At 37.5% G+C, this 45,149-nt stretch carries 29 protein-coding genes and 1 pseudogene; 9 read left to right on the top strand and 21 right to left on the bottom strand.

The features are described from left to right. The first annotated feature begins 432 nt into the window (after positions 1–432). On the top strand, positions 433–2,505 hold the full coding sequence (locus GXX20_06020; protein HHW31217.1) for a hypothetical protein: 2,073 nt from the start codon (positions 433–435) through the stop codon (positions 2,503–2,505). A gap of 106 nt (positions 2,506–2,611) precedes the next feature. Here GXX20_06020 and GXX20_06015 read toward each other — a convergent pair whose 3' ends face one another. The 6 genes and pseudogenes from GXX20_06015 to galE form a co-directional block, all read right to left on the bottom strand. Next, positions 2,612–3,835, bottom strand: coding sequence for a hypothetical protein (locus GXX20_06015; GenBank protein ID HHW31216.1), 1,224 nt, complete (start codon positions 3,833–3,835; stop codon positions 2,612–2,614). Next, positions 3,832–4,323, bottom strand: a complete 492-nt coding sequence (locus GXX20_06010) for an RNA polymerase sigma factor (GenBank protein HHW31215.1) — start codon at positions 4,321–4,323, stop codon at positions 3,832–3,834. Before GXX20_06010 ends, GXX20_06015 begins: the two co-directional genes overlap by 4 nt. A gap of 66 nt (positions 4,324–4,389) precedes the next feature. After that, positions 4,390–5,213, bottom strand: a pseudogene (locus GXX20_06005) (radical SAM protein). Between the two features lie 283 nt (positions 5,214–5,496). Further along, positions 5,497–7,137, bottom strand: a complete 1,641-nt coding sequence (gene abc-f / locus GXX20_06000; GenBank protein ID HHW31214.1) for an ABC-F type ribosomal protection protein — start codon at positions 7,135–7,137, stop codon at positions 5,497–5,499. Positions 7,138–7,654: 517 nt separating this feature from the next. Then, positions 7,655–8,590, bottom strand: a complete 936-nt coding sequence (locus GXX20_05995) for a nucleotidyltransferase (protein ID HHW31213.1) — start codon at positions 8,588–8,590, stop codon at positions 7,655–7,657. A gap of 67 nt (positions 8,591–8,657) precedes the next feature. Next, positions 8,658–9,671: a UDP-glucose 4-epimerase GalE gene (gene galE, locus GXX20_05990; GenBank protein ID HHW31212.1), complete on the bottom strand. Its 1,014-nt coding sequence runs from the start codon at positions 9,669–9,671 to the stop codon at positions 8,658–8,660. Between the two features lie 537 nt (positions 9,672–10,208). Here galE and GXX20_05985 point away from each other — a divergent pair. From GXX20_05985 to GXX20_05975, 3 genes are all read left to right on the top strand, one after another. Next, positions 10,209–11,324 (top strand): sugar ABC transporter substrate-binding protein, encoded by a 1,116-nt coding sequence (locus GXX20_05985; protein ID HHW31211.1) that lies wholly within the window; start codon positions 10,209–10,211, stop codon positions 11,322–11,324. A 308-nt stretch (positions 11,325–11,632) separates the two neighbouring features. Further along, the gene (locus GXX20_05980; GenBank protein HHW31210.1) at positions 11,633–13,162 is read left to right on the top strand and encodes a sugar ABC transporter ATP-binding protein; all 1,530 of its coding nucleotides are present in this window, start codon (positions 11,633–11,635) and stop codon (positions 13,160–13,162) included. A 37-nt stretch (positions 13,163–13,199) separates the two neighbouring features. Next, positions 13,200–14,372 (top strand): sugar ABC transporter permease, encoded by a 1,173-nt coding sequence (locus GXX20_05975; GenBank protein HHW31209.1) that lies wholly within the window; start codon positions 13,200–13,202, stop codon positions 14,370–14,372. A gap of 63 nt (positions 14,373–14,435) precedes the next feature. Here GXX20_05975 and GXX20_05970 read toward each other — a convergent pair whose 3' ends face one another. Then, positions 14,436–16,403, bottom strand: coding sequence for an ATP-dependent helicase (locus tag GXX20_05970; protein ID HHW31208.1), 1,968 nt, complete (start codon positions 16,401–16,403; stop codon positions 14,436–14,438). 309 nt (positions 16,404–16,712) lie between these two features. Between GXX20_05970 and hisH the strand changes: the two genes are divergently transcribed. Both hisH and hisF read left to right on the top strand, forming a co-directional pair. Beyond that, a complete protein-coding gene (hisH, locus tag GXX20_05965) occupies positions 16,713–17,333 on the top strand; it encodes an imidazole glycerol phosphate synthase subunit HisH (protein HHW31207.1) in 621 nt (206 codons plus the stop codon). Next, positions 17,327–18,124, top strand: coding sequence for an imidazole glycerol phosphate synthase subunit HisF (gene hisF, locus GXX20_05960; protein HHW31206.1), 798 nt, complete (start codon positions 17,327–17,329; stop codon positions 18,122–18,124). Before hisH ends, hisF begins: the two co-directional genes overlap by 7 nt. A gap of 62 nt (positions 18,125–18,186) precedes the next feature. Here hisF and GXX20_05955 read toward each other — a convergent pair whose 3' ends face one another. The 13 genes from GXX20_05955 to GXX20_05895 all read right to left on the bottom strand — a co-directional run bounded on the left by GXX20_05955 (position 18,187) and on the right by GXX20_05895 (position 37,597). After that, complete coding sequence (locus GXX20_05955; protein ID HHW31205.1) at positions 18,187–21,024, bottom strand: PAS domain-containing protein; 2,838 nt, start codon at positions 21,022–21,024, stop codon at positions 18,187–18,189. A 517-nt stretch (positions 21,025–21,541) separates the two neighbouring features. Next, on the bottom strand, positions 21,542–22,909 hold the full coding sequence (locus tag GXX20_05950) for an APC family permease (GenBank protein ID HHW31204.1): 1,368 nt from the start codon (positions 22,907–22,909) through the stop codon (positions 21,542–21,544). Between the two features lie 323 nt (positions 22,910–23,232). Continuing rightward, positions 23,233–24,414, bottom strand: a complete 1,182-nt coding sequence (locus GXX20_05945) for an LL-diaminopimelate aminotransferase (GenBank protein HHW31203.1) — start codon at positions 24,412–24,414, stop codon at positions 23,233–23,235. A 2-nt stretch (positions 24,415–24,416) separates the two neighbouring features. Further along, entirely contained in the window at positions 24,417–25,145 is a 729-nt protein-coding gene (gene nadE, locus GXX20_05940) for an NAD(+) synthase (protein HHW31202.1), read from the bottom strand. Then, complete coding sequence (gene carB / locus GXX20_05935) at positions 25,142–29,077, bottom strand: carbamoyl-phosphate synthase large subunit (GenBank protein ID HHW31201.1); 3,936 nt, start codon at positions 29,075–29,077, stop codon at positions 25,142–25,144. The genes nadE and carB overlap by 4 nt, the downstream gene beginning before the upstream one ends. Beyond that, entirely contained in the window at positions 29,064–30,143 is a 1,080-nt protein-coding gene (locus tag GXX20_05930) for a carbamoyl phosphate synthase small subunit (protein HHW31200.1), read from the bottom strand. The genes carB and GXX20_05930 overlap by 14 nt, the downstream gene beginning before the upstream one ends. A 94-nt stretch (positions 30,144–30,237) precedes the next feature. Next, entirely contained in the window at positions 30,238–30,807 is a 570-nt protein-coding gene (locus tag GXX20_05925; protein HHW31199.1) for an ANTAR domain-containing protein, read from the bottom strand. A 147-nt stretch (positions 30,808–30,954) separates the two neighbouring features. Further along, positions 30,955–32,274 carry a glutamine synthetase gene (locus GXX20_05920; GenBank protein HHW31198.1) on the bottom strand — a complete coding sequence of 440 codons (1,320 nt, stop codon included), beginning with the start codon at positions 32,272–32,274 and terminating at the stop codon, positions 30,955–30,957. A 158-nt stretch (positions 32,275–32,432) separates the two neighbouring features. Then, positions 32,433–33,149: a glutamate synthase gene (locus GXX20_05915; GenBank protein HHW31197.1), complete on the bottom strand. Its 717-nt coding sequence runs from the start codon at positions 33,147–33,149 to the stop codon at positions 32,433–32,435. Beyond that, the gene (locus GXX20_05910) at positions 33,130–34,398 is read right to left on the bottom strand and encodes an NAD(P)/FAD-dependent oxidoreductase (GenBank protein ID HHW31196.1); all 1,269 of its coding nucleotides are present in this window, start codon (positions 34,396–34,398) and stop codon (positions 33,130–33,132) included. Before GXX20_05910 ends, GXX20_05915 begins: the two co-directional genes overlap by 20 nt. A gap of 1 nt (position 34,399) precedes the next feature. Beyond that, positions 34,400–34,834: a 4Fe-4S dicluster domain-containing protein gene (locus tag GXX20_05905; GenBank protein HHW31195.1), complete on the bottom strand. Its 435-nt coding sequence runs from the start codon at positions 34,832–34,834 to the stop codon at positions 34,400–34,402. Positions 34,835–34,897: 63 nt separating this feature from the next. Then, entirely contained in the window at positions 34,898–36,403 is a 1,506-nt protein-coding gene (locus GXX20_05900) for a 4Fe-4S binding protein (protein HHW31194.1), read from the bottom strand. Between the two features lie 93 nt (positions 36,404–36,496). Next, positions 36,497–37,597, bottom strand: a complete 1,101-nt coding sequence (locus GXX20_05895) for a glutamine amidotransferase family protein (protein HHW31193.1) — start codon at positions 37,595–37,597, stop codon at positions 36,497–36,499. Between the two features lie 413 nt (positions 37,598–38,010). Between GXX20_05895 and GXX20_05890 the strand changes: the two genes are divergently transcribed. The 3 genes from GXX20_05890 (at position 38,011) to GXX20_05880 (ending at position 42,790) form a co-directional block, all read left to right on the top strand. After that, complete coding sequence (locus tag GXX20_05890) at positions 38,011–40,113, top strand: glutamine synthetase type III (GenBank protein HHW31192.1); 2,103 nt, start codon at positions 38,011–38,013, stop codon at positions 40,111–40,113. A gap of 234 nt (positions 40,114–40,347) precedes the next feature. Next, positions 40,348–41,433, top strand: coding sequence for a hypothetical protein (locus GXX20_05885; protein HHW31191.1), 1,086 nt, complete (start codon positions 40,348–40,350; stop codon positions 41,431–41,433). Positions 41,434–41,512: 79 nt separating this feature from the next. Then, positions 41,513–42,790 (top strand): aminotransferase class V-fold PLP-dependent enzyme, encoded by a 1,278-nt coding sequence (locus tag GXX20_05880; GenBank protein HHW31190.1) that lies wholly within the window; start codon positions 41,513–41,515, stop codon positions 42,788–42,790. A gap of 449 nt (positions 42,791–43,239) precedes the next feature. Here the strand turns inward: GXX20_05880 and GXX20_05875 are convergent, their stop codons facing one another. Then, the gene (locus GXX20_05875) at positions 43,240–44,721 is read right to left on the bottom strand and encodes a hypothetical protein (GenBank protein ID HHW31189.1); all 1,482 of its coding nucleotides are present in this window, start codon (positions 44,719–44,721) and stop codon (positions 43,240–43,242) included. Positions 44,722–45,149 lie beyond the last annotated feature (428 nt).

Raw genomic sequence — 45,149 nt, 5'->3', positions numbered from 1 at the left:
TTCTTCCCTTAAGACCTCAATCACTATTTTTGCTTTTTCTTCCGGTGTAAAATTTCTTCTCTTTTCCATAGTTCCATTCTAACTTATTTTGGCCGTTTTGTCTGTCTTAATTTCTGGTATCATTATATACAGCTTTAGTCTGCATTTTAATTTGCTCCTTTTTGAACACATGTTTTAGTCCGCATCTTTATCTGCACCTTTGTATATATCCTTTAGTCTACATTTTTATTTTAACTTTCATGCACACATACTTTTGACTTTATCTGTATCTTTATCTACATCTCTATTTTGCAACTTTCGTTACTACTGCAACACTAATGTAATTTGCTGAACACACGCATTAACATTCTAAATATACGCATTTTTAAGTAAAAAACAAAATTAAATTCTTGAATAAAAATAAAATTAAAAAAGTGAGAGGAGATGATAAGAATGTTGAAGAAGACTATGGTATTTGTGCTTGTATTTGTATTATTGACAATCTGTATTCCTATGCCGATGGTAAACGCAAGCCTATCAAATCCGGAAACCTATGATGTACTGCTTGTAAGTAGCAACGGAACAAACAAGCCATTCTTCCCCAGCATAACTAAATCATCAAATGGAGATCTGTATGTTTCCTACTATTGGAGCCCTACTCATGGTGGAGATATAGAGGGTGTAGTAAGGCTTATTAAAAGTACAGATAATGGAGCTACCTGGAGTACACCTGTAACTATATTAGACCAGAGAGCCCAGGGTTTTGATGTAAGGGGTAATCATATTAATATGTTAAGTAATGGAGATCTCGCATTGACTTTCTTTTTATACAGGTATGTCGATGCAGTCAAAGTAAAAGGTGCCTACTTTTGCAAAAGTAGCGATGGAGGTGTAACATGGAGCACACCTGTGATGGTTCCTACTACTAACAAGGATGGATATAATGCTATTTGTGGACCTGCAATAGAAGTTGGAAACGGGGAGTTAATGCTTGCTACTTATGGACCTGATCCTGATGGCAGAACAAGAGTAACCATATCAAAAAGTTCAGATGGTGGTGCCACATGGGGCTCGGAAACAACAGTAGCTTATGATAATAACGAAGCTGGTCTGGCCTATGTTGGAAACAATATAGTATATTGCATCGTAAGACCATCCGGCAACATTTACAGATCTACAGATAATGGAGCCACCTGGTCCTTATATACTGTTACGAGTACTACAATGCATGCACCTGATTTCTATAAGATAGATGATACAAGGCTTTTCACAACATGGTGCAGACCAGGAGCATCCGGTGGGGACAGAGCTGTAGAAGGTAAACTCTATTATCCTGAAAAAGGCTGGAACTATACTCCTACAAGACTGATTTACGCTTCCAGCGGCTCCAGTGTATATGACATGGGCTACCCCGGCAGTGTGCTTACCAATGACAACAGAGTACTGACTGTATATTATGATACTCACAATCAGATTATAGCAGGAACATATACTAAATTATCTGATTGGGAACCGCGAGCCAGAAAAGGCCAGAAAATTAATCTCCTGTCTAAATATAATGCGGGCCAGATAACGGTTAACACTGATATGACCTGGACCAGTCCTGATTATCCCGGTGTACGCGTATCCGGTGCCTTCGATGGAAGCGTTAGTTACTTTAACGCTGCTTTCAAGGGTAATTCCACGGTGCCAAGCCATTATATCATAAACCTGGACAGAGTTTATGATATCACAACCCTTGGAATATGTCTCAAACCCAGTTACGCAGGGTCAAGCTATAAAGAAAGTGCGGATATATACTTTTCAACTGATGGCGTTAACTGGGGCGATCCGGTCAAGAGCTATGTAAATGAAAGTCAGGATGAAGTAAAGTATACCAATTTTACAACTCCAATTCCTGCAAAACATGTAAAAGTAGTTGTAACACAATCACAGGGCTGGCCTGTGCTGAATGAAATTGAACTTTATTCACTAGATACATTTGAATATGACACGGTGGGTCAGGTTCCCATGGGCTATTCTGTAGTAGGGGCAAGCGGTGTGGTAAGCAACGCCCAGGCTTATGAAGGTACCAAATCTCTCAGGATATATGATAACTCTGCTTCAGTACTTACAAATGTAGTAAGAACAACTGAAGCGAGCAGTTATAAAGAGCTTGAATTTAATATATATCCTGTCGCAGCTCCTAATGGGAATGTAATCTGTTTAAGCAGCGGTGGAAATGAAAATACAAATAATGTATTCCACATAGGTATATTCAGCGATGGGAGTGTTAAATATTACAACGGTGCATGGAATGTAATAGGAGGTCCTGGTACAATTGGTTTTAACACCTGGAGTAAAATACGCATTGAAGCTCAGGATACAACCAGTGCCAAAATATATATTAATGATGTACTGATTGGTACAGCAGGAAAGTGGCGTACTTTTTCCACCATAGACCGTGTGAGATTCCAAAGCGGCTCTACAAAAGGTACAGGTGATGATTTTTATATTGATAATCTGATGTTTACAAGATATGAATAAATTTAATATGGGGACATTCCTGCTTTATTGAATTTTGCCCACAGAATTACTTGCTAAACTTTGATAGAGTCAGCATGATACATTGTGCAGGACTGTCCCCTCTCCTTTATTCATACTTACTCAAAAAAGCTGCAAATTCTTCACTTACTTCATATCTGCTGATAAAGCCTAAGTTTATATAGTATGGTGAATCGTAATATATGCCATAGCGATTATATATTCTTATGGTTATAACATTTGTCAATGCTTCACCTATAGAACCCCTGCTGGATTCTACCGTTCCTGAACCGGCATTGCCCATATCCACTAAACCATTTGGTGAACCGGACGATACTCTGTTATCGTTTGTTATTGGAGTATCACCTGAAACTACGCTGGCACTATCCCCGGACTCTCTTCTTAACGGCAAGTCTTCTGCAACAGAAGACGGATCTATTTTCGGTGCTACTCTCGGTGCTATATCCTGTACCTTATCAGGCGCAATATCCGGTGCTATATCTGGTGCAATATCTGGTGCTATATCGATTTTAACATTTCTGTTACCGTTAACTGTATTTCTGAAATTAAACAGCCTCTCAAAATATTTATCACTGGAGTTCTTCAATGGGGAGTAAAAATCGTAAAACCCTGCGATCTCATCTCTTTCAGTTATTTCATTTATGATATCAATCCTTCCTTCCAGCTTGCTCTGTTCCGAATGGCCTATGAACTGAACTTTTAGAATATCATCTGCTTTGTTAATACCATACAGTTTCAAATATTCAATTGAATCTTCATCCTGATTGTTGTTATAACTTTCAAAGGTAAAAAACCTGTAAAGCTGATATTCACCATCCTTTTTTACAGCTACAACTGCTTCTCCTCCTGCTGGTATATAGTTAAATACTTCACTTCCTATAAGGCTTTTGTCAGGACTCGTTGTGATATCGGTAATCTTTTCACCAATATCACCTTCACTTATTACAGCGGGCAAACCATAATCCGCTCTTAATTCCTCAGATAATAATATATAATGCTTGCCATCTATCTGAAACTGATTTACAATCGGAGCTGCAAAGTCTTCTCTTCCCAAGCTGGCATCATTAGTAATAATGTTTTCCGGAGATATATCGCTGTTATATTTTCCCTCCATCACGTTGTAGACCAGAATGCTTCCCGCGATAACAACTATTATAGCAAAAGCGGGGATGGCTTTTTTAAAATTAAACAATGTCATAAAGATTCCCTCTTTTCTGTCAATGTTTGTTAAAACATTATCCAGCATTCTCTTTTTAGCGGATTCACTTGGCTTAATTTTATTAAAAGAATTCTTTAAGTCCTCTCTTTTCACTCAAGATCACCTTCCATTTCCATCTTCAAAAGCTTTCTACCTCTGTGCAGATAGCCTCTAATTGTGGATGGATTTTTTTTCAAAATACTTGCTATTTCTTCAGTGGAATAACCTTCATAGTAATATAAATATATGACAGTCTTGTATTTAGAGGGAAGTTCCATTACCTTTCTTAGGTTACTGTCGATATCAAAAGGCTGCTCAACCGCTATTTCTTCTGCCTGATTAATATGCACTGTTTTTGACCACCAGTGTTTGAAGTGATCTTTACATAAATTTGTAGCAGTTCTGATAAGCCATGCCTTCTCATGCTCTACACTTTCAAAAGTTGTCTTATCCTTCATAAGCCGAATAAATGTGTTCTGAACCATATCCTCGGTATCTGCCTTATTTTTCATATACATAAAACAAACACGATAGACAGTATCCACATGGCGATTATATAGCTGAACCAGCTCTTCATTCGTACGTAATAAAGAACTTTGCAATTAACTTCCCCCTTTCACTTTTAATACGATTGAAGATGTAGAAATGTTTAAAAAAATAAAATATTTTCAAAACAAACTTATTTGTTCTATTTGCTGCTTATCTTCAAAAGTATGCAGGTACTTGAATATTTCGTCGTTATTACTGATAATGCCATGCTTTTTGCACTCACTATAAAAAATTCTCATTAGACTTTGGTTGTTATCACTTATCACCTGATAACTGTATCCATATTTCTTCTGATATTTTTGTTTAAGTCCTGGAAAATGCTGATCAAGCTTTGAATAAAAATATTCTCTGTTACCTTCCCGTAAGGTTAAGCCCATACCAAAACAAATAATACCGTATACATTTGCTTTAATACAATAATCCAGAATACCCCTTAAATTCTCTTCCGTGTCATTTATAAACGGCAGAATTGGACCAGCCATACAACTGTTGGAATCCTGTTATCACCCATAATTTTTAGCACTTCATAGCGTTCTTTGGTGGTGCAGACAGCAGGCTCAATAATTTTACAGAGACTTTCATCATAAGTCGTAAGAGTCATTTGAACTACACATTTTGATTTCAGGTTTATACTTTTAAGGATATCTAAGTCACGCAAAATGCGGTTTGACTTTGTCAGAATGCTAAGACCAAAACCGTACCTTTCTATAATCTCCAAACATTTACGCGTATAATTCAGCACAGTTTCAATATGCATATAAGGGTCGCACATTGCTCCGGTTCCTATCATGCACTTTTTTCTTTTTTTCCGGAGGGCTTCTTCTAATAGTTCTGGAGCATTTATTTTAACCTCAATATCTTCAAAGTCATGGTCCATGTTATAGCATTTGCTTCTACTGTCACAATAAATGCATCCGTGGGTACAGCCCCGAAATATATTCATTCCATTATACCGGGATAAAATTGTCTTTGCTTCTTTATAATGATATCGTATATTGAGTTTCATATATACCACCAAAAAATATATCATCAAAAGTGATTAAAAATCACACTGTATGATGAGATATTCATATTATAACGCAAATAGGATACAGAATCCTCATCACTTCCTGAAAGTTAACAGCTAATTATTCTAAGGAACAGTCTACCTCAATAGTATAACCTGCTTAAATATATTAATAGTACAAAAGGTAAAATGCTTCTTCTAAAACTTAGTTACAAAAAAATCACTTAAGATGTGCTATTAGCCGCTTGTATTCTGCCTCCAGAGCTTCTTTATCCCCATCACCTCTTGATAGTTTATCCACAATCTCAGCTATTCTCATTTGCAAAGCTATACGCTCAGTTTCATCAATAACTGGTGTTCTATCCGTTGTCTGCATCTTGTTTCTTCTGTCCATATATTCTTCAAGAGTTCCCTCAAATTGTCCTATTGTTCCATTTTCAATAACAAACAGTCTGTCAGCTACAGCATTTACAAAGGAAATATCATGAGAAACAAAAAGAACCGTCCCTTCATAGCTGCCCAACACATTTTCAAGAGCTTCGATGGATTTCATATCAAGATAATTTGTTGGTTCATCCAGCAATATAACATTTGCGGCAGATACAAAGAGTTTAGCAAAGGATACCTTTATCTTCTCTCCGCCACTTAATACTCCAACCTTCTTGTATACATCATCTCCCGAAATAAGCAGCCTGGCTAATATAGTCCTTGCCACAGTCTGATTCTGAACACTATCCATCATTACATTTTCCAGTACAGATTTATTATAAACCAGATTTTCAAAGTTCTGATGAAAATAACCTATTCTTGCTTTAGGCACAATATATATGTCCTTATGTGTATCTTCACAAAATCTCTTGTAAATCAGATTCAACAATGTAGTCTTTCCTGTTCCATTTTCGCCCCAAAGCGCAGTTTTCGAACCCTTATAAATCTGGAATTTTGCATTATTAAATATTACCTTCTCTCCATAACTGAAATTTAACTTCTCAGCAGAAATAACAATTTTATTTTCTGGAGGATTTGTCAGAGAGAAATCAAGCTTAATTTGGGGTAATTCCCTGGGCTTTTCTTTTACCTCAAGCTTTTGAAGTCTGGTTTTTAAGCTATTTACCGCGTTATCCACTTTTTCCTGCTTTTCATTTGCTTCCCTTTTATGAAGCCTTGCTTCAGAGTTTCCCATTCTCCGGGGTGCTTTCTTCATGGATTTGGACTTATTTTGCCTGTCCTTTATAGCGTTTTCCAGTTTAGTTTTTTCAGAAATATACTTTTCATACTCTTGTTCAGCACCTCTAAGTTCCAATTCATGCTGCTCTTTATATGCAGAATAATTACCGTTATATATCTTAATCTTTCCCTCTCTTACTTCAATAATTTTATTGCACAGTGAGTCCAGAAGGTCTCTGTTATGGCTGATAAGCAAAAAGGAGTCGATGTTATAAAGCTTTTGCTTTAAGAGCTCTATACCTTTATAGTCCAGGTTAGCAGTAGGCTCATCTGCAAACAGCAGTAAATTTTCATTACTGAAGGCATTGGCAATTTTAATCCTGGTTTTTTCCCCACCGCTATAAACTTTCTGATTTAATTTTTGTGATAAGTTAAATTCACTTAAAATCTTTTGATCAGCATTTATCATTTCATCAGAAAACTGGCGAATATATGTTATATTGCAGTACTGCCTCACAAAACCTTCATCCGGCTCTACTTCTCCGGACAATATATTCATAAGAGTGGTTTTCCCTGCACCGTTTTGTCCTATAATACCTATTTTATCTCCAATATATACTTTTAGCTCATCAAATTCTATGATCAGTCTGTCACCATAGTATTTTTTTACATTTCCAGCTTCTAAAATAAGCATAAAAAAATCTCTCCTCTCACATCAGATAATGTGCTGGAAAGATATTATCCGTACTTGCAAAACAATTGGTAATTTAAGTGGCAATTAAATTGGTTACTTTATTTAATTAGGTTGCCATATTAGTTGCGATAATGTTATATCGCTATACTGCTATATAATAAATTGAATTTAATTCCAATAATAAATAAAATTTTATATAAAGCTTACCCCACAAAGCCATTCTATAGGCTAATCCAGCACAAAAATATGAGTTTTCTGAATTTTAAATGTTTAACACTTAAAAACAAGGTTAAATTTTTGCCGAATTAGCCAATTCTCATTAGTAAATACCTTACCCTTTCATAAAATTCATTTCTATTCTACCGAATAGAATAGATTAAATCAATATTATTAATAAAAAACCAATCTGTAAACCTGTTTAGAGTTTGTTGTCCAATATTCCTGAGAAACAACATTAGTGTAACACATCATAGCATAATATACCAGAAAGTATATTAAAAGTAAAGGACTGTCCCTCTTACCAAAGGCTTTCAGGGTATATCCCCCTGTTTATCATATCTTGTATGGCAGTTTTTAAAGCTAATTTATCTTCGGCATATGTAATACCATGCCAGCGTTCCTGGGACTTTAGAACTTTCACCCTGGCTTTGCCTTCTGCGATAAGATTTCCTACCGCTTCAGGCAAATAATATTCTGCTTTAAGAATATTTTCTTCCTTTTCCTTATTATTTCGCAAAAATAAAGAAAAACCATTTTCTAATTCTCTAAAAATACTGGGTGTAAAGCCCCAAATATTCATAGATACAGTACTTCCAGGAGGTATAGGCAACCAGCCTTCTCCTTCCTGATAATATTTGACTACATCATCAAACTTCTTAATTTTCGTACGCTCTACTATACTGCTAAGATAACCATTTTGATCTATAGAACAGATACCCCTTGCCACATGTCCGTATTCAGAAAGGGTATTCTCTATAATAAAACCTACCATAGCATACTGGTATTGAAAGCCAGTATCCTTTTTTATGTCTTTTAATTCTTTAAGATAATCGTACATCATCTTAAAAGTAGAAGGTCCGTAATAGTCATCTGCATTAATTACAGCAAAATTCGAATTTATCTTTTTACGGCAGCTTAATACTGCATGGCCTGTTCCCCATGGTTTGACTCTTCCCTCAGGAACAAGGAAATCAGAGGGAACATCATTTATATCCTGATAAATGTATTCTGTCTCCAGCTTTCCTTCTATTCTTTTACCTATAGTCTCCCGGAATGCTTTTTCAATATTTTTATTAATAACAAAGGCTACCTTTTCAAAACCAGCCTTATATGCATCGTAAATGGAATAATCTATTATAAGCTCTTCACTGGGACCCACAGGGTCAATTTGCTTAAGCCCTCCATACCGGCTCCCCATACCTGCAGCCATAATAACTAGTACTGGTTTATTCATTGTTTTTCTCCTCATTCGTCAGGTCAAAAGTCAAATCATTGGTCAAGTCTGTAGTCAAAACTAGGCTCTATCCATCATAGCCATTAGGATTGTTTGACTGCCATCTCCATGCATCTTCACACATCTGATAAATATCTCTTTGAGCCTTCCAATCCAGTTCCTTTTCTGCTTTGGATGGGTCTGCATAGCAGGCTGCAATATCTCCCGGTCTTCTGTCCACAAATCTATATGGTATTTGTTTGCCGCAGGCTTCTGAAAAAGCTTTAACCATTTCAAGAACACTATATCCTGTTCCTGTTCCTAAATTATAAGTAACAACCCCAGGTTTTGTTTTTAGTTTTTCAAGGGCCTTCAGATGACCTTTAGCCAGATCTACCACATGTATATAGTCTCTAACGCCAGTTCCGTCTTTAGTTGGATAATTATTTCCAAATATTCTTAATTCTTTCAGTTTCCCAACTGCAACCTGGGATATGTATGGCATCAGGTTGTTTGGAATATCATTGGGATCTTCTCCTATTCTGCCACTGGAATGAGCTCCAACAGGATTAAAATACCTGAGAATTGCAATATTCCACTCATTATCTGAAACATATAAATCCCGTAATATTTCTTCAATCATAAGCTTGGACCGTCCATAGGGGTTGGTGGCAGATAATGGGAAATCCTCAGTAATAGGCAATTTATGCGGATCACCGTATACAGTTGCCGATGAACTGAATACCAGGTTTTTTACTCCATACTTCTGCATAACTTCACAAAGCACCACTGTGCCTGTAATATTGTTCTTATAATACTTCAATGGAACAGATACCGATTCACCCACCGCCTTTAAACCCGCAAAGTGAATAACTGCTTCAATTTTATTTTCTTTGAATACTTCTTCAAGGCTGTCCTGGTCGAGTAAATCTATTTTTTTAAATATAAGAGATTTCCCGGTAATTTCCATAACTCTTCTCAGAGATTCCTCTTTGCTGTTGGAAAGATTATCGGCAACTACCACATGCTCTCCGGATTCAAGCAGTTCCACACAGGTATGACTTCCGATATAACCTGCCCCACCTGTAACAAGAATAGACATAAGAAAATTCCTCCTGTCTGAATTATTAAAACATCCTATTTGTATTAAGACATCATATTTGAAGTATTAAGCATCATATTATATTTATATTTTAACATGTATTATCATGTAAGTATAAATTAAAACATGAAATATTTGACATAGGAATATTTTGTAGTATATTATAATAATTGTAAAGGAAAAATTCTACATTAAATGCTACAATAGTTCAACAGCAATTGATCCCTCCGCTGTAGTTCTACCTTACAGGATCCGCTGTAATTCATTTGCTCGCCATAGTATTTCAGCTTTAGGTACGGCAAATTTGAGTATTGCTGTATTTTTTATTTGGCCATAGTTTCCTCAACTAAAGAAACATCACATTAAACCATTAATAAACAAAAATAAATATGATAATAAACAGGAACATAAAATAAATTATAGTCCCTATATCAGTTCATGGCCATGATTTATGGTCCTTAAGTATATACTAACCATTCAAGTTTATTAACATTTTGCCTGCAAAGGCAAAAGTAAAAATAAATCAAGGAGGTTTCTATGAAAAAAGTAATTGTACTATTTTTGTGCTTTTCTTTGATAACAAGCATATTTACTGGTTGTGCGACACCTGGTTCCACTACAGGAGGAAAAATAGATGTAGGAATCGTTCTTCCCACTAAAGATGAGTCCAGATGGCTTGCTGACGAGGCCAAATTCAGAGAAATAATCAAAGAAAAAGGATATAAGGCCGAAATCATGTATAGCCAGGCAAACTCAGCTGTAGAAAAAACAAACATTGAATCCCTGATTGAAAAAGGAATCAAAGTACTGGTTCTATGCGCTTTTGACGCAACCGCTGCAGCTTCTGCCGTAGAAAAAGCCAAAGCAGAAGGAATAACCATTATTTCATATGACAGGTTGATTATGGATACCAGCGCTGTTGATTACTATGTAACTTTCGACAGCGTAGCAGTTGGAAGAGCAATGGGTCAATATCTGGTAGATCAGGCAAAAGGTAAAGGAAACAATCTCTATCTTTATTCAGGAGCCCTTACTGACAATAACTCATTCTTGTTCTTCCAGGGACAATGGGAGGCTTTGCAGCCTAAAATCGCAGACGGTACCTTTATCGTACGAAATTCAGACAAAGCTCAAAGTTATGCAAACATCAAAGATCTCACACGCGAACAAATGTCTGAAATTATGAGCCAGGTAGATACCGAATGGAGCATGGAAACCTCTAAAACCCTTGCAGAAGCTCATTTAACAGCTAATCCTCCGGAAAATAAGAATGTATGTTATGTACTGGGCCCCGATGATGATACCTGCCGTGCACTTTCTGATACCTTTAGAGCAGATGCAGATGTAAAAGAATTGATCATCACCGGTGCAGATGGTGTTGCTGCCTCTATCCAGTACTTAATTGATGGGAAACAAAGCATGACAGTATTTAAAGATCCCACTATGCTGGTTAAAGATACAATGAACCTGGTTGACACCATTTTAAGCGGTAAAAAACCCGAGGTAAATGCACAATACAATAATAATGTCATAGATGTTCCCTCCATACAATCTGATGTAGTTGTAGTTACAAGGGACAATCTCAAGAAAGTCTTTTTTGACACAGGTTATTACGATAAAAACAACTACACCGGATGGGAAAACTTGAAATAGTTTATTTCTTGTGAATAAGAGGGGTGGCCTGTTTGCCCCCCTTTTTACGATATATCCTAATGATATTTTCTGCTGATATACCCTAAAGATATATTCTAAAGTTATATCCTAAAAATATATCACAATGATATATTCCAAGGATATAACTTAATAATTGATATATCAAAATAGTAGATATATATGTTGGATATATATGGTATATCTAAATGGTGCATCCCACTTATATGTCTAAATGATATATCTAGTTGATATATCCCGGTGCATACTCTCAGCATCCCCTCATTTCCGAATTTCAAGGAGGTAAATGTATGAGCGGTTACATATTGGAAATGAGAAATATTACCAAGACATTTCCAGGTGTTAAAGCCCTTGACAGAGTCAACTTTAAGGTAAAAAGAGGAGAAATTCATTGCCTGGTTGGAGAAAACGGTGCAGGCAAATCCACACTGATGAAAATTCTATCAGGTATATATAAATATGGAACATATACCGGAGACATTATTTATGAAGGGAAAGTCCAGAAGTTCTTTTCAGTATCAGATAGTGAAAAAGCCGGAATTGCAATTATTAACCAGGAACTCGCTCTTATACCTGACCTGACTGTATATGAAAACATATATTTTGGCCATGAAATAATGGATGGAAGATTTATAGACTGGCATCAAACAATTATCAAAGCTTCCGAAATGTTAAAAAAAGTGCGTCTAAATGTAAATCCTTCCGTTAAGGTACGTGATCTCCGTGTCGGAAGCCAGCAACTGGTAGAAATCGCCAAAGCCTTAAGCAAAAATGTAAAATTATTGATACTTGACGAACCCACATCTGCACTTAATGAAGATGACAGCAGAAATCTTTTAAATCTCCTGCGTGAACTAAAAAATGAAGGTATTACATGCATTATGATTTCCCACAGGCTAAAGGAAGTCATATCCATAGCTGATACAGTAACCGTACTTCGTGATGGAATGACTATCTGTTCCATGGATGCCCATGATAAACCTCTTACTGAAAAAGAAATAATCAAGTACATGGTTGGAAGGGAAATTGAAAATATTTACCCAAAACGCATAAAAGATTCAATTGGTGATGTAGCATTTGAAATAAAAAACTGGACTGTGTACGACCCTGATAAAGAAAGGGAAATCCTGCACGATATCAATATTTACGTAAGGAAAGGTGAAATTGTTGGACTGGCAGGCTTGATGGGAGCCGGTAGAACAGAACTTGCGCTCAGCATTTTTGGTAATACTCCAAAATACAAGATTTTAAGCGGTGAAATATATGTAGACGGCGAAAAGAAAAATTTTCCCCATCCCAGGGATGCAATGAAGGCAGGAGTGGCCTATGTAACAGAAGATAAAAAAGGAAACGGTCTGTTTTTATCGCATAATATCAAATTCAATATCACCATTTCAAACCTGGAATCATTAATACGGGGTATCTCCATTAATGAGAACGAGGAAGTAGTGGTTGCAAACCGTTACAAAAATTCCATCAATATAAAAGCTTATTCTATAAGTCAAATAGTAGAAAACCTAAGCGGAGGAAATCAACAGAAGGTATCCCTTTCCAAGTGGCTTTTTGCCAATCCTAAAGTTTTAATCCTGGATGAACCAACAAAGGGTATTGATGTTGGTGCTAAATATGAAATTTATACAATAATGAATCGTTTGGTGGAACAGGGCTTAAGCATAATTATGATTTCTTCCGAACTGCTGGAAATTCTCGGCATGAGCGATCGTATCTACGTCATGTCCAACGGTCGCATAACAGGAGAAATCCCTGCTAAAGATGCTACGGAACAAAATATAATGGCTATGGCCACAAAACAATACTAGGAGGAGTTATAGGATGACTGGAAATAATGGAGAAAAAATGAGCTTCATTAATGAAGTAATATTTTTGTTGAAAACACATGTACGGGATTATGCAATGTATATTGCATTAGCTGTAATATTTATTTATTTTAACATAGCAACGGGCGGTGGATTCTTAACTCCGAGAAATATAACAAATCTTGTAAATCAGACTGGATATATAGCCGTTATAGCAGTGGGTATGACACTTGTGCTTATCATTAGAGAAATTGACCTTTCTGTAGGTTATGTCGCCGGATTTTTAGGGGCGGTAGCTGCCACTTATATGATGAGGACAAATATGTCTGTATGGCTCATTATAATTATTATCCTGCTTTTTGGTGCTGTTATAGGTCTTACAGAGGGAATCATCATTGGAAAAGTTAGAGTTCCTTCTTTTGTAACAACCCTGGCTTTTCAATTTGGGTTCAGAGGTCTGCTTATACTGATTACCGAAGCAACAGGCACAATTCTGGTTACAAATGAGACTTTCAATGCCCTGTCAAATGGTTTTGTTCCTGATTTTCAAAAGTCCGGTGGTCTCCATATGCTTACCCTTGTTGCAGGTGCCGTGGCTATTATCCTGGTAATTATTTCTCAGGTAAATGCAAGAAACAAATTAAAAAGGTATAATTTTGAAACGGTTTCTACACCAGTATTTATATTAAAGATTTTGTTCTTTTCCGTTATGATAGGTCTGCTTTCATTTGCACTGGCAAACTACCGCGGTCTTTCCTGGACAATAGTAATTGTCAGCATTGTGGTTCTAATTTACAATTTTTTCATGAACAGAACACGTTTGGGAAGGTATATATACGGTGTTGGCAGTAACCCTGAAGCAGCAGCATTATCCGGAATTAACGTTAAGAAGACACTCTATTTTGTTTTCGCATCCATGGGTATGCTGTCTGCGTTAGGCGGCATTCTGTTTACTTCAAGGCTCCAGTCGGCCACTACAACTGCCGGAAGCGGATTCGAACTGGATGCAATAGCTTCCTGCTATATTGGTGGTGTCTCCACTAAAGGCGGTATCGGTAAAGTGGCAAATACAATTGTGGGCGCATTGGTAATAATGTCCCTTACAAATGGCATGAATCTTATGGGAGTTGGTATTTCCTATCAATATGTTATAAAAGGCATTATCTTCATCATGGCAGTAGCTTTTGATGTATTATCCAGAGGTAAAGCATAAATTTAATCAGTCAAATAATTCCTTGCCCTGACTTTTAAGGCATATGTGTTATTAATTAATAATTCAACCTTGTTCAGTGGGGAAATATAAATTCCCCACTGAACTCATGGAGGAAAGTGAATTATCTTCAAAGAAAAGCTGCTCAATAAACCGGGAAGGTTTAACAGGTTTACCTTCAAGCTTGTTTGCGGCAATCAGTTCCAGATAATGCTTGGCCCTGGTAATTCCTACATAGAAAAGGCGCACTTCTTCTTGTATAAGGGTTTTGTCCCCAAGGATGAAATTATTAATACTTTCTGATGAAGGTAAAATCCCGTCAAAGAGATCAATTATGTATACTTTGTCAAACTCAAGACCTTTACTTGAATGAATAGTGGAAAGAGTAACCGCGTTTTTTTCTCTGTTGTGTTTTGAATTATCCATTACTTCTTTAAGGATGGCCAGATTATCTTTAAACTCCTTTATACTTCTTGTTTTTAAAGCAATATATTTTAATTCGCTTATATACAGCATTAGGCTGTTTAATTCATCAGAACTGTTGTGATTTTGCCTTATAATATAATTGCCATATCCCAGCTCATTCATGATAAAATCAATGGCTTCCTCTGGTTTCATTCTTGACAGCTTTATAATATTATGTTTTGTTTCTAACAATCTAATATTTTTCATTTCAGTATTTCCAGGATACCCTAATAATATATCAAAAAAGTTACGGCCTGTATTTGAATTCTCTATAGCATAATCAGCCATAGCCTTTGAAATAAAAATATTCATCTTATAATAAATCTCACGAAAAGCTTTTACATTTGCCTGATCGAGAGAAAACTCCATAAAACGAATTATATCAATGATAATCCAGTGTCTGAAGAAATTAGCCTTGTATTCGTGAAGGTAAAAGGGTATACCTCTGGCATGCAGTTCATAAGCCAGGGAAATGGCCGAAACATTATTCCTGTATAGCACTGCTGTTCCTGAAAGATTTTCCTGCTGTTTTAGCAAAGAAACAATGTATGGATATTGTTGAATTCTCTCCTGAAGGCATTTATATTTTACCGGTGCACCCGGCCCTCTTTCCGAAAACATGGTTTTATTATACCTCTCATCATTCTGCTTAATTAACTTGTTTGCAGCAGCAATAATGTTAAGTGTGGAGCGATAATTTTTTTCCATAAGAAGCACACTGGCTCCGGGATATGTTTTTTTAAAGTCCATCAGTGCTTTTGGGAATGCCCCCCTAAAAGCATAAATACTTTGGTCTTCATCACCTACCATAAAAATATTATTCTTTGGAATTGCCAGCTGTCTTATTATCTGGTGCTGCAAATAGGATGTGTCCTGAGATTCATCCACGTTAATATACTCATATTTGTTTCTGTACATTTCAGCGATTTCTTTGTTTTCAAGGAGTAAATTCAAAGTCCTTGCCAGCATATCGTCGAAATCAATATAGTTATTCCGAAGCTTATATTCCTCATAGCTCTTATATATCTTAAAAAAATTTTTTATATTCGTAATTTGATTTTCAATTTCATCATTAGAAAGCATCATGTTTTTTATGTAGCATATCTTATTTGATAATTCCTCCAGTTTATCATCGTTTATGTATATATTATTATGTTTATAAAATATCTGCCTTAAGAGCTGGTTCTTAGTTATTGGAGATCTATCACTTTCAATAATGATTGGAAAATTACCTCCCAGATCTCGTGACCAGGTTTTCAGAATATTGAAACAGAAGCTGTGTATTGTGGAAAAATTAAGTCCCTTTCCTGCCTCATCACCAAAGATTTTATGAAACCTGTTTTTCATATCTATTACAGATGCTTTGCTGAATGTAAGAGTAAGAATTTTACCAGGATCAATTTTATGGTTTAATACCATATTTGCACACCGGGATACAATTACCGTGGTTTTTCCGGCTCCAGGCACGGCAAGAAGAAGAGTTGGTCCCTGAATATTAACTACGGCTTTTTGCTGTTGCTCATTTAAGTAAATTCCATGTTTTTCAGACAAATACCTAATAAAGTCCATAAGAAACTCTGTTAAGACAATAACATCCTTATATTATAAAATTTGTTATATATTTACATTATACAACGTTTTTCTGCGAAAAACCATATATTAAACTTAATTTGATGAATTAATACTTTATCATATTATTGTGTTAAATTAACTTTTATGGTATTATGTAAAAATAAATTATATGTGAAACTTTATATGCGGCATATGTTTAATTATTTATGTTTAATTTATCTTCTAAAAAATTATGTTTATTGCGTTTATATTTATGACTAGAATAATAATTATAAATAATAGTTCTAATGAAAGGATAAATGATTTGTGATAGGTGTAATAGATTATAAAGCAGGTAATGCCCCAAGTGTACTTAATGCTCTCCAGAAATTAAATATTAACTCAGAGTTAATTTCTACTCCCGAACAAGTAGAAAAGTGTACGGGTATTATTCTGCCCGGTGTAGGTTCCGCAAAGGCAACTATTGATTCTCTCAAAGATATTAACCTTATAGGCGTGCTTGAAGATATGGTGCTGAATAAAGGAACACCCTTTTTAGGAATATGTATTGGACTTCAAATACTGTTTGAGCGCAGTGAAGAAGGAAACGCTAAATGCCTGGGTTGGCTTTCTGGAGAAGTAAAGAAGTTTCCGGAACAAAATGTAAGAGTACCTCAAATGGGATGGAATGAAGTAACTTTTGTAAAAGAACATCCTATCGTGGATGGACTTAACAATAGTGAATTTTTCTATTTTGTAAATTCATACTATGTCGTTCCTGAAAATAAAGATATTGTTTTAGCCAAAACCTACTATGGACTCGAATTCTGCTCTATGATAGCATATAAAAACATATTTGCTGCTCAATTCCATATTGAAAAGAGTGGAGAGATTGGACTTAGACTCCTTAAGAATTTTGCTCTAAATACAGGAGGTTCATTATGCTGACAAAAAGACTTATCGCTTGCTTTGATATAAAAAATGGTATGGTGACAAAAGCCCATAAATTCCAGAACAATATTGAGGTAGGTTCAGCTGTGGATATAGCCCGCAAAATTTATGATGATCAGATTGACGAGATAATTTTCTATGATATAACTGCCAGTGCAGAAAAAAGAAAAATTGATATAGAAACTGTAAGGAATGTGGCCAAACATGTTTTTGTTCCCTTCACCGTTGGCGGAGGAATAAAAAATCTCGATGACATGTATGAAGTACTGAAAGCTGGTGCTGAAAAAATCAGTGTAGACTCAATGGCTGTCAGAAATCCTTCAATAATACGTGAAGGTGCTCAGGCTTTCGGCCGCCAATGCATAGTTCTTAGTATGCAGGTTAAAAGAGTAGAAAAAAGCATAAGAATTCCGAGCGGATATGAAATAGCTATAGATGGAGCAAGAGTGTTTACAGGTATGGACGCCATAGAATGGGCAAAAAGAGGAGAAGATTTAGGAGCAGGAGAAATCTGTGTTAACAGTATTGACCAGGATGGTACGCACATGGGTTATGACATCGAAATAACATCACGTATTTCTGAGGCAGTAAATATACCTATAATAGCATCCGGTGGAGCCGGAACACCTGAACATATTGTAGAAGCCTTTACAAAAACCGGGGCTTCAGCAGCAATTATCAGTTCAATGCTTTATTCCCCGCGAATGAAAAAAAATTATTCAGTTAAAGAAATAAAACAGGTTTTACAGGAACATGGTATCCCCGTCAGACCCTGGATTAATTATTAATTTATTATTAACTGTTAACTATTGTTTGATCAATTATTGATAGGCAAATAAAGATTGCTTTTTTATTTGTCAACTTTTACCATATCTATAAATTTATTAACAACAATTGGATCAAACTTAATACCAGCATTTTTTTTAAGCTCCAAAATAGCTTCTTCATGACTTATTGCATTTTTATATGATTTGTTTGTCATTACATCATAACTCTCTGCTACTGCAATAATTCTTGAAAGAATTGGAATCTCTTCACCCTTGAGTCCCCTAGGATAACCAGTACCATCCCATCTTTCGTGATGTGATAAAACAGGTTCTGCTAAATCCAAGGTATAATCAAAGATGTTTAATATTCTATAGCCTACAACCGGATGTTGCTTTATTTTTTTCTTCTCCTGGTGTGTTAACGGTTTGTCTTTATTAAGTAAACTTTCATCCAAAATCACTTTTCCTATATCATGTAAGAATCCTGCTTCTTTTAGCTTTCTTATCTCTAATTCAGGCAATCCCATTGCCCTGCCTATATTCTCACAGATTTTGCTGACATTTTTAGAATGTTCTGCTTCTTTTGGGCTATGTTCATATAATGTACTAACAATCGTTTTTACACCAGTCCTTTTAAGCTTACTGCTGTCTAGAGTTTTTGCAAAATACATTTTACTTTCAGCGTTCTTTAGTGTAAGTAGAATATCATCATCCTCGTTAACCTTAGTATCGTATCCTAAAGAAATACTACCTCTAATTGCTTTAACCTTTTCTTTAGAAAATTGTTCTTTTATATTTAACATGATATCTTCTGCTTCTTCTGCTTTTGTTTTAGGTAATAATATGATGAATTCATCTCCTCCCATACGTGCAATGATATCACCTGCTCTGCAAACTTTTCTAAATGTATCTGCTGCCTTTTGCAAAAGCAGGTCACCTGTCTCACGGCCAAAAATATCATTCGCAAGTTTTAACCCATTCATATCCCCCATGATTATTGAGATGGGAAGATTATTTTTAGTGTCTAATCTTTTAATTTCTTCCTCAAAGAACACACGGTTATAAAGACCTGTCAGAGAATCATGGGTACTTAAGTATTCTATCTTTTTTCTTTGTTCTCTCTTTTCTGTTACATCTCTGAAAACTAGAGCAACACCAATTGTTATATTTCTATCATCTTTAATAGGTGCAGCGCTATCTTCTATATAATATTGGGTTCCGTTTCTGGAAGTTAACACAACATTATTACCTAATTCTTGAATAGTATCTGTTTTTAAGACCTTCTCAATGGGATCCTCTATATTAACTCTTTCATCCTCATGAGACAAAACAAAAACCTCCTTATAGTGTCTTCCCTCCGCTTCCTTAATTGTCCATCCGGTTAACTTTTCAGCCGCTCTATTTAGCATTGTGACTTCTCCCTCTAAGTTAACTACCATAACGCCATCACCAATTGATAACAGAGTCTGCAGAAATTTGTTTCTTTCAACTGCCAATTTTACAAGAGTTTCTCTTCTTTCCTTAGCATTCCATACTCCATTCATCAATGTGATCATCTGATAAATGTCATTATAGTCGTAGTCATAATCCTTATTTGCCAACCCAACTACTGCCACAATATTATTATCTATAACTACAGGAATGAACATGAACCTGGAAATATGTATATGACTCTCTGGATATCCTTCCTTCATAATATCTGGCATCTTATAGTCATTGACAATAATCGGTTTTTTCTGATATACAACCTCTCCCCACAGTCCTGTCATCTCGAGTTGGTTCCTTATTTGTTTTTCAACTATTGTACAATCAGGCATTACATCTTTTGACCAGGAGTTTAGAATAAACTCCTTTTTTTCTTCATTATACAAGTATATATACCCATATTTACTTTCAGTTAACTTTAGGGATTCATTTAATGCATAATCAAGCTGCTCCTGTACAGATTCGAATTTCCGACTGAGAACATCTACGAGAATTTGATTACGCAACAGTGCTTTTCCTTCCTTTTTTCTATTGATGTATGCCTCAGTTATATCCTCAATAAATGCTCCGACTCCATAATGTCCGTTAATTAGTTTTACTGGAAATTTTATGATTTTAAAAATTCTGTCCTTCCAGGCTAATTCAGTCTGGAAAACAGTTTTGCTTTCCAACACAGCAAGATCAGTTTCCCGTTGCTTTTCGGCTAATTCTTTATCTGATATTTCGAAATCTTCATGGCCAATAATTTCAGATTCTTCTTTTTTATGAAAGTTCATAACAGCTTTATTGACAAATACATATCTTAGGTTTTCATCTTTTAGGTATATGAGATTATCATAAGAGTTTATATAAGTTTTACGTAATTCATTTAAACTCTCAATTTCATGATTCCGGATTTTTAATTTCTTGAAACTCATGAACAATATAAAACTGAACACCCCTATAATAATGGCGGCACCTGCAAGCGTAAATAATAATATGTTGTTTACAAACCTTTCTTTTTTCTCAAGTTCAACTTTATCGGTTATATCATATACTGTCGCAAAGAGTATAGTTTTGCCATTATAGGTATGTGGGCATGAATAGACCTCAACTGTCCGTATATCTCCATTAGCAAGCCGCTGTTCAAGTATATAGTTGCTTTTATGATTTTTTGCTGCTTCCTGCATTTTTCGATTAACTTCTTCTGATGATAGGACATTTATTTCATGAATTTTCATAGATTCCAATTGTTCAAGTGAATATCCATAAAAAATGCTTGCCGCTTTATTAGCATGCTCAATTTCACCTGTATTTGCATCTATCAATAACATTATTGTTCCATGCTCCTCGAATATCTGATAAAAATCTATTTCTACAGGATGAGCATTTACAGTCATCAAATTATTATACAGAATCATGCTGACCAGGATAAAAATAACCACTACTTTTTTCATATTTTCCCGCAATTCACCTCAAATACTTCCTTTTTAATACATTTGAAAATTGAAAGTATTCGCACTTACAACATCACAACTATCTTGCCTGACAAACAGACACTTATGCAAAAAATCTCAAAAATACATGAAATGGGCTATTAATTTGATTTTTGTAGTTCTAAATATGTACCCATTTTTAATAAAAACAAATCATTCTTCTAAAATTTTTTATAAATTACTAATTTCTTTTAAAAAATTTACAAATTTTCTTTATGTTTTATCCAATAAATATAAATATTTATAATATCAACATATCAACGAATTCAATCTGCACCTTCTTGTTAGGTGATAAAAATTTGCCTAAATTATGATACATTTTTCGACATTATTCGTCAATAAAAACCACTGGCAAAGTTCAAGAATCTTTTCCAGTGGTTTTTATGCAACTATATAAAATAAAAGGCCTGAATCCAATAATATATAGGAATCAGACCCAAGCAATATAATATATTAATAAATGCTAATTCTTTTGTATCTAGTTGACCTTTTGCTTATCAAAACTCTCGCCCTTAAAGAAAACGCCTATAGCCATAATAATAATAAATATAATCAGGTAATATACAACAGCCATGCGGTGAGCGAAACATGCAGCAATTACCATAAAAACACATCCTAATATTGAAAGTGCCGGCATAACAAAGCGTTTAAATGGGCTTAAATCTTTTTCTTTCATCATTAACATAATGAAGATAGGAATATAAGCTCCATAAAGAGTAATTATTGGAAGTTCAGATGTATCAAAACAGAAGGGGCCAAACCATGGTGCTGTCAGATTTGCGCCATAGAAATATAGCAACCAGAATGCGCAAAGCAGCACTCCAAAAATAGATGAGTTTGTTGGCATATTTGTTATCTTATCTACTTGCTTAAATGTTTCCGGAAGAGGACCTCTGTTACGCGTTGCCAGTGAATACATTCCACGGGTACAACCTACCATAAGTCCATTTAAAGTACCGAGGCATGAAATTATTACAAACACAAATATCAATGACCCGGCAACTGATCCGAAAATATTCTGGAAGGCCATCTTTGCCCCTGCCTGGCCGCTTTCCATGAGTGCTTCAGAAGTAACAGCGCCAGCAAGTCCTATGTAATAGAATATGTAAGCACAAACTACGATAAGGGAACCTAAAATAAGTGCCTTTGGCAGATTTCTTTTTGAATCCTTGAGCTCTGCGTTGATTGAAGTGGCAATGATCCAGCCTTCATAGGCAAATGCTACTGCAACAACAGATGCGAATAATCCATTTCCGACACTAACACTTGGATCAACTACATTAGAAAAATTTCTGACCGTCATGCCATTTGCCAAGCCAATGATAGTTCCTATAACTGCCATTAGTGTTATCGGAATGAGCTTTATAACTGTGGTAGAAACTTGAAACTTTCCTGCAAGAATGGGAGAAAGGGCATTCATTGCATAGCTTGCTACCAGGTAGAAACAGGCGATAGTCATACATGAACCACCTGTAATATCCCAGTTAAGCAATACACAAGTATAGCGGGCAGAAACCCAGGCAAGCACAGAGGTGAGTGTTGGATTGTATATGACGGCCATAAACCAGCCTACATAGTAGCCATATTTATTGCCAAGGGCTGCTTCTGCATAGTCCACTATACCATTGACCTTCTCATATTTAGTAGCCATAATAGCAAAGGTATAAGAACAAATAATCATAATAAGTCCAACAATGCCCCAGGCTGCAATACCCAGCGGCATGTTTCCGCCTGTAGCTTTAAGTACAGCCTCTGCCTTGAAAAAGACCCCACTTCCGATGACAATTCCTACAACCATAGCTATAGCTGTAGGCAAACCGTACTTTTTCTTTAATTCATTATCCATTTTGTATCCCACCTTCGTGTTATGTTTAATAACCATATTTTAATATAATTTGGTGAAAAATAAAATGCGTAATTTGCATGCAGATAAAAAAATCATAGGAAATGTGCAAGAATGTATGTGTTCGGTGGGATAAAAGCAATTGTTTCCTGTATGAATTTAAGTAATAATAGAGTATTGAAGAAATAATAGCTGACCTACATTCATTCTTTCATTGAGGTGATGGGGAAATATTTCTTTATTGTAAAACCACTGAAAAGGTTGTTATGATAGTTTATATCAATTCAGCTCCCGTTCATAAAAGCGAGAGCTGAATTGATGCTTGGTTAAAACTTCATTTTCCTGATCCTATTCATAGCTTCTATTACATTATCCCTGTTCCCAAAAGCAGTTAAACGGAAAAAACCCTCTCCATTATTTCCGAAACCTGCTCCCGGAGTACCGACTATATTGCATTCTTTTAAAAGAATATCAAAAAATTCCCAGGATGACATATTCTTTGGACACTTAAGCCATATATAAGGTGAATTTTTACCTCCTGTAAACCAAATACCAAGTTCCGTTAAGGTATCCGCAATAATTCGGGCATTTTCAAGGTAATAATTTATATTTTCCTTTATCTGTCTAAATCCTGTTTCACTAAATACCGCTTCCGCTCCCCTTTGTACTATATAAGCCACCCCGTTAAACTTTGTTGACTGCCGCCTGAGCCATAACTTATTTAAAGAAGCGTTGTCCCTTACCAGTTCCTGTGGTACTATTGTATAACCGCAGCGTACCCCTGTGAATCCAGCTGTTTTGGAAAAGGAACAAAATTCAATGGCACATTTTTTTGCTCCTTCAATTTGATAAATACTTGTAGGTAAGGTGCTATCCTGGATAAATATTTCATAGGCGCTGTCAAACAGAATAATTGATTCACGTTCCAGTGCCCAGTCCACCCAAAGCTTTAACTGTTCCTTTGTATAAACAGCACCTGTAGGATTGTTTGGCGAGCAAATATATATAATATGTCCTTCAGTTGTTTCGTCAGGCAAAGGTAAAAAGTTGTTCTGGTCACTGCCATTTACATAAATTATTTTTCTGCCTGCCATAATGTTGGTATCTACATACACAGGATAAACAGGGTCTGGAATAATTACGGTATTATTTACATCAAATATATCAAGAATGTTTCCCAGGTCACTTTTTGCTCCGTCACTGATGAAGACCTCGTTATTATCAAGTGTAACACCTTTCTTTAAATAATAGTCGCATACTGCCTGCCTTAAAAAAGTATACCCCTGATACTCTCCATAGCCTTTAAAAGTATCAGCCTTTCCCATTTCCGAAACAGCCTTTTGCATTGCATCAATAACAGCAGGAACAAGAGGCAAAGTAACATCCCCTATACCAAGGCTAATAATCTCTTTATCAGGGTTTTGGGCTTTGTATTCATTTACTTTCTTTGCAATTAATGAAAAAAGGTAGCTATCTTTTAAATTCAAATAATTCTTGTTAATAATCATATTTAACCTCCATAAACCAGTGGCATTCTCCGTTTATGTTCGCTTGCCCTGTGAAATTTCTCTATAATCAGCCGGTCAGCTTCACTAACTGTGTCTCCTTGCAGATATGTGTCGATAACTTTATAAGTAATCCCCATTTCCTTTTCATCTGTCTGCCCGTCAAACAGGCCTGCAGAAGGGGCTTTTTCAAGTATAGAATTTGTAACTTTCAAAAATCTTAAGAATTCATAAATTTCTGTAACAGTCAAATCTGCAATCGGATTGAAATCATAAGCCCCGTCACCCCATTTTGTAAAATAGCCCATATATCCTTCACTTTTATTGCCCGTCCCTGCCACCAACCTGTTTTCACTGGCGGCAACAGCATAAAGCATCGTCATACGGATTCGTGGCGCAGTATTTGCAAGAGCCATACTGGAAGGAGAAGTGATTTTTCTTATAGAGTTTTCAAACTCATCCATTATGCTGCCTAAATCAATAACTCTTACCTCTATGCCAAATTGCCTGGCAACAGCTAAAGCATCATCTTTATCCTGAGAATAATTGCGTTTGGACCTGCAGGGCATAACAAGCCCTACTGTGTTATCACAAGCCATTTTACATAAAATGCCTGTCAGGGCGCTGTCCTTTCCTCCGCTGTTCCCATAAACAATCCCACTGGCAGAAGCTTGATTTAAACAATCACGTATAAATTGTATTCTGTTTTTTAATTCAATATTATAATCTCTCATATTTCAACCACCCCTTCAAAGACTTTATGGCAGTCTCCAGTCATATATACTCTCTCATCAGTATAATTAATTATAAGTTCTCCTCCTAATAAAAGCACACGGATGTCTTCTCCCTTATTGCAATATCCGTTTAATACAGCTGCAACAGCCGCTGCACAGGCACCTGTTCCGCAAGCAAGGGTTTCTCCGCTTCCCCGCTCCCATACACGCATTTTTAATGTATTATTATCAATGACTTTTACAAACTCGGTATTGACACGTTCAGGGAAAAGTTGATGATTCTCAAACAAGGGGCCAATTTCCTTGAGGTTTAAGTGGTCTATCTCATGACTAAATACCACAGCATGGGGGTTGCCCATTGAAACGCAGGTAATGTGATACAATTTACCACTAACCTCTACAGGTTCATTAATAACACTTTCTCCTTGCAATAACACTGGAATTTTTGAAGGTTCAAGCTCAGCTCTTCCCATATCTACCCTGACAGATGATACAAGACCATTTTTGGTATTATTTTTAAGAGTTTTTATCCCGCTTAATGTTTCAATGGTCATTTCACTCTTTTTTACAATACCGTTATCATAAAGATATTTTGCCACGCAACGGATAGCATTGCCGCACATTTTCCCTTCGCTGCCGTCAAGGTTGAACATCCTCATTTTTGCATCAGCCACATCACTTTTACATATTAAAACAATACCATCGCTGCCTATCCCAAAATGTCTGTCTGACAAAGCAACTGAAAGACTTTCCGGGCAGTTTATCTCACGTTCAAAACAATTGATGTAGATATAATCGTTGCCACAGCCCTGCATTTTTGTAAATTCAAGTTTCATACGCTCAACCCTCATTTCATTAATATTAACAAGTTCAGTATTAATTTCGCTGTAGCTGCTCATAAGGCTTTCTGCAAGCGCATTTGCAGTATCCAGAGAGGTAAGGCACGGAATTCCTAGTCTGCAGGCCTTTCTGCGTAATTTTACATCATCGTCGGCAGGGTCTCTTCCTCTCTCTGAGGTTGAAATAACATAGGAAATCATGCCACTCTCTAAAATTGTCATTGAGTTATTTAAAACACTTTCATGTATTTTATTGATAGTTTTGCAGGAAAGTCCTGCTGCAGATAAAACCTTTCCCGTGCCTTTTGTCGCATAGAGACTGAATCCGAGATTGCAGAATTTTCTTGCCACATCTGCAATTTCACCCTTGTCACTGTCACGGACTGTTATCAGTACGCCACCTTTTTTCCTCATTTTATATCCTGCAGCAACCAGTCCTTTATACAGCGCTTCATTCAAGGTTTTTCCTATGCCAAGTACTTCACCCGTGGATTTCATTTCCGGACCTAAATGTGTATCCACGTCTGTAAGCTTTTCAAAAGAAAACACCGGAACTTTTACTGCTACATAAGGGGGAGTCTTGTATATTCCTCTTCCATATCCTAAACTTGAAAGCCGCTCATCCATACTGACTTTTGTGGCTAGCTCACAGATAGGAATACCTGTAACTTTACTTAAATATGGCACTGTTCGGGAAGCCCGCGGATTGACTTCGATTACATATAACTTATCTCCTGTTACAATATACTGTATATTCACAAGCCCTTTTGAATTCAGGGCAAAGCATATTTTTTCAGTACATTCCAAGATCTTCTGAGCCATTTGATCTTCAATATGAATGGCAGGATAAACGGCTATACTGTCACCCGAATGAATCCCTGTACGTTCAATATGTTCCATAATTCCCGGTATCAATACATCCTGCCCGTCGCAAACAGCATCTACTTCAATTTCTCTTCCGCTCAGATATTTGTCAATCAAAACAGGATTCTCTTGCTCATATCGTAGAATAATATCCATATATTCCTCTATATCTGAAGAAGAAAATGCAATGATCATGTTTTGCCCACCCAGCACGTAGGAAGGCCTCATCAACACGGGATATCCCAGATTTTCCGCAGCAATAAACGCTTCTTCCTTTGTCATTACACAATATCCTTTAGGGCGGTCTATGCCAAGCCTTTCCAATAAAGCATCAAAGCGCTCCCTGTCTTCACAGATATCAATGCTGTCTGCAGAAGTTCCAATAATATTTACACCTTTTTGATATAATTTTTTAGTAAGTTTAATTGCCGTCCCTCCGCCAAATGCAACAATAACTCCAACCGGCTTTTCCATTTCAATTATGCTCATTACGTCATCAACATAAAGTGGCTCAAAGTACAACCTGTCAGCTGTATCAAAATCAGTAGAAACAGTTTCGGGATTGTTGTTAATGACTATAACCTCATATCCCATCTTTTTTAAGGCTTTTACACAGTGAACACAGGCATAATCAAATTCAATACCCTGTCCTATACGAATAGGTCCGCTGCCCAGTACAACAATCCGTTTTTTCGCGTTCTTTTGTATAAATGGCAATGCTTCATTTTCTCCATTTCCTCTTATGGAATAAAAATAAGGTGTTTTTGCTTCAAATTCTCCTCCGCAGGTGTCAACCATTTTGTAGGTTAGCAGTTTGTTCTTGTTATTCTCATCAATATTTGCAAGCTTATATAAAAACCATCTGTCTATTTTTGTTATCGAATGAATTTCATCTATAGAAAAACCCCTCTTTATAGCCTCGTATACCACAAACAGCCTCTCGTCGGTAGCATCGTGCAGAAGGTCACGGATTTTTTTGTCAGACAGTGTTTTTATCTTTGGCAGATTAAGGTCCTTTAAGCCTATTTCCGCACCTCTCACGGCTTTTAAGATAGCATCCTCAAAAGTATCAGATATAGCCATAACTTCGCCTGTAGACTGCATCTGGGTCCCTAATACTTTTTTCGCATAAACAAATTTATCAAAAGGCCATCTTGGAAGTTTTACTGCCACATAATCAAGGGTAGGCTCAAAAGCGGCAAAAGTTTTTCCTGTCACAGCATTAGGAATTTCGTCCAGCGTATAGCCTAAAGCAATCTTTGTTGCTACCTTTGCAATAGGATATCCTGTTGCTTTTGAAGCAAGAGCGGATGAACGGGACACCCGGGGATTTACCTCTATAACCCTGTATTCCATGGAATATGGGTCTAAAGCGAACTGGCAGTTGCAGCCTCCTTCAACTCCCAGCGCTTCTATAATATCCAGTGCAGCCTTCCTTAACATCTGGTATTCCTTGTCAGCAAGCGTTACGGCAGGTGCAATTACGATACTGTCTCCTGTATGTATACCTACAGGATCAAAGTTTTCCATAGAACAGACTGCTATGGTATTTCCGTTTCTATCCCTCATTACCTCAAATTCAATTTCTTTCCAGCCAGCCACAGACTGCTCCACCAGTATCTGATGGATGGGAGAAAGACTAAGCCCATTTCGCGCTATTTCCAGAAGCTCATCTTTATTATTTGCTATACCTCCGCCGCTTCCTCCAAGAGTAAACGACGGGCGGATAATTACAGGATATCCGTTTTCTTCTGCAAATTTCAGGGCTGTATCCACATCCCTTGCAATAACAGAAGGAATAACCGGCTGCCCTGTTTGTTCCATTGTCTCTTTAAAAATTTGCCTGTCCTCTGTCTTTTCTATAGCTTCCAGTGAAGAACCAAGGAGACGGACATTCATTTTATCCAGAAAGCCTTCTTTGGCAAGCTGCATGCTGAGGGTAAGTCCCGTTTGCCCGCCAAATCCGGACAGAATGCTATCGGGACGTTCTTTTTCTATAATCCTTTTTACAGTTGTAAGGGTGAGAGGTTCCACATAAATCCTGTCTGCCATGGAACTATCGGTCATTATGGTAGCAGGATTGGAATTAACAAGAATTACTTCAATTCCATCTTCTTTAAGCATCCGGCAGGCCTGGGTTCCTGCATAATCGAATTCAGCAGCCTGACCGATTACAATTGGTCCCGAACCAATTAGAAGAACTTTTTTAATACTTTTATCTAAAGGCATACTCTTCCACCTTCTCTAAAAACATGTCAAACAAAAAGTCTGTATCTCTCGGCCCTCCGCATCCTTCAGGATGAAACTGCACCGAGAAAACAGGGTAATTTATATATTGCAGTCCTTCACAGGTATTATCATTGATGTTTATAAACCAGGGCTGTGCTATGGATTTATCTATACTTTCGCTGGTTACGTAATATCCATGGTTCTGGCTGGTAATATATAAACGCCCTGTGTCAAAATCTTTTACAGGCTGGTTTGCCCCCCTGTGACCGTATTTTAGCTTTCTTGTTGAAAAACCTTGGGATAGTGCTAATAGCTGATGTCCCAAACATATCCCGAAAATTGGTATTCCTGAATTCACCAGGTGTTTTAAATTATTTATAATCAAAGGATTGTCTGCCGGGTCACCAGGACCGTTAGATAAAACAATCCCTTCTATTCTTTGGTCAATAACCATATCTGCAGGTGTATCATGAGGCAGCAAAATTACCTTGCAGTTTCTTTTTATCAGCTCTCTTGCAATATTCTCCTTGAAGCCAAAATCCAGCAATGCAATGGTGTACCTGCCATGGGGATTTAAAACTTTCTTCTCTTTGACAGAAACACTTTCTACAGCATTTTTTATTGAATAGGACCTGATTTTATCCAAATCCGCTTTTTCTGGATCTGTTGTAATCATTCCGTTCATTGTACCCTGTTCCCTTAATACTTTTGTCAATTCCCTGGTATCAATTCCCCATAGTCCTACTATATTTCGTTCTCTCAAAAAACTATCAATATCACCATTACTTCTGAAATTGGAAGGTTTGCTGCACACCTGTTTAACAATGTATCCACGGGCGGAAATTACATTGCTTTCAAAATCCTCCGGAATAACGCCGTAATTACCGATAAGAGGAAAAGTATGCAGGATTATTTGGCCAAAATAGCTTTTATCCGTCAGGGTTTCAAGGTACCCTGTCATGCCAGTTGTAAACACTATTTCGCCTGTAACTTCACCTACAGTTCCAAAGGAAAATCCTTCAAATATTTTTCCGTTTTCAAGTACTAAAAATGCTTTACTGTTCATTTCTACCTCCAAAGACTATTTGGACAGGTCTTTTATAACATGCTGACAACTTTTTCATATTTTTCTTATAGCTGGTATAAGTTTATATATTGGATCAGTTTTCATATATTTTTAATATCTCCTCAGCTATTTTTCTTCTTGTCATCCTCATATCCATAGCCTGCTTTTCAATATATCTGTGTGCTTCCGGTTCTGTTATGGAAAGATGGGAAATTAGAATGCATTTGGCTCTGTCAATGATTCTTATATCTTCAATTTTTTGAATCAGCTTTTTCTTTTCATCTTCTATGGTTTTAATTTTCTTATGGGCTGCCGAAGCTATCTTTATTGCATTCCATAATAAGGATTTGTTAATGGGTTTTGCTATGGTAATTACCCCATAATCCTCTACTCTATCTGAAATTTCATCGTACAATTCAGACTTTACAATTAAAATCACCTGGCTGGATTCTTTTGCAGCTATATTGCAGGCAAGACTTTCTCCAAACTCATCAGGAAGAGGAGCATTTATAATACATAAGTCAAAGTCCTTTTCTATCAAAATCCGTCTTGCTTCACCAGCATTGGAAGCTGTGGTAATATTTGTCACAGAAGCCTCTGCCAGAATTTCAGCCAAATAAGTGACACTTTTCTCCGAATAAGATATTATAAGCGCACTGTCCATAGAATCCCAGCTTTCCTTATTAAACTAAACAAAACCAAACTAATTCCCTTTCTGACTTCAAGATCTAATTTCAAGATCTATTGGTTCGGTTAATGGTTTGGTTAATGGTTCGTTTAATAATTTGTTTATAACAGTTGGTTTATTAAATTAAATAACTTTAAAATAATTATCAATAAAATATTTATTTTTATCGAAAGCCAAATTATAGTTCTTCATTTCCTGAGTCTTCAAATTAATGAACTTGTCAATTATCTCTGCATTTAACACACTTCTTACAAAGTCTGATTTTTGGACGAGCCTTAAAGCCTCATCCATATTTTGAGGCAGTTGCGTCAACCTGCCGGTTATGCTCTCGTCAGCGTTATAGAGATCCACATTTACACTTTCAGGAAGTCTCAAATTATTATCTATTCCGTAAAACCCTGCACTTATTACAAGAGCAAAGGCAAGATAGGGATTTGTAGAAGGATCGGGCGATCTCAATTCCATACGCATCCTTTCACCCTTGGCTGTAGGAATTCTAACAAGCTGAGAACGGTTGCCTCTGGACCAGGATACATATTTTGGCGCCTCGAGAGCCCCCAAGCGTTCGTAAGAGTTTGGCAAAGGATTTAAAAACAGGGTTATCTCAGGCGTTTTTTCAAGCACACCTGCAATAAAACTCTCCGCTGCATTCGTATTGCCTTTCCCCACCAGTTCAAACACATTATAACCGTTTTGCGACAGGGACAAATTAATGTGTAGCCCATTACCACATTTATCAGGTAATGGTTTTGGAGAAAAGGAAGCAAATAATCCATTTCTTGCAGCAATGCTCTTGACCACCTGTTTAAAGGTAATAAAGTTGTCTGCACAGCTTAATGCATCTGAAAACTTAAAATCAATTTCGTTTTGTCCTGGTCCCTGCTCATGATGGGATGTTTCAGGCTTGATTCCCATTTCCTCAAGACAAAGGCAAATTTCCCGGCGAATGTTTTCACCTTTATCCAGAGGATAAACATCCAAATAACCTCCGTTATCATAAGGAACAGTGGTAGGATCTCCGTTTTCATCAGTTTTAAAAAGGTAAAATTCACATTCTGCCCCAACCATGCATGAATATCCCTTCTGCCTTACATTTTCCACCACCGATTTAAGTATCCCTCTTGTATCTCCCCAAAACATGCTTCCATCAGGATTTTTAATACTGCAATAAAACCTGATTACTCTACCTTGCTGCGGGCGCCAGGGTAAAACTGATATGGTAGAAGGGTCAGGAAATAAAAGTAGATCCGATTTTGTTATATCTGTAAAACCTCTGATAGCATGAGCATCAAAGGGAATGCCATGTTCAAAGGCTTCAGGCAGTTCATCCGGCATAATAGATATATTTTTTTGACTGCCCAACAAATCGCAAAAAACAAGGCGGATGAATTTTACGTCATTCTCTCTGACAAACTCCAAAACCTCTTTTACGCTTGCGGTCATTTTCAGGCCCTCCCTATCTCTTTTTTCTGGATATACCTTACTCAATAAATTAATTTTTATAGCTCATAGCTGCTCATGTGTCTTGCAACTGCTGATGATGTCAATTATTTTAACTACTGTTTATATAGTCTTGTTCTCTTTTTATGCAACTTTAAATGTCAGTTCTCTGTGTATAGCTGCTTATATGGGCTTTTGGCATTAGGTGTAAGTTTGTAGAATGTCTTTCCAAGTATTTCTTCCAAAGATATATTAAATATACCCGAAAATTCTATTAAGATATCTTTTATTTTATCTATGTCCGAGTCATTTGCAATATTCATGCATACTTGTTTGGGCAAATTTTCCGGCTGTTTGCTGCTCCTTATAATTATTTCTCCTCCGTGCATACCTACTCCAATAAAATTTCCAACCGGACAATCTTCAGAATTCAGTCCCAAAACTATAATAAGGCCTCCTGCAAGATATTCACCTAAAAAACTCCCTGTTGTTCCGCCTATTACAATAACAGGCTTTTTATCCTTATATTCTTTCATGTGTATACCTGTGCGGTAACCTGCATTGCCTTTTACAAATATTTTCCCTCCACGCATCCCGTAGCCCAAGGTATCTCCCGCATTCCCGTTAATAATTATTTTTCCGTCATTCATAGTGTCGCCAACAGCATCCTGCGCATTTCCGTTTACTATTATTAGTGCACCATCCAGATACGCGCCAAGTGCGTTGCCCGGGGTACCGTTAATAATAATGGTTTTAGAAGAAGCTCCGCAACCAATAAAACGTTGACCATAACAATCATTGATAACAATATCCTCATTTGTACCGCGAACTATTTCATTAAGCTTACGGTATCCTAGTTCATGAGCTCGCAAGTTCACTACTAACACCTCCTAGCTTTTTAGCCCGTGTTTCCCTACTAAAAGCCATAAGGCCGGGCTTTTTACAAATAAGCTCAAAATCCAACGAATCAAGAGGAGTTTTTTCTCTTATAAGGGAAGTGTATATACCTGCCTTTTCAACATTCCCAATCAAGATATATCCATTTAATTTATTGTCTGAATAGAATAGTTTTTTATAGTTATCTCCGTCAGTTTCAAAATAAACATCTCCTGAATAAGTTCCTGCGGTTATGATGTGTTTCCCAAACAAACCAATTGCATTCATTGGAATGTACTTATTATACGAATAATCAACTCCTGACATATTCATTCCCGCACATTCAGCCTGCATGTAGGCATTAGGAAGCAGCGCCATTATCTTTGATTCCCCGGTTGAAACATCCATACTTTCACAACAATCACCTGCTGCATAAATATCAGGAATAGAAGTCCTGCATCTATCATCAATTAAAATACCTCTGTTTGTTTTACCTCCAATATCCTTCACTAAAGAAATATTCGGTCTTACCCCTGCAGCCATTACAAGTACATCGAATGGAACTTTCGTATTATCACCAAGAACCGCATAATTTTCTTCAAATTCTGCTATCTGCTGTTTCAGGCAGAACTTAATATGATGATCTTCTAAGTGCTTTTTCACTATTTCTGCGCCTTCGTCATCCAAAATACTTGAAAGCACCTTAGGAGCTAAGTCCACACATAGGATTTGCACATTTTTTTTGCTAATTCCTTCGGCGCACTTTAGACCTATAAGGCCTGCTCCAACAATCAATACCTTCTTCGGATCTGAGGCAGGACTTGAATTCTCATTCAGCACCTTCTCCAGTGCTTTTGCATCATCCAGTGCCGTAAAAGTAAATTTATTTTTAACCTTATCCAGTCCCCGGACAGGAGGAACGAATGGAGAAGATCCGACAGCGATCAATAGCTTGTCATAACTTTCACAATCGCCATCATCAAAAACGACTTGTTTTTGCTGAATGTCAATTTTTACAGCAGTTTTATTTAATTTTAACTCACAGTTATTATCTTTGTAAAAGTTATCATTCCTATATTTCATTTTTTCTTCATCTGTTTTACCCATCAATAAGTAAGAAATCAAAGGTCTTGAATACACATGGTGATTTTCATTACCTGCAATTACTATTTCACCATGTTTGTCATTTTTTCGTATGGCTTCCACTGCGCCAACAGCAGCTATTGAGTTGCCAATAATCACATACTTCAAGTCACTCACCCCTTTCTTCAAATACAATTGCTCCGTTTGGACATCCTTGAACACATTGCGGTGAACCACTGCTTGTTTGTATACAAAGTTCACACTTAAGTACTGCTCCGTCCTCTGAAGGAGAAACGGCACCATAAGGGCAACTCAATATACAGGTATAACAGCCAATACATTTATCTTTGTTTATTGTGACAACCCCGTTATCTTTGGACAGGGCACCTGTTATACAACCTTTAACACAAAGGGGATCATTACAATGACGGCATGAAACTGCAAAACTAATTCCATTCATTTCTTCAACCTTTATTCTGGGCTTTATTATTACATCTTTTAATGCTCTGGCCATATCTTTCTCATTGGTTGAAGCAAAAGCACAATAATATTCGCATAAGTGACATCCCAGACACCATTTTTCATTTACGTATACGCGTTTCAATTCTAATCTCACCACCACAAAGTTATTTTGTATTATTCTTCTGCACGCTTAATGCCTGATATACTATTCTCCTGCATGTTTAATACCTAATATTTCAAGCTCTTTTTCGTTTAAACCTACACCGCGTAGCATCAGACGGTTGCCTTTTAAACTTTCAATGGAATTGATACCCATTCCACCCATCATTTCCTTGATTTCATGCTGCCATGCAGTTAACAGGTTAACAAGCCTCTTATAACCTATATTCGGATTTAAGCGTTTTACCAAATCCTCTCTTTGTGTAGCAATACCCCAGTTGCATTTGCCGGTATGACAGCTTCGGCACAAATGACAACCCATAGCAATTAATGCGGCAGTTCCAATATAAACACAGTCTGCACCAAGCGCTACCGCTTTTACAACATCAGCGCTGGAACGAATACTTCCACCAACAACAATAGACACGTTATTTCGGATTCCCTCGTCACGCAACCGCTTATCAACACTGGCCAGCGCTAATTCAATAGGAATTCCTACGTGGTCACGTATGCGTGTTGGCGCAGCACCTGTTCCGCCGCGGAAACCATCAATAGCGATAATATCAGCACCACTGCGTGCTATTCCGCTGGCTATGGCAGAAACATTGTGAACAGCAGCAATTTTAACAATAATCGGCTTCGTATAACCGGTAGCCTCTTTTAGTGAATATACCAACTGCCGAAGATCCTCAATAGAATAAATATCGTGATGAGGAGCTGGAGAAATTGCATCTGTACCTTCAGGAATCATCCTGGTTTTAGAAATATCACCCACAATCTTTGCTCCGGGAAGATGACCGCCTATACCAGGCTTAGCACCCTGTCCCATCTTAATCTCAATAGCTGCGCTGCTATTTAGATATTTCTTATGAACTCCAAAACGTCCTGAAGCCACTTGAACAATTGTGTTTTTCCCATACTTATAAAAGTCTTCATGAAGTCCGCCTTCTCCGGTATTGTAGAGGATTCCCAGCTTGACAGCAGCTCTCGCTAAACTTTCGTGCGCATTATAGCTAAGAGATCCATAGCTCATTGCTGAAAACATAATCGGCATGGAAAGTGTAATATGAGGTGATAAATTATTTCTTATTCTGCCTTTTTCATCTCTTTCAATCTTATCAGGTTTTGCCCCTAAAAATACCCTGGTTTCCATTGGTTCTCTCAACGGGTCAATAGAAGGATTGGTAACCTGAGATGCATTAAGAACTATTTTATCAAAATATACAGGATAATTTTCAGGATTTCCCATGCTGGATAATAAGACTCCTCCGCTTTCTGCCTGCTTGTATATTTCATTTATACTTTTTCCGCTCCAGTTTGCATTTTCTTTAAATGTATGATTGGTTTTAACTATTTTTAAAGCCCTTGTAGGGCAAAGAGCAACACACCGATGACAATTTACACATTTTGAGTCATCAGCTACCATCTTATTGCTGTCAGCCAGGTATTCGTGTACACAGTTTGCACATTGTCGCTCACATACACGGCAGGCAATACAACGATCATAATTTCTTACTACTTCATACTCAGGATATATATAACTAATAGCCATTACTTTCCCCTTCCCCTAATGTGATAAATAACTCATCTTCTTCCAGTTAGATAATATTTTCCTTTCTCCTAATGAGATAGTAATTTTTTCCCTCTATTGCGGTAATAAATCCTTTTTCTCCAGAGTAAAAATAACTCCTTCGCCGCCTTTTGGCGCCCATACTCTGTCCAGATCATTCTGTATTATTCTGATAGCGGCTTCTTCACTGGCAATATATACCATGTCATCTTTTTCGCCAACTACCATGCTTCTAAGCTTCAATCTGTCATTCAACGCCATTATTCCACCATCAAAACCTACGATGATAGAAAATGGTCCGTTAATCAACTGAGACTCGAAAGCATTTCTTAAAAATTCAAGTTGTTCCCGTTCCTCTTGTGGTTTGCTCTCTATTGTTGACCAAAACGGTGCGGCCATTACCAGGCAAACTTCCGGGAGGGTAAGTCCCTTCTTTCTGTGCAGGTAGTCTATAATATAGGTAATTACCTCGGTATCGGTCTGAAGAGTGCACTTGTACCCATACATTTCAATTGCTCGGCGATTTGCATCATAAGAAGATATTTCTCCATTGTGTACTACTGAATAATCAAGCAATGAGAAAGGATGAGCTCCTCCCCACCAACCGGGCGTATTTGTTGGGTACCGTCCGTGGGCGATAAAGCAATAGCCCTCATATTCTTCAAGGCGATAAAATCGTCCCACATCTTCAGGAAATCCTACAGCTTTAAACACACCCATGTTTTTCCCGCTAGAAAAGACATAGGCACCTTCAATAGAAGTATTTATACGGAATACGCACCTTACTACAAACTCCTTTTCATCCAGCTGGCTGTCTGCCAGTTTTGTGGGCAACGGAACTACAAAGTACCTCCAGATCAGCGGCTCATCTGTAATTTCCGGAATTTTTCTTGTAGGAATTTTTGAAAGATTTATAATATCAAAATGTTCCTCCAAAAATTCTTCGCATTCTTTTTTTGCAAATTTATTATCATAAAATATATGAAAAGCGTAATAATCTTTATACTCCGGATAAATGCCGTAGGCTGTAAATCCTCCCCCAAGTCCGTTGGAACGTTCATGCATTACAGCTATGGAATCAATAATACATTTTCCGGAAAATCGTTTGCCACTTTTTGAAAAAATACCGGATATTGCGCATCCTGATATATTTCTAAACATACCTTCTCTCACAATTCATACCCCCAATATAAAAACAAGACGTTCACCACGCATAAACACATACACGTATGATGAACGCCTTTGTTCATAATGGATATGATACAATAAATAGTTAAGTTAGTCAATAGGTTTGTGAAATTTTTTATTGTTGTTCTTGCATAATCGCTAATGAATATGGCTTTTTGTGGATTGAATTTTATAAATTTTGCAACTATTTATTCTTTGAGTTGCACTTTTTGAAAAAAAAGTTAATAAAATGATTGACAAATGATTTTTATCGTGTTAAACTTTTTACATGATACAGCAAAGGTGCTGTGGATGTATTTATCCTCAGCACCTTTATTTTTTATTTATTTAGTTTTTTAATCAAATTGATTGATTACTGCTGAGAATTTAGGATATAACTATTTTTCAAGGAGGGATAGAATTTGGCAAACAGTAATATTAAAGATATTTTCGGAAGTATGGTATTTGGAGATGAAGCGATGAAAGAGTGCCTGCCAAAGGATATTTACAGTGCACTTAAGAAAACTATTGCCAACGGTACTCACTTAGAGCTTGATGTTGCTAACGTTGTGGCAACTGCCATGAAAGAATGGGCAATAGAAAAAGGTGCTACTCATTTTACCCATTGGTTCCAGCCTATGACAGGTATAACCGCCGAAAAACATGACAGCTTTATTGTCCCTGATGGGCAAGGAAAGGCGATCATAGATTTTTCAGGTAAATCCCTGATAAAAGGTGAACCGGATGCTTCAAGCTTTCCGTCAGGAGGACTCCGTACCACATTTGAAGCTAGAGGATATACAGCATGGGATCCGACTTCTTACGCCTTTATAAAAGATAATACCCTGTGCATACCTACAGCCTTTTGTTCATACAGCGGGGAAGCCCTTGACAATAAGACACCCCTTTTACGCTCCATGCAGGCACTTAATAATCAGGCATTACGTATATTGCGTTTATTTGACATAACAGATGCAAAGCGCGTAGTTTCTCTGGTAGGTCCCGAGCAAGAGTATTTCTTGATTGACAAGAACATTTATCAAAAAAGGCCTGATCTTATGTTCTGCGGCAGGACCCTTTTCGGTGCCCGCCCGCCCAAAGGCCAGGAAATGGAAGACCATTATTTTGGCGCGATAAAGAATCGTGTTAATGCATTTATGCGTGAACTGGATGAGGAATTATGGAAGCTGGGGGTATTTGCAAAAACAGAGCATAACGAAGTAGCTCCCGCCCAGCACGAACTTGCGCCCTTCCATTCCGAGGCCAATATAGCAACAGACCATAATCAGCTAATTATGGAACTTATGAAAAGCATCGCGGCAAAGCATAATTTAGCATGCCTCTTGCATGAAAAACCTTTTGCAGGAATAAACGGCAGCGGAAAACACATAAACTGGTCCTTGTCCACTGATACAGGAATCAATTTGCTGGAGCCCGGAGATACACCTTTTGAAAATGCACAGTTCCTGTTATTCCTTGTAGCAGTTATTAAAGCAGTAGACGATTATCAGGATCTCCTGCGTGTCTCGGTTGCAAGTGCCGGGAATGACCACCGTCTTGGCGGAAACGAAGCACCACCTGCCATTGTTTCAATATTTTTGGGAGATGAACTTACTGAAATTCTAAATGCTCTGGAAAACGATACGCTATACGTAGGTAAAAGTAAAACTCTTATGGAAATTGGAGCAACAGTACTGCCTCATTTCCCGAAAGATACAACAGACCGTAACCGTACTTCGCCCTTTGCATTCACAGGAAACAAGTTTGAATTTCGTATGCTAGGCTCATCTTTTTCCACTGCAGGTCCAATAATTGTATTAAATACCATTGTAGCTGAAGTTTTAAGACAGTTTGCTGATGAGCTTGAAAAAAGCAGTGATTTTAGGTCAGATTTAAATAAACTAATCAAGAAAACCATAAAGAATCATAAACGCATTATTTTTAACGGCAACGGATATGACAGTTCCTGGGTAAAGGAAGCTGAGGAAAGAGGTTTATTAAATTTAAAAACCACACCCGAAGCCTTAGCTACATTTATTCACCCTAAAAATGTGGAAATGTTCATTCGCCATCATGTGTTAACAGAACATGAAATCCATTCACGTTATGAAATCTGGCTTGAGAATTACTCTAAAACCATTAATATTGAAGCTCTTACAATGATCGACATGGTTTATAAGCAGATTATTCCAGCAGTCATCGGCTACGAGAATGAACTGGCTGAATTAATCATTCGTAAAAAAGCAGTTAATGCTAATATAACTACAAAACCTGAAGAAGAACTGTTAAGTAAAATATCCAGGCTTTCAGAATGTTTAGTAAAAAGGTTGGAGCATCTTGTTGAACAAACAATAGCAGTCAAGGAAATCAAAGATAATCTGGAACTTGCCAGGGCATACCGTGAAAAAGTATTTATGGCAATGAGCGAACTCAGGCTCGTTGTTGATGAACTAGAAACCCTTGTCAGCAGCAAATATTGGAAAATTCCAACCTATGCAGAAATTCTGTACAGTGTAAGTGAATAAATTTGTAAGGTTTATAAAATATAATATTTACAAACCTCCTAAGAAAAAAACACAAAAGGCTGTGCGTTCTTACAATAAGAATACATGGCCTTTTGTGTTTGCACTTTTTAATGGGGTCAGCATAAAAGAGTTTATTGATATTCTTGATAGATGTCTTATCTGGTATAATGAGAATATGACAGATTAACGTTAGGAGCCTTGAGCCAAATGGACTATCGGGTAAGGTGAAAAATTATGACAAATAAAGAATGGGAAAATTATATACTCAATAATAAAGTTGCAATAAGCGATACTGTTAATTACGTTTCAAGCTCCGCCTCCATAAGCTGCTTTGATCCCGATCATGGGAAGATTTACACAGTATATCACGCTTCACGCACGAACTATGGAGAATCAAGGGACGTTCTTGCACTTGCTGTAATACCTGTAGGCCAGCCGCATAAGACAGAAAACTATGTGGTATTAAAGCATGGCGATGAACAAAACGGGATTGTTTATCGTGATATGATTGACAGCAATATTGTGTTTATGGGGAATTTTGTAAGAATTTTTTTTATCAGCGGAGGAACGCAGTATTTCTATATTGACTTTGACATACATAAAAAAACATTTTCGGAGATAAAGCCTGTTCTTTGCACATATGACGGCGTAACAAGAGAACTTAAGGATACGGTATTCGAGGAATATCTGAAGTCCCGGGGTCTTACCGGTTACAGATTTGACGATGTATATGAACATATAATAAATACCAGCCGCATTTACCGCCATGGCAGTTATTGGTACGGCTGCCTAACTTCATTTTTATGCCAACCGGTAATTTATCGCACCAAAGACTGTATAAATTACGAATTTGTGGGATACATAGACAAGCTCGCAAAGTATGAAACACAGACGGCCATAGTCGAAGATTTGATGTATACGCTTTTAAGAGGGGCGAAAGGAGATAATTTCTATGTTTCGAATGATTTGGGAAAGACTTTTACCCCGGCAGGGCGTATTGAGTTTAATGAAACAAGGCCACAACTTCTTGAATACAAAGGAAAGCTTCTCATGGCAATTTCACTTGTTGACATAGAACCCAATCTTGTGCGTAACGGAAGGAACAACATGAAAATCCTCCTGGGAAATGGACAGAATTTATCGGAATATGAAGAAGTCCTGTTTATAAAAGATAAATATGGCATTGTATATTATGACATTATAAATTATAAAAATGTGCTTTATATGATATGGAGCAATGCGGATCTGTACTTAGATAAAAGCAATCATGCGAAGGATTTATTATATTACAGCAAAATAGGGGAACTTGAACTGGGTTAAAAACAATTGCAATTATACACCATGTTTTTATAAGTTATAACCAAGTTGAAACAGCGAAAAGGGACTGGGGGAAATTATAATGGAGTATCCAAATGGCCTTGCTTTTTCTGACAATGTGCTAAAAGAGGTGCAAGATAAATTTTTATATGTTAACAAGGATAAATTTTTAGGTGAAAGGATTTATTTTGATAATGCGGGTGGTTCTTTCCGCTTAAAGAGTGTTGAAGACTGTTTCGTCTCACTTGACTCTATTCCGGACTGTCCTGAGCGCACACACAGGATGGCGCTGTATCTTAATGAAATAATAAAAAAAGGTGAAGAAGATGTTCGAATTATTTTAAACGCTCCCGAAAGCGGAAGCATTATTTACTCCCTGACAGCATCACAGGTTATGTTTCAGATGACAGGTACTATTGCAGAAAATATTCCTGGTACAAATATTGTTACCTCAGTGCTTGAACATCCTTCTGCCTTTGATGCGGCTGCCTATTATGCCAAAAAAACAGGAAGGGAACTAAGAATTGCGAATGTCAATAAATCAACAGGCGGAATAGATCCTGATACTATCGCAGGCCATATAGATAAAAATACTGTCCTTTTAAGTATTATGTATGCATCAAATATTACCGGTGTAATTTTTGATATTAAAAAAATAGTGGAAATGGCTCGTTCAGTAAATCCTGATATATATATAATCATTGATTGTGTTCAACACATGCCGCATGGTTTAATTGACCTTTCTGAATTGCATGTAGACGGAATAAACTTTGCGCCTTATAAGTTTTTCGGCTGCAGAGGTTCAGGTATTGGATATGTTTCCGAGAGAGCAGCAAGACTTACACACCATAAACTTTTTGGGAAAGATGAAAATGTATGGACTTTGGGAACCCCTGCGCCGGCGCAATATGCAGCTGTTACTGCTATTGTTGACTATGTGTGCTGGCTCGGGGGAAAGTATATTAATAGCACAGACCGGAGAAAACTGTTTGAAGAAGGAATGACAAGAATAAAACTACAAGAACGTTGGCTCATGTACCATATGCTTGAGGGTTTGGATGATGTTAAAGGCCTTCGGCACCTTAAAAATGTCCGTGTTTTCTTTGATAATGAGGATATCACAAAGCGCGACTTCATATTATCCATAGGCTTTGACAATATTGACTATACACAAGCGGTTAGAGAATATGAAAAGCGCAGCATTATCGTATGTGACAGGCTGATAAGCAGTATTTACTCTGAGCGAATGCTGAAAGCATTAAATATAAAAGGCACAATAAGAGTTTCTCCGCTTCACTGCAACTCGCTTGAGGACATTTATAAGTTTTTGGTGGCGACAAAAGAAATCGCCTCTATATAAAAACCAATAGAAAACAAAGAGTGTTTGAAAACATATAAATGTTATTCTTTCACTTGCCATTATGCGGGTATAAGGTCTGCTTGTTTTTGCAATTCTTTATTTATCATTTAACTTTGCATAATCTGCGTTGAGCTACAGGACACCGGATACCATATACAGCAGCCATTTTGCTGCTGTCTGAACATGAAAGAGTTGTGGGAAGCTTTGGATAACACCGGGGGACTTATCCATCCTTCCCACAACAGGGGCTACTACGGCGATGGAATCTGCAGGAATCCTACGGCCATCGCAGCGTGTAAAACCCCTCTAAGGCATTGTTTTTGTTCAGTATAATTGTGCTCTTGCTCTTGTTGGTCCTGCCGGGAAAACCATTATATGGCAATACCACCATAAATCAGAATCGCCGGAATCAGTACGACCGGTTAACTCACCTTTTAACGCTTCTTGTGTTATTCCGTAATCTTGAGCGGCGGACACACGCGCTCGTGATACGGATCTTGATGCGCATCCTCCTTCAAACAATGGCAGATTTCAACAATCTCCTCCATAGCCTTACGGCAAATCTCGCTGTTGTTAAGGTCCTCATCGCGCACACGGGAAACATCCAGCAATGCACGCAGGTAGATCAGCCGCCAGCGCCAGCCGGTTCTCCCCCATTCGGGCAGCGCCGTGTCGATTTCCTTTGCAAGGGCATATGTATCATCGGCAAGGGCAGGAGATTTTTCCGTCAATTGCGATTCGATATTCCGAATGAGACGCACGAAATCGTCTTCGCGTTCACAGCCGATCTCATAACGGGCATACTGTCTAAGTACGTCCGCGCAATCGTTATCCCAATCTTCGCAGAACGCAGCGATGGCCACCTTGTTCAGGTCTTCCGTGATACCTTCCGAATAGATCGATGCGCCGTACAACATACCCTGTGTCTGTTTCCACAAACGTTCCAATCGGAAAGGATATAGCGTCGCCCCGTAACCGCCCCAAGGATAGAGATTCCACATGCTGATTTCGGGGAAGCTGATCATTGGCAGACCGCCAGGTACGCCGTGTTCCAGAGGCCAGCGCGGAAAATCTTCGTGGGAATCAGCGAGGATTACATCGCACCATTTTTCGTTTTTGAGTGATTCGGCAAGTCCTTCCCATTCTCCTACGGGTGGCATGTCGAATGTCCAGGTACTCAGTTCACGCTTCACGTTGGGGAAATACTCCCTTGCAATCTCAAATGCGCGCTTGGCACCACGAATATAACCATTACTCCCCCAAGGCCAGCACTGTTCACAGCCGCAGCCACCTTCGTCATATGGCCAGGCGCGCACCGCGTCCAGCGTCACACCCAGTTCCTTCAATTTTGATAAGTAGAAACGGTTGTCGGCATCCATCCATTCCTGACCGCCCGGCTTGGACAGGCAGACTATGTTGCCGCTGTTACCGTGACGTACTAGCGGATCCGGTACAGGTGTAGATGCGATATCCTGTGGGAAGTTCACAAAGGTTTGGTTTACAAACACGTTCGTTGATACGGACCAACCTAGCGCTTTTGCCATCTTCATAACCTCGACACTGCGCTCGATATGACGAATCGTATCCGGATGGTCGCGCGAAGGCAGGTTGATCTCCGGAATGAAAAAATGCATCGTGTTAAGACCCCAAAGCGACAGTTCCTCCAGATAATGTTCTATCTCCTCGATGGAAGCCATCTGATAATAATTGTGGAAATGATTAGCCATGTATACACCGCGAGAAGGACAGTCCGGCACAGTCAGCCCGCGATGGGCAGTCGGCACCATACCGTCCTTTGTGAATTTGCTACCGCGCAAAACTTGCCCGCAGGCAGCAATCAATCCCAGTGGCCTATCTGCTTCTAATATAAGGCGGTCTTCCGCGCCTGTCACGCGGTAAGCATCTGTCGGAAGATCACTACTCACGCGCAAAGTGAAAACTATACCTCCATCGGCGCAAACCAATCCGCGCCGAACTAATTGCCGTTTTAAAATTTTTGCCGCACGCTCTCCTGCTGCGTCCGAAAAATTCGAAAACTTTTGTAGAACATTTGTTTCCCTCCTGTAATTAAAGTTGAATTCATTTTATCACAGGTTCAAACTCCAAGTAAATATTATCTTGTCAATGGTTTTACATGACATTCTAGAGAAGTCAAACATATGTTACACAACCTCTGAAAAAATTTCTCTGAACAATACTGTAATTACTTTTAATTGCTAATTATTATTTTGTTGTTTTTGGTACAATGAAAACCGAGCGTTCCGGAACTTAAAAAACCCCGCATAAAATGGAAAAACTCCATTGCGAGCACCCCTGAAAAATAATACCCTTTTAGGTGTCGAATCTAAAGGGGGTATAG

This window comes from Clostridiaceae bacterium (genome assembly GCA_012840395.1).
GTDB lineage: Bacteria > Bacillota > Clostridia > Acetivibrionales > DULL01 > DULL01.
Note: the sequence above shows the minus strand (reverse complement) of the source record. Positions and strands in the feature narration are given on the sequence as shown.

Excerpts from the sequence above, each read along its gene's own strand:
- GXX20_06020 (HHW31217.1), top strand. The coding sequence starts at position 433 with ATGTTGAAGAAGACTATGGTATTTGTGCTTGTATTTGTATTATTGACA.
- abc-f (HHW31214.1), bottom strand. The coding sequence starts at position 7,137 with ATGCTTATTTTAGAAGCTGGAAATGTAAAAAAATACTATGGTGACAGA.
- GXX20_05995 (HHW31213.1), bottom strand. The coding sequence starts at position 8,590 with ATGAATAAACCAGTACTAGTTATTATGGCTGCAGGTATGGGGAGCCGG.
- galE (HHW31212.1), bottom strand. The coding sequence starts at position 9,671 with ATGTCTATTCTTGTTACAGGTGGGGCAGGTTATATCGGAAGTCATACC.
- GXX20_05985 (HHW31211.1), top strand. The coding sequence starts at position 10,209 with ATGAAAAAAGTAATTGTACTATTTTTGTGCTTTTCTTTGATAACAAGC.
- GXX20_05980 (HHW31210.1), top strand. The coding sequence starts at position 11,633 with ATGAGCGGTTACATATTGGAAATGAGAAATATTACCAAGACATTTCCA.
- GXX20_05975 (HHW31209.1), top strand. The coding sequence starts at position 13,200 with ATGAGCTTCATTAATGAAGTAATATTTTTGTTGAAAACACATGTACGG.
- GXX20_05970 (HHW31208.1), bottom strand. The coding sequence starts at position 16,403 with ATGGACTTTATTAGGTATTTGTCTGAAAAACATGGAATTTACTTAAAT.
- hisF (HHW31206.1), top strand. The coding sequence starts at position 17,327 with ATGCTGACAAAAAGACTTATCGCTTGCTTTGATATAAAAAATGGTATG.
- GXX20_05955 (HHW31205.1), bottom strand. The coding sequence starts at position 21,024 with ATGAAAAAAGTAGTGGTTATTTTTATCCTGGTCAGCATGATTCTGTAT.
- GXX20_05950 (HHW31204.1), bottom strand. The coding sequence starts at position 22,909 with ATGGATAATGAATTAAAGAAAAAGTACGGTTTGCCTACAGCTATAGCT.
- GXX20_05945 (HHW31203.1), bottom strand. The coding sequence starts at position 24,414 with ATGATTATTAACAAGAATTATTTGAATTTAAAAGATAGCTACCTTTTT.
- nadE (HHW31202.1), bottom strand. The coding sequence starts at position 25,145 with ATGAGAGATTATAATATTGAATTAAAAAACAGAATACAATTTATACGT.
- carB (HHW31201.1), bottom strand. The coding sequence starts at position 29,077 with ATGCCTTTAGATAAAAGTATTAAAAAAGTTCTTCTAATTGGTTCGGGA.
- GXX20_05930 (HHW31200.1), bottom strand. The coding sequence starts at position 30,143 with ATGAACAGTAAAGCATTTTTAGTACTTGAAAACGGAAAAATATTTGAA.
- GXX20_05925 (HHW31199.1), bottom strand. The coding sequence starts at position 30,807 with ATGGACAGTGCGCTTATAATATCTTATTCGGAGAAAAGTGTCACTTAT.
- GXX20_05920 (HHW31198.1), bottom strand. The coding sequence starts at position 32,274 with ATGACCGCAAGCGTAAAAGAGGTTTTGGAGTTTGTCAGAGAGAATGAC.
- GXX20_05900 (HHW31194.1), bottom strand. The coding sequence starts at position 36,403 with ATGGCTATTAGTTATATATATCCTGAGTATGAAGTAGTAAGAAATTAT.
- GXX20_05885 (HHW31191.1), top strand. The coding sequence starts at position 40,348 with ATGACAAATAAAGAATGGGAAAATTATATACTCAATAATAAAGTTGCA.
- GXX20_05880 (HHW31190.1), top strand. The coding sequence starts at position 41,513 with ATGGAGTATCCAAATGGCCTTGCTTTTTCTGACAATGTGCTAAAAGAG.